We start from the raw sequence: 48,301 nt of genomic DNA, 5'->3' as shown, positions 1-48,301 counted from the left end.
CTCGGCGTTTCACTTGGTGTCGGGCTCGGCGTTTCACTTGGTGTCGGGCTCGGTGTTACACTTGGTGTGGGGCTCGGTGTTACACTTGGTGTGGGGCTCGGTGTCGGAACTAGTGGGGGATCAATGAATGGGACATGATGTCCTTCTATACTTCCTATAATTGAATCAGCAACTAACGTTCCATCAATTTGACCATATGTCGTCTGAATATGAGCTTTAGGTGCAAGTACCGAACCTTTAACTCCACCATCCAAGATCTGAACTAATGTTGCTTCATAAAAATTAAACAATACCCTTTGAGGGTCTATATTAAAATATCCTGCTGTCCCCATAACTCTATTCGTACCGCTAACATTAATAATCGTTGTCGAACCCTCAGGAACATCCAACCATAACTCTCCAATGTTTTGATCGATACTAAAGACATTAAGTACAGGATCCTCACCTTTTAATTTCAAAGGCTGAGGCTCGCTGGAATTGACTATTCCGTTTGGTAGAAGATTAGCTAGTTCCGAAGAACTTTTAATCAAATCCAACCTTGCATTTTCAAAATCCATTACATTATCGATATTTCCCTGTCTCAATTCACCATCCGGAATGCCAAGACCGGAAACAGTTAAGGAGCCTCCATATACTGCATCGCCACTATTAATTTGACCGTTACTGAAGACTAAATCTTTCTTTACGATCAAAGCCTGTTCACCTGGCACTTTCTCACTATTAATCGAATAGTTAGCAAAACTAGCATTTCCCCCAACTGCCACTCTTCCTTCTACATCAGAATTAGACATATTGAGGTCCTTAAAAATAAAGAAATTAAAATCACCCGCTACCCCTAAGTAAGTTGATCCACTTGCACGAGCCGTCCCTCTAAAACCTTGTAATGAGCCTACAATGAGCAGCAAAATCAACATACTCACCCATACAATCTGGCTCTTTCCCCTTCTTCTCAAGTGCTCACCTCCATAAACATATTGATAGATTGTAAATAAAAGTTTCTCCTACCTAAAATTTATGTCATTTAAACACAAAAAAGACTGCCATCATAAAACTCATGGCAGTCGGACGATCATTGCACCTAAGGTACATTAGACTCCGGACTTTGCGTCCTATCCTTTCGGATAGTTTGCTATTATACATGATAACAATATAAAAATGGATTCTCCATCTCGATGTTATCAACTCAAAAAATCAGTGATATTTAGCACATTCATCCAATTTATCTGTATCATATATGGTTTATTTATTCACGTCAAGATTTTTTTATCACATTTCACTTTTTCTTCCATGTTTCTCTACAAACACCCATTTCCTAGTAGCAAAGAAGTTAATGATTACAGTACCACAAGTCACGATCAGCTTAGCTAGAATGGGATGAAGACCCACCTGGTGGATGAGCAAAGACAATAAAGGAAGCGAGCAACCAAGAACCACTAAATTGATCAATGCAAACTTCGTAAACTTTGCAATATCAAATTTTTGCTGATGGTCGATCCTATCATTAAATGTTAATCGTTTATTCATAAAGTAGCTATTCAACGTACCAGCTGCATACGAAATACACTGAGCCAATAACGCGAATACCCCCAACCACAACAACAAGGTAAATATCACAAAATCGATTCCCGTGTTCACTAAACCTACCAAGTTAAACTTCAAAAATTGTTCAATTGGTTTTTTGAGAGATTTAACCGACATATGCTTCCGTCTTAGCCTCCGATATTTCTGTTGTTTGTACTTCCTTAGTCTCAGGATAACCTTTGGTCTCACTGACAATATACAAAGGTCTATCTTTAGATTCGTCATAAATACGTCCGATGTATTCCCCAATAACACCTAATAGCATGAGGACGATACCGTTGAACAATAAATTAATCCCTATAACTGAAGCCCAGCCTGCGATCGTTTTGGATGTGAATATCTTTTGAAATAATACGACGAACAAATATATGAAACTTGATATCGACAAGGTGAAGCCTAGATATGAAGCCATCTTCAATGGCTTATAGGAGAAGGATGTAATTCCATCCAACGCAAATGAAATCATTTTACGCAGTGGATATTTCGTTTCACCTGCAAAACGTTCTTCGCGCACATACTCCACATACGTTTGGCGAAACCCGACCCAGCTCACAAGACCTCTAACAAAACGATTCTTCTCCTTCAACCCCTTAAGCACATCACAAACTTTACGATCTATTAGACGAAAATCTCCAGTATCGAGTGGAATTTCAACACTGGTCATTTTTCTTAGCAGTCGGTAGAATAATTTGGCCGTGATTTTCTTGAACAAAGTCTCGCCTTTACGAACCAACCTTTTCGCGTATACGACCTCATACCCTTCCTTCCATTTGGAGATCATATCGAGAATGACTTCCGGTGGATCTTGAAGGTCTGCGTCAATAACCACAATAGCATGTCCTTTCGCGTGATCCATACCTGCAGTAATTGCAATTTGATGACCAAAGTTTCTCGAGAAATCGATCACACGCACATTAGAATCCCTATTGGAAATATCACCGGCAATGGCTGCTGTACGATCCCTGCTTCCGTCATTTACTAGAATCATTTCGTAGTTCTCTCCGGTGCAATCCATTACCTGTTTCAACCTGAGATAAGTATGCTCAATAACTTCCTCCTCATTGAACATGGGGACAATAATGCTGTACATGATTGACATGATCATTCTCCTTTCAAATTTTACCGTAATCTAAATTCTAAAAAACCCACGTTTGGAACCAGCGCAAAATATGATCTACATAACTTTGTTTAACGACCATTCCAGATAGCACCGGATAGAACATGATGAATAACAGAGCAGCTACGGCAATATAAGAATAGCGAATGTATTTAAAACTCTCGAACTTGGATTCAAACACTTTCATCATATAAATAATGCCTAAAATCATAAATGGCACCATTGCAAAATAGTGATACAAAAAAGTGGATCTCGGCACTAACATCCATGGTACATATTGCGACAGAAAAGCGATCCATATAACGTAAAACCTTTTATCCTTACGCTTAATTGTGAACCAAATCGTTAATAGCATAGCAAATATACCGCTCCACCAAACCAAAGGATTCCCCATTGTAACTATACTTGAGACTAATCCGGGATCAACTTGATCACCAGCGCTATAGAACCAAACAGGTCTTTTCATAAACGGCCACTCCCACCATGAAGAGGCAAAGGGATGGGTCGATTGAAGCTGACTGTGATAATGATACATATTCGTTTGTTCCTGTATTAAGCCTTTGATAGTAAATCCAGCTTGAGAAGCCGTTAACGATGGAATAAAAGCTAAACTATATATAATTAACGGTATTATTATAAAGAAGCCGATACATGAAGCCAACGTAATAATACAGTTACGTCCAAATGACCTCGCCGCATGTTCGTAAGCTAATCGTGTTGCATTATTCAGCCCTCCTTTTGCTAATGCTTTGCTAGCTGCAACAGACTGACGGTAACGTTCATAGAGTGAAATTCCTAGCATGATCGCTAATCCAGCTCCGCCATAAAGCACGATCCATTTTGATGCTACACCAATCCCAAAGAATAAACCTGATAAGAACAGTGGATTAAGTGTCTTCCTTAACGGGATTAAGTAAAAATTCTGCGACACATAGCGATACATAAAATAAAACATCAGCATGATGAAAAAGACACCATATACATCGATCGTAGCAATTCTGGTTAATGTAAAATGCATGAAATCTAGTGCAAATAGCAATGCTGCGGTGACCGCATACTCTCTTTTACCAAATAAACGTAGGGCAAAGACATAAATAATAGGTAACATTCCTGCACCAAATAACGTGCCAACAATCCTCCATCCAAAAGGGGTTACTCCAAACAACTTTATCCCGATAGCTATCAGTAGTTTACCAAGCGGCGGATGGGTATTCTCGTAAGGTACTATCCCGTGTAAATGTTCGTAAGCAGTACGAGCATGATAGATTTCATCAAAATAAGTACTATTTAAATAACTTTGTTTATAAGCAACGGACGATGACTCATCAAATAGATTAGCTGGCGTCCCTTGGATTGAGCCAGTGGCATTATCCGCATAAATCTCCTTAATATCTGTAGGTGTCGATTTCCCCTGTTCAAAGAAAGCAATCTCATGCAGCATAAATCCAGGTGTCTCAACTGTTAGCTTCGCATAACGTGCACTTACATCTATAGGAATGATATTCCATTCGAATACCTTGCCTGTTGGGTCTACCTCCTGTGCTTGAGACCACTCATCTGGAGAATTACCAAATTCAATCTTATATTTACCTGAACCTACACCACCAAAAATATTCATCTGCGCCAGTTGTTTTGTATCGCCTAAATCTACATAAAAGTTCTCTCCTGCCGCACGTGGTTCCCACACCGTTTGAGGATCCTTCATTGATCCCAAATTATTAAGAGCTAATGCCGTATACAGAAGAGTGATCGCTACAATCCATATCCAATCTTTTCGTCTTAAAAATCTGGAATCTCCTCTCTTCGGTTTAGTGTCCGATTTGACGATCTCAGATAATATCTTGTTCTCTTTCTCCACCCTTTCTTGCTCAGTGATCGGCTGTAGTAGCCTCCGCTTCCCAAGATAATAAATGTCATATCCCAAATACAGCATGTAGGCCAGCAATCCCAAATTACCTATAGAGCATAACATTACGATACCGTCCGTAGGTGGACCCTGCCCAATAGACGTATAGGAATGTAGGACATAAGCGACATTCACAAATTGAGTCACACTGAACCCGAAATATAAAGAAAGGAAACGTCTATCTTTGCTCTGAATAAAGCAGAATAAGCAAAGGATTAATGCTGGAAACATATAACGCTCATGCATTTTAGGACCAAGAATGAAAACGACTGAAATCAGTACAAGTCCTATAAAATAAGAGGCTGCCGCTTTTTTCCCCGCTTTACCCATAAAAAAGTACACTGCTAATGCAGTTGCCACAAGTATCGAAATGTTTCCCCAAGTCTGATAGGAAAGAAGTAACCATTTCTGATCAATAGGTACCCAGTTCCCACCGGTTAGGGCAAATAGATTAAATGCATTAACTGATGCATAAGGGTAAGAGGATAACGTCGACTTGTAGAGATTAACTAGTGCTACAAACCCTCCATTCCCCCAGAAGAAAGGGAGTGATAGCAAGACGAATGCTGCCAGACCATAACCTGCACTATACAAAACCCGTTTCCAATCACGTCGATATAGAAATGCTAGAAGAAGTACTGGAGTAAAGATTAGCGCTTGGGGTTTAATTAATACTGCAATAGCAAACCAAACTGCCGACCGCTCCATCCGTCCTTCCGTGTTACTGATAATAGCCAGAATTAGGAATATAACGAAGAACCCGTCCATTTGCCCCCAAGCCGCAGAGTTTACTAAAGTACCTGGGTTAAACAGATATAGCAACATCAAGCCAAGAGCTAGACCCTTTCCAAATCTCTTCTGCCCCGATCGATAGATGATAATTCCTGCAGTTAAGTCACCTAATATAGCTGGGAGTTTAAAGAGAAGTCTTGCAGCTACAGAAGTCGATTCAAGCCCGAATACCGATTTGATAGACCCTAGTAAATAAAGGACATACATATAACCAGGTGGATAATCAGCAAATACCCCATCTTGATAGAAGTGACCCATCCCTTGTGTTACCACGCGATCCGCCCAACCCATAAAAGTATACAAATCTCCGGTATACCCAGGTATCGCTACTGCAATCCAAATACGAATGATTAACGCTGTCACAATTGAAAGTGATAGCCACATCTTGTAATCCGGTCTTAATATCTCCTGCCACTGTTTCCGCAGCATTTTTGTGTATACGAACGCAAACAACAAACTGAATAACACGGTGATCGCTAGCACGGGTAAAACCGAGACAGGCTTTTTAGTTACTTCTTCTTGCTTGTTCTCATCTTGTCCCTGATTTTCTGGAGCAAACATCGAAATGACTGAAATCCCTTGTCCAGGTTTGTCTACTTTTTCTACGGAAATATCATCGAATAACGCCTTTCCCGCTACGAGCGTTCCATATGCGCCGATTCCCGCACCAATAGATACATCTTGTTGATCAGGACCCGTTTGCCCATAAAAAGAAATCTCTTCCCAAGTGCCACTAGGGGTGATTAATTGGGGATAATCTCCCATAACGCCCAATATAAATAGGTTGGCCCCTGCTGTGGCAGCCTCCTCCATCTGCACAACTTTGACCCAACCTGATATTTTATAATATGAATTTGCCTCAACGGACACCTTCTGAACCCATTTGGCATGATCTGGATTAAAATTGTTAACAACCGCAGCCGAGTTACCTGAATGAACTTCACCACTCTCCACAGAAAGTTGACTAGCACTTTCCTCTGTCACCCATACATCTTGGCTCCAAAATTCAGGCACTGCCGATTGGGCGTTCTCAAAGCCTCCATTTTGTATTAAGTTCTCCGCTGCAAAAATGCGGGCAGGATTCAAACTTACCAGGAGCAGCAATACTCCAATAGCCACAACATATTTTGTTATCCTCGACATTTCCCCTCTTCACCTCAGACGATAATTTTGCATCGGTCAGATATTATACTGACGGTTATTTTGATTAAATTGTGATTGGGCCTAGAAGCAAAGAGGTTGAATCTAGGTAATATATTATTGGTACAAAATAACTATACTAGTAACATTATCTTTAATCTAATGTAATAACCGGTATCGGTCAATCCTATACGCATAAAAAAAGCCTGCAAGTCCGTATGACGGACCTGCAGGTATTCGAAGTAGATTAATAGTTAGATGAGATGTTAACCTGCGCTACCAAGGAAGATATAACGAAGAATTATCAGTACGGCCAATACCCACATGAGCCAATGAATATCGTATTTTTTCTTCCCAATAACATTAGCTACGAATGCAAGAACAACATAGAATACGATACCAAACGAAATTCCGTTTGCGATGTTATAAGTGAAAGGCATCATAGCGATCGTCATGAACGCTGGAATAGCTACAACCATGTCTTGGAAATCAATCTCACGAACGGACTGCATCATCAACACACCGACGATAATCAGTGCAGCAGCGGTTGCAGAACCTGGAATCAGAGCAGCCACTGGAGCTAAGAACAATGCTAACAAGAAACATGCGCCTGTCGTTACTGCGGTAAGACCTGTACGTCCACCTTCAGCTACCCCAGCTGCACTCTCAACAAAAGCCGTAGTAGTTGAAGTACCTAACATTGCACCACCCGTAACAGCTACAGCGTCAACAAACATAGCTTTACCAACGCGTTTCTTACCTTCTACAGGGTCTTTCATAATTCCGGCACGAGTTGCCGTACCAACTAATGTACCAAAAGTATCGAACAATTCAACGAATGTAAATGTAACGATTGCAGATACGATACCGGTATGAAGAATACCATCCCAGTCAAACTTCATAAAGTTAACTTGTGTAAAATCAGGAATCCATGGAGTTTGTGGATCTGACAAAGTGTTTAGATCTACAACACCCATTAACAATGCAACAACTGTTGTGCCTAAAATCCCGAACAGAATCGCACCACGAACATTAAGTACCATCAAGATACCGATCAGAAGCAAACCAATAATAGCAAGTTGAACATCACTGTTTGTCAAGCTACCCATGTGGATAACTGTTTCAAAAGAAAGTACATCTGTAAATGTATGTGCAGCAATATCATTACCAGCCTCAACACCAATGGTCATCAAACCACTGTTCTTAAGACCAAGGATCGCAATGAACAACCCGATCCCTACCGTGATAGCATGTTTAAGTGAGTCTGGAATTGCATCCAGCAACATTTGGCGTACCCGAGTAATTGTAAGTAGGATAAAAATCAAACCAGAGATAAAAACGGCTGTTAGACCCATTTCCCAAGTAAAAGGATGATCCGTTGTAGACGAAGACAGAATAACGGAGGCAAAGTAAGCATTCAGGCCCATACCTGGTGCAAGTGCTACTGGGAAGTTAATGAAAAGACCCATGGCGATCGTGAAAATACCAGCTGCAAGAGCAGTCGCCAAGAAAACAGAGTACCAGCCCATATCAATCTGACCAAATGCAGTAAGCGTGTTCGGATTGACCGTTAGGATGTAAGCCATGGCCATAAACGTGGTCAGACCCGCCATAATTTCCGTACGTACTGTTGTACCATTCTGTTTAAGCTTAAAGAACCGATCCATGATTTAAAAACTCCTCCTTATAATGAGTCGGAAACGACAAAAAGCCCGGGTTACATTAACACTCACCCCGGCTATGTGAACAAAAGAGGCATGAAAAAATGCTGTACACTTAAATCGACTTGGTTGCCGTCACTTAAGTCCAACACTTCATACATATCACGCTTCTTCATTTCGTAGCCAGATCATTTACGGTGATCTCGTAGAAACTCCCAGGCCAATCCCCGGAATTATACGAAAAGCATTTAGTTGTAGTTTGTCGAATATCCCCGACAGTCTTACTTTGAAGACTTATCACATGATTTATTCTAGGCGTGAAGAACTATATTGTCAACATAAAAACGAATATTATTTTATGAAAAATCAATAAACGTTCGTGATTGGTTATATTATTAGTGTTTTTCTCCGTAAAATTTACTTCTCATGTCATTATCCTACAAAAAAAGTCTGGAGTCGTATAGTAACGAATTCCAGACTTCGTAATTTATTGGTTATTCATCCCCACTCGACCGTTACTATTTCACGCAATCTGATTCGCTTGCCCTCTAAATCAATCAATATTAATAGCACAAAAAAAACTTACAAAAACTTAATATATAATCTAAAAAAACTTACATAATTGCAAACCGCTTCATTTTGTGATACCTTTGGTGTGAGGTGATCAACATGGATCAAACGCAACGATTAGCGAGGATTCTAGAAATATTGGAAGATCGAAAGCAATTGACACAAGAAGAATTGGCCATGATCTTCTCCATCTCCAAAGATACGGCACGAAGAGACATACTCGCATTAACGGAGCAAGGCTTAGTCGACCGCATTCGAGGCGGCATTTCCTTGCCGGTCATGAGAGCCCAAATTGCAAGTTATACGGATCGTCTAGTAAATCATGCAATCGATAAACAAGCCATTGCGGCCAAAGCCGTTGAATGGATCCCAAACGGAGCAACGATCATGCTCGATGTCTCCACGACGGTGCATTTCATTTCCAAACAGCTGACACAGACGGGATTGCTCGTCGTCACCCATTCGATCGACAATGCGATTTCCGTCTCGTCCCGACATCAAGACAACAAAGTATATTTGCTGGGCGGTTATTTCAACCCCGATTCCCACCTTTTATACGGTTCTTCGATCGGCGAGCAACTGAAGCAATTTTATTTTGACTATGCGTTTATCGGCGCTTCAGGCATAACCGAAGATGGGCTGTTCTATTCTGAGCTGGAAGATGTCCAAGTGAAAAAATCGATTCTACAGCATTCCAAAAAAGTCTGTCTCGTGGTGGATGCATCTAAAATGAATCAGACGTCGTCTTTTAAAATCAGCTTTGAAGGAATCGATCTTCTTATTACCAATCAGCATCTGCCTGCAGCGATCCAAGAAAAACTAGACTTGTACGGCATTGAAGTCATAGTAACCTCAGAGGAGGAGCACCTGTGAAGACGATACTTTCCAACATTACGATGATTCAGAACGGAGCGCTTATGCCTGCTAGCGTCTGGATCGAAGATCACAAAATCAAATCCATACTTCCTCCGAATCCGGCAGCGGAAGATGTTCAAGATGCAGACCGTATCTTGGACGGACAGCATAACCTGTTGATTCCAGGTATGATTGACGTCCATATCCACGGCGCAAAAAATCATGACATGATGGATGGAACGACGACTAGCATTCAAGCGGTATCCAAAGCATGCGCAGAAACAGGATGCACTGGATTTCTGGCTACGTCCGTAAGCTCTTCACTGGATGACCTTCTCGCCATGATTCGCAGCGTCAAACAAGTCGTCGGTCATGAAGAGGGTGCCAAAATTGTCGGAATCCACCTGGAAGGCCCTTACTTGAACGTTGCGCGCAAAGGCATGCAAAACCCGAAATATTTGAGACATCCTGATCTTCATGAAATGGAGCTAATCTTCCGCGAAGCCGGAGATCTGATCAAGATGGTCACGATCGCTCCCGAGCTGCCTGGCGGCATCGAACTTATTCATGATTTAACACGCAGAAATGTCGTGGTCGCCATCGCCCATTCCGACGCTACTTACGAGGAAGCACAATTGGCCTTCCATGAAGGAGCCACCCATATCACCCATTGCTTCAATGCCATGCCGAGCATCCATCATCGTTCTCCCGGACTTGTGACTGCCGCATTAGAGAACGATCAGGTCAGCGTTCAAGCGATTGTCGACGGTGTGCATTTGCATCCCGGCATTATCCGCCTCATGCATAAAATCAAGGGACCGGAACGCATGGTTTTAACGACCGATGCGCTGCAAGCCATGGGGGTCGGCGATGGCGAATATCTGTTCGGCGGTCATCACGTGACGGTCAGGGACGGCATTGCGAGACTGCAAGATGGCACGTTGGCATCCAGCACGATAACGATGAACCGTTCCCTCAAACTGAGCACAACGTTCGGCATCTCGCTGGAAGACAGCATTCGGATGGCTTCTGCCACGCCGGCGTCGATCCTTCAGTTGAATCAAATCGGGCGAATTGAAGCAGGTTACGATGCAGATCTCGCCCTGCTCGACGAGAACTTCGAAGTCGTCGAAACGTTCATTAAAGGCGTACCATATCAAGCATCTCTATAAAACAAAAGCACAAAAAGCCGAAATCCCTTGAAAACCAAGAGATTCCGGCTTTTATTCTATTTCCTATTCCCACTCAATCGTTGCAGGTGGTTTCGAAGTAACGTCATAAACGATACGGTTGACGTTCTCCACTTCGTTAACGATACGAACCGAGATTTTCTCAAGTACGTCCCAAGGGATACGTGCCCAGTCGGCTGTCATACCGTCGATGGAGGTAACGGCACGAATGCCGACGGTGTAAGAATAGGTTCTAGCATCACCCATAACACCTACGCTCTTCATGTTTGGCAATGCGGTGAAATACTGCCAGATCTCGCGATCTAATCCGGCTTTGGCGATTTCTTCACGCAGAATGAAGTCAGAATCACGAACAATCTTAAGCTTCTCTTCCGTTACTTCGCCAAGCACACGAATGGCAAGTCCAGGACCTGGGAACGGCTGTCTCCAGACGATGGCCTGCGGCATACCAAGCTCTTCGCCGACTTTACGTACTTCGTCTTTAAAGAGTGTGTTCAACGGCTCGATCAGGCTAAACTTCATGTCTTCAGGTAGTCCACCAACATTATGATGTGATTTGATCGTTTGCGCTGTCGCTGTTCCACTCTCTACGATATCCGTATACAGTGTACCTTGCGCTAGGAAATCAAAATCACCCATCTTAGCAGACTCTTCATCGAAGCAGTAAATAAACTCATTACCGATAATCTTACGCTTTTGTTCAGGATCATCCACACCAGCTAGCTTACTAAGGAAGCGTTCACGTGCGTCAATCTTCACGACATGGATGTCGAATTTGCCGACAAATGTCTCCATAACGCTTTCTGCTTCTCCCTTACGTAAGAGACCATGGTCAATGAACATACATGTCAATTGATCACCTATTGCGCGGTGAATAAGCATAGCCACTACTGAAGAATCAACGCCACCACTCAGCGCGCACAATACTTTTTTGTCTCCAACTTTGTTACGAATATCTTGAACCGCGTCCTCGATAAACGTCTCCATGCTCCAGTCACCTTTGCAACCACACACTTCATACAGGAAATTTTTAATCATTTCATTCCCATGTACAGAATGTCGTACTTCTGGGTGGAATTGTACGCCAAACATCTGACGCTCTTCATGAGCAAAACCAGCGATTGGCGCATGTTCTGTCGAAGCGTCGATACGGAACCCGGTTGGAAGCTCCACAACATGGTCTCCGTGGCTCATCCAAACGGTTTGTTTGGCATCCAGTCCTTTTGTCAATACAGAATGATCGGCAAAATCTACATCGGCTTTTCCGTATTCACGCTTAGCCGCACGTTCTACCTTACCACCCAAATCTTGGGCCATTAATTGCATACCATAACAAATCCCGAAAATTGGAACACCGATATCATAGATAGCTTGATCAATTTTCGGTGCACCTTCTTCATAAACGCTGGACGGTCCACCAGAGAACACAATCCCTTTTGGAGCTAGCTCACGCAAACGCTCCGCTGAAGTGTTGTATGGCAATAATTCACTATAAACACCTAAATCACGAATTCTTCTTGCTATTAGCTGATTGTATTGTCCTCCAAAATCCAGAACAACAACGATTTCACTTGGCTTTTTCATTACCGAGCCTCCCTTAATATGAGACTTATTATACGAAACGACAAAAGAGGTAGTCAAGGAAGATCACATATGTGATATTATTCCTGCTGAACAGCCATATTCCAGCATTGTTTTAGAAAATCCCTACTCGCTTTTCGGTCTATCCTAATTCTTCCATAATATAAGGATTCCCATACAGTGATGAAGTGTTCTAATCGCACCCCTTTTTCCTGATTACCCCAAGTGATGAGCTGGGCATATTCCCTAACCGTCATCGTTTGTGGCTTATTACCATAACGTAAGTAAATCTCACGCCATACCCTTTCTGCAGCGCTCAGCATCAGGGTCCGATCTGGAAAACGGCGATAAGGTTTGACCATCTGTAGCCATAAGAGAATGATATTCCTGCGAAACATAATCTCCCGGTATACCATGGTCAGGAATCCAGTACCGAGAACTACAGCAATTGTTTCAACCAAATATCGATGCATCCACAATTGCAGTTTTAGAGCTGCTTCACTTATCCCCTGCTTCAAGCTTCCCCAAGTATTGTTAATCATCGGAATGATGCTAGATAACTTACCGCTATCCTCGTCATGAAGAGATGATACAGAAGCTCCGGCATCATAATCGAACCCCGGAGTAGGATCAAACGGAACCCAACCTTCACCAGGAAAATATACCTCAACCCATGCGTGAGCATCTGCATAACTTACGTTATAGAGTCGACTGTCCTGTTTATTAGGCTCTCCCGGAGCAAACCCCTTTACCCAACGCGTAGGAATGCCAGCGCTTCTGAGCAGGACCGCCATGGAAGTGGAGAAATGATCGCAATATCCACTTCGTGCTTCAAATAAGAAGTGATCGACAAAGTCATCCCCTGCTGAGGGAATGTTGGAAGTCAGACTATAGGTATAATTTGACTCCAAATAATTCATGACAGCGAGGACTGCATCATAACGGTTGGATGTATCCCGAACCAAAGTAATTCCCAGATCTCTCACACGCTGGGGTAATTTCACCGGAAGTTGCAAATAACGTTGCACATTATCCTCAGGATCAGAACCTTGAGTAAGTCTTAGTTTCTCACTTGGAACTTGTTGTAATGCTACTGTCAGCTCATAACCTTGAAGAGGTTGTGCCGTACTTACAGAATCGATAATTAATGCATCGGATTCCGCATCAAATCGAGGAGCTGATAGCGATGATCCTGCTTGGTCTTTACCTGAATTAATACTAGTTAGGCTCACCGGAATACCACCGCCGATAAGCACTACTTTCCCACTTATAGGTTTATTAAATGTAATAACTTGCTCAATCCATTCACTTTTGAAGGTAGAAGCCCCCTCAAGAGTAGACTCCATATTCTTCAATCCTGCGTTACTCTCGATAGAAGGATCTTGCGTCCATCCACGCCCACTATAGAAGCTCTTACTTTCTCCTCGCCAATAAGTAGGGCGCGGGGAGCGTGCAGTGAAGAAGAGTTCGTGTCGCAGGGTCAAGGATGAACCAAGCTCTGTATCGTCACGGCTGTATCCCGATATTGCGTAATCTGCGCTTTGCCGACTTGGCGATGTTGCGCCACTCCAGTCCCCAAAGGCTTGGATTGCCTTATGCCAAGGAATGTTCATTGTGGGCCGATTTGGAATTACCAAACTTAGCAAACCAGCCCCTAGAACACAGGTCAGCACAGTAGCACTACCGACGATTATCCATGTTTTACGACTCTTCGCCGCGGGATTCATAAAGATGAATGCCTGAAGAAGTAATCCCCACGCAGCAGCTCGAACAAGTCCAGCATACACGGATAGGTCAAATGCTAGGTCAAGTGCCAGCAAATAAAATATGGTGACAGAAAAGAACAGCATGATGCTCCCCTTACTTATCGCTAACATTTGCACTGAAACAACTAATAAAGTCCAGCCGATTAGCAACAGAAGTATACGTGATTCCATGCTGATTCCATAGATTCTGCCTGAATGAAATATCTCAGACACATCACCCGCCCCAACCTTCAAATAGCTAGCAAACCAGCCTATTCCCTTCTCCCTGCCATAGACATAAAACATGGTCCCTATAATGAGCAACGGAGGAAATGACGTATACAAAAATACAGGTAAGCGCAGACAACCAAGAAACAACAAGATCCCGGTTAGTATAAAAAAAATCGTGACACTAAATGTTTCGCCCTCGTTTATAAGCGAATACAGTGGATAGAGCCATTCACTGAACAAAGCAAATAGAAGCATTGATACTATGATTCGCTGGACCCAATCCTTTAATGCATCATTCTGCTGTATCGATAACTTATGAGTAGGTGAGGCACCCACATGTGAATGAGAAGAAGAGCTTTGTTTCTCAGGCACTAACATGGGCTGTACCTCCTTCTGTCGCGGAGAATGTGGCGATATGTGATGTGAGATACCGAATGGTAATTCCATACTCCTGAAGGCGTGTACTCCACTTCTCACCCTCCGTGCCGGGTGCCGATCTATTGACACACCATACTTCGGGCTGATCTCCGCTATTCGATAGACGAAGAATAGACTCTGCCATCTCTGGGGTCATGATTCCAGTGATAATTGTCATGATTTGAGGCTTCCCGGATCGGCATTGATTAGCACGAACAAATAGCTTCGATACAGACTCAGAATCACCGTTTTCTTGCAGAACACCAGCCAATAAATTTAAGCCATCATATAGACCACGATTTCCTGAAAGATGTTTTGCGCTCTCCATGTCCCCATAGCAGAAGTAGACATCTCCACTCCCTTTAGTAAATTCCCTCTTTAGCCAGGTTGCAGCTGCAGATATGGCCATTTCGAACATCTGATTAGTCTCGCCTAAGCCCACCATTCTCTCTGCAGACTTCCCCCCTAGGATATGAGCGTAAGCTCCTCTTCTGGTATCGAGCAGTAAATAACGAGGCTCCTGACCAGCCTCATCCGGAATACGAGTTAATAATGATCCTCGCTTGGCAGAACCTTTCCAGTGTATGCGGCGTAACGGATCTCCTGCCTCGTACTCTCTTATATGCCCTCCCAATTGGGTGGAAACTCTTGACATAGATACTATCTCTTCGGAGTCATTTCCTTCTATTCTCCCATCTAGCTGAGAGGAATCCATTCTTAGTAGGGAAGGGTGAACAATAAGAACGTCAATCCCCTCTATGTATAGACTTCGTCTAAACCAACCAAAGGCATCTCCCCAAGTTAGTGTGATAGGACAGTCCATATATATCCCACGTGGCAATTCATTTAGAATATATTTCCCGGAATATTCTCTTCTAAATCCAGCAAACCATAATACGCCTCCTTGCCTCTGCGCCACTCCCTTACTAATACGAGAAGCTGGACCTGCGAAGCCATCTCGAACTTCTAACCACATGGGTGGAAATCCACCGAATATAGTAATGGAAAGCGTGACCTCCACTTCATCACCTACCGAAGGAGTGATTGGACTCCATGACCTCTTTACGACAGCTCTCTTAGGTCCAATGAGTTGGACTACTGCTCCCTGAATCATAATAAAGAAAAATAACAGCATTAAGAATAGCGAGGAGCTTCCACCTCGCCATCCGTACAAAGCTGCCATTAATCCTAAGCAAACACCAGCTACCAACCAGATAAGGACACTGTTCCTCATGAGGACAATCCTTTGGCCCTACTGAATATCGGAACCTGGGTCTGATTCAACAGCTCAGTAATGACATCGCCTCCGTAAATTCCCGATATTCTTGACTCTGTTTTCGGTACAATCCGATGGGAAAGAACAGCTTCTGCTACGGCCTTTACATCATCGGGAATGACATACATCCGCCCCTTGATATAAGCCATAGCCTGAGATGCCCCCATCCAAGCCAATGTTCCACGAGGGCTGATTCCAAGGATCGTCTTGGGATGTCGGCGTGATACCTGAGCTACCTCGACCATATACTTCTTGATAACTTCATCGACAAACACTGTTCTCACTTGGCGCTGCATGAGGCTCATCTCTTCTAGCAACATCACTGGCTTTAGTTCCTCAATCGGCCGAGACTCCTGGAAGCGACCCAGCATCTCAACTTCATGATCAGGCTGCGGATAACCAAGTGTAATCCGCATCAGAAAACGATCGAGCTGTGCTTCCGGCAGGCGATAGGTTCCCTCATATTCCAATGGATTCTGCGTTGCCAAAATTAGAAATGGCTTGGGTAGGGGATGGGTAACTCCATCCACTGTTACTTTGCGCTCTTCCATTGCCTCTAACAACGCCGATTGCGTTCGTGGTGCAGCACGATTGATCTCATCTGCTAGCACGATATTAGCCAAAATGGGGCCGGGCCGAAATTGAAATTGACCATTATGATTATGATACACCGTTACTCCGGTCACATCAGAAGGCATCAAATCGGATGTAAATTGAATCCGCCCAAATGTTCCTCCTAGGCAAGCAGCCAATGTGCGAACTAACATTGTTTTCCCAACACCGGGTACATCCTCTAATAAAATATGGCCACCATAAAGCATGGCCACAACCGCGAGCTCAATTTCTTTCTTCTTTCCAACGATCACTGTATCTACTCGACTGACCAATCTCTCTAGTAGATCACATGCCTGATCGTGCCTCATTGCGTTCCCCTCCATCTTTCGATTGTAAATCTATCAATAGCTTCTCCAGAAGCTATCGAAAATAGACCTACAAGAGAGAGGAGTTTTTTTTGAAAACTTTGCTTATGATGCTTTGACTCGGATCTCTTCCGCATTAGAAGTCACGGCTGCCACCTCATGTCCTGTCGCCTGCAACAATTTCCTTAGAGGGATCCACAACGAACCATCCCTCATTTCGACTGTAACCCTATCTTGCGACAGCGGTTGTCCCGGAACACTCACTGCCATGATACTGTTCGCTGTATCTAGTGTTACCGAGGCTTGCCCCCAACTTATTACTGCACGACGATCCTTGTGATTCCAACGTACATTTGCACCTAGTCGTTCCATCGTCGCTCGCAAAGGGACTATATACTGTCCATTCTGTAGTTCATATTCACCTGATGAAAGTTTCGTTTCAATACCTCCAACCTCAACGAACAACGATTTTGCTGAACCAAATAGCTCTGCATTAGGAGCAACGTGGCTCTGTACCCAAGCGGCTGAAGGATTCACGCGGTTCTTGGACTTCATTTTTGGATCAATATGAAATTGAACAGGTGTCATATCTTCGGTCAACGAGCGAAACTCATACCCACGCTCTTGATAGAAAGCTATAATTTTCGGAAGGGCCTTCACGGTCTCACCATGTCCTGCTCCGTCATGCATAAGCACGATCATCTTGTCTTTCTGTTTGGCTGATGTTATATTGTGAGCAATTTCAGATGCCGGAACCCCTTTACGCTTAGAATCCCCACTATCCAGATCCCAATCAAACACCTTGTAGCCTCCCTGCTCCAATAATTTGAAGTAGGTATCATCAAAATGGCCATACGTTCCACCAGGTGCACGTACTAATTGTGGGCGGGTCCCCGTAATCTCTCTTATCTCTTCCTCAGTCCGCTTGATTTGTGTCCAGAATTCGCTAAAATTGTTATATAATTCAGTGTAGTTATGATTAAATGAATGATTACCAATGACATGTCCTGCTTCTACAATTCTATTAATTATTTCAGGAGACCGCTTGACCTGTTCTCCTAACACGAAGAAAGTCGCCTTAGCTTTTGCTTCTTTTAGAATATCTAATACCTGATCGGTCAATTTGCTAGGTCCATCATCAAAGGTAAGATATACTACTTTTTTACCTACCTCCGGTTTAACCGATTCATTAGATACCAATGCTATTGTAGAAGTAGTTTCCACGGATCCGCTGACACTTGTTCCTACTGCCGTGTTCTTCACGCTCACAGGGATAATTTGAGACCGTATCCCGGAATGGGCAGCAGCCTCCGGCAAGATCACCTTTTCACTGCCAAACTGGGTAACCATAATCATTACCGCGATCAGAACCGCAGTGATTCGGAATATCATCAAACCGGAAATCTTTTTTTTGCTCATATCAAATTCTACCTCCACCGTTTATACGATTCATTTGGCTTTCTGGTAGATTGTATGAAGCTAGACAATAAAATAGACTAGTGTTATGAAGATGATTTGGAGTGTGGATAAATTTAATGGACGTGCTCAAAAGTATAGAAACGTTATTTAATGATTATGGATATTGGGTTGTATTTGTCGGGTTATTACTTGAATTTATCGCGCTCCCTTTTCCAGGTGAAACGTCGATGGCTTATGCGGGGTTTCTATCATATAAGGGGATATTAGATTTTCAACTTCTGATTCCGCTGTCCTTTTTTGGTACCACAATCGGGATCACCATTACCTACTGGATTGGACGCAAGGTTGGTTTACCTTTCATCACCAAGTATGGTAAATGGGTGTTCCTCTCACCTCAGAAGCTAAACAAGACCAAATATTGGTTTGAAAAATATGGATCCATGCTCATTGCTATCGGATATTTCATTCCGGGTATTCGTCACTTCACGGGTTATTTCTCTGGAATTATTGCCCTTCCCTTTCGAAAATTTGCAACATATGCCTACAGTGGTGCATTAATATGGACCATTCTATTTCTTAGTATCGGCAAGGTGTTTGGTCCGGCGTGGAGCCACGTGTTTGAGCTAGCAGCCAAATATTCACTTCTATTTGCGCTTATACTAATCGTGCTTCTCATTAGTTATCTCTCTTTACGTTACCGTAAAAGTATTTATAACCTTTATCAAAAACGAGCAATTAAAGCACGGGCCAAGTCTTCCAAATCTCGGTGAAATTGAACCTGAATCTTGGCCCTTGAGCTTATTCTCAAACTTCTCCTTTTACCACCTTTAGCACTTCTTCTGTATGCCCCTTAACCCTCACACCACGCCATTCTTTGAGCAATTTACCTTCCTCATCGATCAGGAAAGTAGAACGAACGATACCTTCATATTCGCGGCCGTACATCTTCTTGACCTGCCATACGCCAAACATCCGACTTATTTCATGATTTGCATCCGATAAAAGTGGGAAAGTTAGTCCTTGTTTCTGAATAAACTTATCGTGAGAGGTTACTGGATCCCCACTAATACCTAATATTACGGCTCCATGTTCAGCGAAAAGATGATTCAGGTCACGGAAATCGCATGCTTCCTGAGTACAGGCCGGTGTCATATTTTTGGGATAAAAATAAATAACGACCTTTTGACCTCGAAATTGACTAAGCGTTATCTCTTCACCACCACTAGCGGGAAGTTTAAAATCTGCAACAGGTTGTCCAACTTGGACGCCAAATTCTGACATGTTTAGCTCCTCCTTAAGGTATTTGTAAAAACGGAAATTGATTGTGTTTACAAAAGAAATTATAATGTAATGATATGAAGTGCATTCATTCAGAATACTAAATTTATCGTTTTTTGTGAAAGGAACGAACATAATGACGAAACGCACAAAGCGAGCGATCATCTGGTCCGTTGTTGGAGTCCTGATCGCTATAGCCGGTATCCTGGCTTATTACTTTATCGCCATTTATAACCAGGTGGACAATTTCCAGAAAAAAGGCGAAGAATCTCCTTTCTACAATGTCCAACCTAACGAGACAAAAATTGCTGAACCACCTAAATGGGAAGGAACCGAACGGGTAAACATCCTGCTGATGGGCGTAGATGCCCGTGGTTTGAAGAAAGGTGAAGTCCCACGTTCTGATACCATGCTGGTTGCTTCTATTGATCCAGTTTCTAAGAAGGGCTATCTCTTCTCCATTATGCGTGATACGTATACTAAAATACCAGAGTACGGTAAAGATCGCATTAACACAGCGATTACACATGGGCCAAATACGGCGATGCAAGCTGTATCCGATTTACTCGGAATTCCAATCCAGTATTACGTGTATACTGATTTCCAAGGCTTCATCGCGTTGGTTGACGCTGTAGGTGGCGTTGATTTCTACGTTGAGAAAGATATGAAGTACAGTAGTAAAGCAGACAATCATGAATATGATATTGATCTAAAAGAGGGACAGCAGCATTTGGACGGAACTACTGCCCTTCAATACGTAAGGTTCCGCCATGATGCCATGTCCGACTATACACGAACAGAGCGGCAACGGAATTTCCTTAAAGCCGTAGCTAATAAAATGAAGTCTACTACAGCTATCATGAATTTGCCTTCCATCCTGGAAAAGGTGAATCCTTACATTGACACTAATCTTTCCATCAATGATATGTGGAAGCTCGCTACGGTAGGCTATGATAGCCAAATTATTGCCAGTGAGCAAATCCCACCTATGTCGCTGCTCGTTGAACAGAACATCGGAGGATCAGATGTACTTGGTGTCCGCAGTGACGAGGAATTGAAGGCTTACGTACAGGAAGTCCTTAATAAGACAACGGAAAATCCAGAAGATAGCAGTACAGATGCAACCAATACGGGCACCGGGAACAGTTCAGTGAAGACAGACGCGAGCACCCCTTCCTCCTCAGAGCCTTGAGCACTGAGGAGTTTGCTTTCAACGTCGCTCTGCATTCATAACTGAACTTATCATTGAAAGGAAGTTTTTAATCATGAACCGTTCTCAATCAGAACAATTGTATCAAGAAGCGCTCAAACATATTGTTGGTGGTGTCAATAGCCCCTCCCGTTCATTTAAGGCGGTTGGTGGCGGGGCACCCGTTTTTATGAGTAAAGGTCAAGGGGCCCATTTCTGGGACGTCGATGGCAATAAATATGTCGATTACTTAGCTGCATATGGGCCGATCATCACTGGACATGCCCATCCCCATATTACACAAGCTATTACTGAAGCAGCGGCAAACGGCACATTATACGGTACACCTACGGTGCTTGAAATCAAGCTTGCCAAGATGCTGAAGGAAGCTATTCCTTCCATGGACAAGGTACGATTCGTCAATTCGGGGACAGAAGCCGTTATGACAACAATACGAGTAGCTCGCGCTTATACCAAACGTAACAAAATCATCAAATTCGCTGGTTGTTATCATGGACATTCCGACCTCGTACTGGTCGCAGCGGGTTCAGGTCCTTCCACTCTTGGTATTCCAGATAGCGCCGGGATCCCGTCTAGTCTTGCACAGGAAGTCATCACCGTGCCATTTAATAATGCGGAAGCACTCCATGCAGCACTCGAGAAATGGGGCGACGATGTAGCTGCGGTCATGGTTGAACCCATCGTTGGCAACTTTGGTATGGTTATGCCCAAGGCAGGATTCCTCGAGGATCTCTGCCGCCTAGCTCGCCAATATGGAGCACTCGTCATTTATGATGAAGTCATTACCGCTTTCCGTTTCCATTATGGATCAGCACAGACATATGCAGGGCTCGCTAACCATGAGGCAATCAAGCCTGACCTTACTGCCCTTGGCAAAATCATTGGCGGCGGTCTACCTATTGGTGCTTACGGTGGTAGCAAAGAAGTTATGGAACAGGTTGCACCGCTTGGACCAACTTATCAAGCCGGCACGATGGCTGGTAATCCCGCTTCTATCTCTGCAGGTATCGCCTGCTTAGAAGTACTACAGGGAGAAGGTATCTATGAGGAAATGGAACGCCTGACGGTGAGATTAACCGATGGTATCGCTGATTCAGCCAATCGCCATGGTATCCCACTCACGATCAACCGGATTCGCGGTTCCTTCTCCACTCATTTCTGTGATCATCCTGTCACCGATTATGACGAGGCTCAAGACACGAACAGTGAAATGTTCGCTGCATTCTTCCGCAATATGTTGGAACGAGGCGTTAACCTAGCACCATCGAAATATGAAGCCTGGTTCTTAACGACAGCTCATACGGATGTAGATATTGACTTCACTTTAGAAGCTGTCGAAGCATCGTTTAAGGAAATGGCGTCCAAGTAAGTTAGTTCATGATGCTAATCACTATTCAACAAGCAAGCCTTTCAAGCGGTCTCCCGTCTGAAAGGCTTGTTTATTATGTATCCAATATTCATGCTCTCCTACTCTTAATTAACTTACGCAGTAACAAAAAACTGCCGATCCCTTGATAGGATCGACAGTCTTTCGTCAAACAGCTTACGATAATCTTATTTTAAATAGTTCATGATCATTTGAGCAACTTCGGCTCTCGTTGCCGTGCCACTCGGAGCAAACTGATCTCCATTACGGCCCTTTACCAACCCCAGAGCTACCGCGCTTTTCACGCTATCCTTTGCCCATGGAGCTATTTGCGACTCATCGCTGAACTTGGCGGAACTCTTAGGAAGTTCAGTGCCATGTTCCAGCGCATATGCCCGCATCACAATCGTCACGATCTCTTGGCGAGTAATGCTAGCACTTGGCTCGTAATCACCCGTAACGATATCACTAGCTTTCCCTTGGCCTTTCAAACTCAGAACATTGTCCATCAGCTCCATGAACTCCGCTCTAGTAATTGTACTGCTGGGTTGGAATTGACCCTCAGAATCACCTTGGATTAATTGTTTTGCAGCTAATGTCCGAATGGCATTCACTGCCCAATGATTCTTCGGTACATCTACAAAATTCGTTGTATATTCAAGTAGAGCGTAATTACCTGATTGATTAGCTTCTATTTCCATTGAATCTACAACACGACTTCCACCAAGATAATTTAAAGAACCATTGTCTGCAATTTGATACATGCCTAATAAATTGGCTCTCAATGTATCATCAATTGGCAAACTCAACTTTACAGGCTTCACAAAGCTTGAAATACGGTGAACTGTCCCATCTCCAGCTATAATATTGAGATCAAATTCAACAGTCGTGCCTTGTAACGTAGTTATCGCTTCGGTCTGTATACCTGATTCTTCTAAGGATTTAGGAGTTACATTGACCTGAATCTTGCTTCCAGCAAGCTGTTCTTGCGTCAATAGATCTTTCAATTGCTGTAGCAATTCAGGAGTAATCCCTACTACTACCTTATCAGATTGAAGCGTCAATTGATTCTCACCCAGTAGTTGTCCAGCATCAGTTGGGAGCTCAATTTCGGTTACTTCAGGACCAGCTGAGATCGTTGTTACTCCGTTATCCGATGATTGGCTCAGCTCTTTAGCCGATACCACTACTTTACTAATAGTCTGGCTCTTCACAAGTTCTAAGCTTTCCGAAAGATTCCCCGCATAATCTTCCATAACCACATGTACTTTACTTGCTGTTGTTGTGAAGCTCAAACTCGATTTCACTGTACGTCCACGGATAATTTTTTCGAAATCTCCTGCACTGTACGTCGTTGAGAATGATTTAGGTTGGTCATCTTCATAAACGTACAGGTATCGCCAGTCTCTTGTGTTAGGCATAGGCAATTTAATGGTGTCTCCAACCCAAGAATAGGCTTCAGCATAAGGTTCAGAGATCTTGTCGATAAAGTTACCGCTCAAACTTACCGCATTCTTGTCGCCTGTTGAGATCGTAACGATATAGTCATCACCATTTACAGGCATGCCTGTGAATGAAGCCGTTGTTGAACCGGCAGGAACCACCATTTCCTTCGATATCGGCGCCGGAGTTGTGATTTTGTTCAATGAGCGAACTTTTACTTTGATATCTCCGGAAGTTACTTGTTCATTACTCCAAGACACCGTGAAATCTCCGTTTTCTGTAGCATCTACCTTAATGTCCGATACTGCAGCAGTCAGATCAAAATCTAGTGTTGCCGCATCACCCTCAAGACCGTCAGCACCCACAGGCACTACTTTCAATGTTCCTTTTTGAGTGGGTAAGTTTTTGATATAAAATACTTCGTCATATTTTCCGCCAACGTAGATGTCATTTACATAGACATTGTATTGTTTTACTTGGGAATAATCCGTATCCATGTTCCATTTCATGTTCATCTCGTTTGTATCGGTATAGGCTTCTGTAATAGCAAGACCTGTTGGAGCAGATGGTTTGACAGCAGAGCCGTCAAATACTCTAATCTGACCAATATTCATTTGATAGTTTGCTATTTTAGCTTGACCCGGATTAAATACTAAGCCCAGAGCAGCAATGGATTTGCCGTCATATTGTCCTAGTTCTACTTCCTTTGTTAACCATCCTGTCGTTTTGTTTCCGCTATGTGCGATAGGAAGCTTAACAACCTCAGTCGAATTATCCTTGAAGATTAAGCCAAGCTGCATACTAGATTGATCATCAGCAGATGGTTTGTTATAGGTGATCGACAGTTTAGAATTTTTGTTAACATCGAGATCGGTCTTGTACAAACGTAGGAAGTTTTCTGCATCCAATTCCCCATTTACAACGAGTGAACTGCCGCCGTTGAATCCTCCGATTTGCTCATAGTTATAGCGATCTGTGTCCGCGATACTATATTTTGGACCATAGTCAACATCAACCGTAAGTTGTTGTCCAGCTGTATCCTGCCACCACTGCCATGTCACAGGTACATCCTGTAAGCTCATATTTGACCATTCGCTACTACTAGATTCATTCCCGTTCACATAGTAAGACAAACCATGACCTGTATTAAAGTTCGTGTAGAAGTTAGTATCACCAATTACCGAACGTTCGGTAATTACCGATGCAATTCCCGGCCAATATCTGTTATCAGCGTATACGTCGCTAACCGTGTTGGTTTCACTCAAAGATACATTTGTAGGGTTTACATTAGGTCCAGACCACCACAGTTGATCACGTAAGTTAGTCATCCATTGATAAGCATTGTCTGATCTCTTACTAACAGGCCAGGATTGTCCCATGTCCTCATCAAGTCCAGCATGCACAAAATCCGCCCCCAATGTAGCAACACTTAAACGTGGCACTCCATTACTAAGTAGATTATTAAGTGCGGTTCCATTTACATCTTTGAATCTATCGCGTCCGGCTTCAAGACCTGCGAAACCGATATCATAAAGGCTATAGTTCGTTCCATAAGTACTGTTCAATTTATTAATGTAGTTTACCGAACTATTTATTTGAGCATCCTTCACCCCGTAATCAAAGAAGAAGGATTGCGAAACTTTCTCACCGGTATTCTTGTCATACAAGAATGAAATATTGTTATCGTTAAATGTTCTAGTAAATGTATTGGAGCCATCGTTAGTTTGTAATGAGTCATACCATTGTACATATAGCCCTGCTTGTTGTAACACTTTCATAAAGGCGATGTAATCTGGAATATCCTTCACCGCTACGTTAGGTTTTTGTTCCTCCTGATTGATGAAATATCCATCGTAGCCAAAGTAGTTGGCCATCTCAACCATTTTTTCCGCTACAGGAAAGTTACCGTCTTCATCCTTAACAATCATTTGTTTATACGTTTGCTGGCCACGGTCATTGTTAGAGAAGAATATCCCTGCCAAAGACAACACACCGTTTTTATGCGCTGCATCCGTATAGGTCGGGTTCGGGATATTTAACATACCGAATTCGAACCATTTTTGCTGCCAATCCTTTTGGGCCAAGTCGTCATAATATTCAGCTGGTGTATAGGCCGTAGCTGTACCATGCCAAGGAGAATAATAATCAATATATTGCCAGAAATTGAAATGATACTGTACAAATTTGTTTGTATATGCTGCATTTTCAATAAAAGCGTTTCCATAATCGCCTGAAACATTAGTCATTTGTACATCGGGAGATAGGTTAGGATTCGCTTGTGTCGCTGCAAAAGAATCAATACGCTTCTGTAAAGGAACATGAGAACGTAGCTTTTCAGCATCTGGATCGCTCTCGGGAGTCCAATCCATAATTTGTCCGCTGGTATAACCGTGTACATTAGGTTGGTTCTGACCATGAGCACTTTCTTCCTTAAACGGCCATGTATCACCAGCATGTACAGTAAGCGGCAACCCAGAAGCTACCATGACAACTACCAACACTATCGCTGTTAGTTTTGGGAACGATTTTCTCATAGTGTTAATGTTCAATTTCAATTCTCCTTTTTGAATATAGATTGAATTTATGTACACCTTCCTTGCAAGTATCCTAAACTAACCTCCTCTCTATTATTTTTCTATTGTTACTTAATCTATCCTATGTAAACACTTACAAATAGTGTTGAAAATAAAGATTTACTGGACTAACTAAAGATTTCCTTTTTCAATATTTATAAAATAAAACAAAAAAAGCACCCCTTGGGATTTAACATTATTGAGAAGTTAATCCTCAAAATGTATCCTAAGGGGCGCTTTTCTAAGCTATTTTATTTCTGTGCAATTTTATCAAAGTAAGTCTCTTGTACATATTTCGCTGCGATATCCAATTGAGCTTTAGAATCTGTTCCTTTTTTGGAGAACGATTCTTGAACTACGTTGGACATCGTTGCATAGTAATCTTGAGTGTTATATTGTGCTTCAAGTTTACCTTCTAGTAGTGGGTAGAGTTGTGGATCATATTTATAAACATTGTCATATTTGTTTTGGATTGCTTCAACTTTCTTACCGTAGTCGGAATCCCAGCTGAAATATTCCATTATGTTAGGGATATAGTATTTGTTATCTGCTTTACGTGCTTGAATTGTGTCTTCAACCGTCTTCAATGCATCGTCACTGAAGTAGTCAAATGTGATGTAACGGAATGCCATTTCTTGCTCATCTTTTGTCGCGTTAGGGTTGATAACCAGGTAGTTACCACCAAGGATACCATAGTGTTTACCACCTTTTTCTGCAGCAGGCATCGGATATGCTACTACATCCTCAGGCTTCATTCCGCCTTCATTCAAAGCCGCGTTAACTACATCAAATGATCCTGCAATAACCATTGCTGTACGTCCTTGTTTGAATGAACCAACCGCGTCGGACCATCCCAATGCCCAGTCTTTCGGTATTGCTTCTGCTTCCCATCTCAATTTCTTATAGAAGTCTAGGGCCTTCACACCAGCATCAGAGTTAAATGTAGCTGTAACTTTTCCGCCTTCGTTAGATTGGATTTCACCACCAGCTTCGAACAAGAAGTTCGTCCAGTTCCATCCAGATTCATTACCTTTACCCATTGGAGCGATCCCTGAAATACCTTTTTTCGGATCTGCAGCTTTTTGGGCTACATTCAACATATCATCCCAAGTCCAATCAAGCGAAGGTGCCTCTACGTTCTTGGCAGCCAACAACTTCTTGTTCACAACAGTTGAAGTAATATAACCGTTTTGAGTTACCCCGTAAACTTTACCGTCTCTAATAAATTGTTGTTGAATTACAGGATTGATTTGATCCTTGTATTCCCAGTTGTTCCACAGATCCGTAATGTCTGCTACCCAGCCACGTTCAATCAGAAGGCTGGCCTCAGTAGCCCAAGTGTTATAGAAAGTAGGAGCTTCGTTGGAAGCCATTTTCACTCCAATTTCATCGACGGAATATTTCCAGTCGTCTTTAATAATGGTTACATTCGGATATTTCTTTTGGAAACGAGCAATTTTATCATCTTCTGTTGCCTTAAGCGTTTCTTCATCTGGGAGTGGGTAGTGAATTTTGATAGTAATTTTTTTGTCGGCGATATCTTCTTTTGGGGCTTCGGTTGGATTGGAAGTATTCCCACTTGCATTATTTGTTGCTTTGGTTCCTTCATTCTTTGAGTTATCTGCTGCTTTGTTATCCTTGCCGCCGCACGCTGCGAGCAACGATCCGAACAGTAAGATACACATTAGTACTGCTGAGAACTTACGCATTGAAACTCCCCTTTTCCTTAAATGTTGTTTTTGCTTACATTTCCATCTTAAAAGACGAACTGTTAAGAGACGAGGTGCATTCTTATGGCGATCATGTGCAAGGCTACGATAAATGAAAACGCTATCCTTTGACTGCTGATAAGTTGACACTACGCATAATAAATTTCTGGAAGCCTAGGAACACGAAAATCGGCGGAATCATAACCATAAACAAAAGGCTGAATTTTACGTTACTGTCCAGATATCGAGCTTGTATTACATATTTATAAAGAGCTGTTGCTAAAGTGAATTTGTCCTCCGTGTGCATAACCAATGATGGCCAAAACCAGTCGTTCCAGGCTGTTGAGAAAATAAAGATCGACAGGGTTGCAAAGATCGGAACAGACAAAGGAATCGCAATACGGATATAACTTGTTAATTCTGAGGCACCATCAATCCGACCAGCTTCAAATATTTCCGGATGGATCCCATCAAAGAAGTTCTTCATCAACAGAAAGTAGTATGCATTGGCCCCTGCCGGAAGCCAGAATGCCCAATATGAATTTAGAAGACCCAGTTCCTTGAGATTCACGAAGTTTGGAATCATATAACTAGAAGCCGGAATGAACAATGTCATCAGGATGAAGAAGTACACAGCTCTGCTATAAGGAACTCGAATACGCGATATACTGAATGCAGCAAGACCAAGCACAAGAATCGTTACAACAAGGTTACCGCCAAAGATAAACAATGTATTTTTGAGAAACATAGGTAGATTAATGTAATTCCAACCTTTTACAAAGTTCTCCCAATGAAATTCAGTAGGAAAAAAGGTCGGCGGAAACGAGTTTACTTCCTCGTTGCTTTTTAATCCGTTAAACATCGTCATTAGAATCGGATACAACATGGTAACGCACATAACTAGAACACATAACACCATAAAACCATACACAACTTTATTTAACGGTTTCTGTAGATCAGAATCCGACAAAATACCTCTTTCTTTCATGTTAGTATTCCTCCCTATTAAGCTTAAATTGAAGTAATCCGAGAATACTAAGCACGATGAACATCAGAACACCCATCGCTGTACCGGCCCCATAGTTTAATTGCGTAAACGCATATTTAACCGTAAGGAGTGCGTAAGTCAATGTTGCTTTGTTAGGACCGCCATCAAGCATAGCCAGTTGGGCCTGATAACCTTGAGAAGTCCCGATAATTTGGAGTATAAACATCAACAGGATCAAGCTTTTTAATGATGGGATGGTGATATAACGGATCCGATCCCAAACACCGGCACCATCGATTTCAGCAGCCTCATACCAATCCCTAGGAATACTTAACACACCTGCCAAATAGATTAGCATCGCTGAACCAAACTGCTGCCAGGTCTCCATGACAACCAAAGAAATCATGGAGAACCTACTGTCTGAAACAAAGGAAACCGATTCAGCTCCAAAAACTCCGAATAAGGCATTGATTGGACCAACCGGATCATACATCCATCTCCACAGCCCGTACAATACTACGCCGGGAACGACATAAGGTAGATAAGCAGCAATCCGGGCAAAGCCCTGAAAAAAGCGCATTTCAGAAATAGCAATAGAAGCAGCAATGGGTACCCAAAAACCAATGATCAAGCACAAAAGCATGTAATATAATGTATTTTTAAGCGAAAGCAATAAATCCGGATTGTTCAAAATTGTCTTGTAGTTTTCAAATCCAACAAATACATTGCCCTTTACAAAGTCGATATTATAAAAGCTGTAAACAATACCTTTTATAATAGGGACCCATAAAAAAACAATGAAAACAACAATTACTGGAACCAAAAACAAGTAACCCCACATATACTTTTTCCAGTTCGATGTTCTCTTAAGACTCTTACCTGCCTTCTGTTCGGGTTCTTTGTGTATCTTTCCCACTGAAACCATCGTATCTTCCATCAGTTTCCCTCATTCCTCTTAGTGTCTACATTACATTGTAAGAAAGTAAAGGATCTGCGAACATGTCTAAAACTATGTGAAGTATAACCGTTCTTACTTCTTCAGTTCACTAGGGCTAACACCGAAATATTTCTTAAAAATTTTACTAAAATGCTCTGGCGATTCGTATCCTACTCGTTCAGCTATTTCATATCTACGCATATCCGTATTCAGAATCAGAGATTTACTCTCCTCCATTCGGAGCTTAATTACATATTCCCATAAATTGTAGCCCGTATTTTTCTTAAACAAATAGCTTAGATAATTTGGGCTTACATGATTTTTCTTGGCTACATCGTGAATTGTGAGTCCTTTCTGATTATAATTTGCATCGATATACTGTCTCGTGTTCTCCACAATCTGATTGCTTTGTTTCGTTAGCTCTTCTGAGGATGGATCTCCAGAATAATTATGCCAATTGAAATCTCCGTAATAGAATACATGATAATCTCCTTGCTCCTCGCCCCACTGTATCGCTTTATCCGCTTGCTTGCTTAACACGTTGAGAAACTCTACCCCTCTTAGAATCTGAGTGAATCCGATGATAGCAGAGATACCTAAATATTTGGATACATGATAATGCAGACTACGTCCAATCATTTCTAATTGGTTAATCTTGTTCATGTCAAGCTCCGCATACTCCTCCTCATTCCATTGGATTAGAATGTTAATCTCGCCTTTCGTAGAATAAAAGGCCAGAGCATTCCATTCTTCTTGTAACAGTTCTTTAGCCACGTTCAGCGCAGCATATCGAAGCAAACGTACATCTCGTTCTGTATAGGTTGAGTTCCCACCTTCTAAATGGGTTCCAAGCTTCATACGCATCAAGGAGAAGTAACACCCTGTGACTCCCAATTCTTCAAGCAAATCTAAGAGAGCGTCTTCCCCCACATTGGGGATAAAGGGTTCATCCAACAGACGGTTTAACCGTTCATTCCTCTCAGGACGCGGCTCTTCCATATGAAAATGTTCCGGACTACGCGTCAAAAATTCATCCATTTGTGCTACAGGCTTATCCATTTTTAGTAATGCATTGCGTACCGAATCAAGAAACTGCTCGCTGTTCAGCGGCTTAATCAAATAATCCTTAGCCCCTAGCCTGATGGCCATCTGGGCATATTGAAACGTCTCATGCGCCGAAATAATAATCGTCTGCACCCATGGCTTAATCATTTTTGCTTGATGCATCAATTCCATTCCGTTCATCTCACCCATCTGGATATCCGTAACGAGAAGGTCAATATCCTCCATCCGAACATAATCCAAGGCTTCGTGCCCACTATAAGCTGTAAAAATCTGATCGATTCCTAGCCCGGATGATGTCAAGAGACCTGCCAAACCTTTACAGATCAACGGCTCATCATCAACAACCAAAATATTGTACATTAAAAATTCCCCCTGACTTTTTATTCGTATGTTTGAACGGATTTAGGAAGATTAATGGTTACCCTGGTCCCGCCTTCTGCTCGCCTAGCATAAACAAGACCATATTCTGGGCCAAAATGAAGCCGGATCCGTTGATGAATATTTCTAATTCCATATCCAAACTCCGGATTGTGCTTCTCATCGTTCAGTAGTTTATCGATGGCTTCATAATCCACCGACTTGTATCCGTTGTCTTCAATCTGAATATAGATCTGTTCTTCATCATGAGTTGCACTAATGACAATTTCACCGTCCTCTCCCATATGTTTCACCCCGTGAATTATGGCATTTTCAATTAATGGCTGTAGTGTAATCTTAGGAATAATAAAAGAAAGTAGTTCATCAGGTATGTTCTTGGTAATGTGGAATAAGTAATCGTACCTGTGTTGCTGTAATTTGATATATGCCCCGGCATGTTCCAATTCTTCCTCTAACGTGATTAACTCTCTTCCACGACTAAGACTAATTTTCATCAATTTAGACAATTCCTTGATCATTTCGGCAGAGGTGGTGTTCCCCTCCATCGTGCTCTTCCAATAAATACTTTCCAGCGTATTGTATAGTAAATGTGGATTAATTTGCTGATACAAAATCTGTAGTTGGGACTCTTTCTGTTTCAGATCCATCGTGTATTTATAATGAATCAATCCATTCAAACGCCTTGCCATATCGTATATCGTGAAGATCAGGACACTGACTTCGTCTTTTCTCCCCCGATAAGGAGTCTCAGGTACTACATTGCCGGGTTCATACCTTCTGACGAAATACACTAACTTTTGTAACGGGGTCATCAAAGACCTCCAAAAATACAGCATAATCAGAAGTCCTACCACAATATAAGCAATCGTTATCAGCTGTATGATTCGTTTAATTTCATTCTGCTGCGCAAGGAGGGCTTGAACCGGCACTCTATAGATCAATTTCTGCTGAAGAACATGATTATAATTAATGACATAAATAAAGTCATTCGTGATGATATCCTTTACTCCGATCATCGAGTTTCCGAGATCAGCCTCTGGCGGCAGATCTAGAAAAGGGCCATGTTCTGGTGCTATAGCTGTAAGAATTCGGTTATTCCAATCTGTAAAATATAGTTCGCCTTCCGGAACAGATACGGTTTGCATCGATTCACCAATGCGAGCATCCATATTCGAAACGACAAGAACCCCTATCGTTCCATTTTTATATATGCTATTGATCGCTCTGACGTAGGCCAGCGTCTTCTGGTTGTCCTGACCTTTGGATTCCGGGGACAGATGTTCGATCAGTTTTAAGTAACCGTTTCCTTTTTTAGATACCGCTTCGTCAAACCATTCCGGCTTCTCATCACTTGAGAAAAAATACACTCCCGCTTTCTTAGGGTTTGGATAGAATGGAGCAAAGAAATAAGTATTCTCCGGATCGTACACATAGAGAGAAAAATAAAGCGGTTGGCGCTGATCCGTTTCCTGAGAATATGTACCCAGCAGAATCTCTAGCTTTTCATAGCTTTTGACCCGCGCAAAGACTGTCTCTTCCGAAGAAGCGGGATTTAACCCCTGTACTAACGAATTCTGGAACACCGTCGATGTCACCTTATTAATTGCTTCAATATCCCGATTAATCAATCTGAAATTTTGATTGTTCAATTCAATATAGGCATTGGTTACATGTCGCTTCAAAATCTGTCCAGCTTTGTAATTGCCATAAGAGTTTAATATGAACATAGGAATGACTAGTACGAGAAATAAAAGAATCATCTGTTGCTTTACGTTTAATCTATTCAGTGGATTCTTGAAACCTAACTTCAATTGTCATACACCCCCGGCACTTTAAATATATCAGTAAAAAAAAACAACAAGCATGTGCATTTCTACTAACATCATGAGCAATTCTACAATCGCTATGTATCTGTACTCTTCATTCGTGAATTAAAACGAGTTACATTTTTATTTTCATTATATAGGGTAATGTAAATACCCAACATAGGAACTCAAAAAAGGCTCCAATCCTGCAAATTAGCCAGGATCGAAGCCTTTATAATTATTTTTCTATTGTGCTAGAAGTTCATATAAGCCGGCAACTACGATATCCGCTTCCTTCAAAATATCAGGGCTACCAATTCCTACAACTTGGCATCCTGCGGCTTTGCCTGCTTGCACACCCGCTTCTGCATCTTCAAATACAACACATTGTGATGGGTCCAATTGCAATGCTGTACTTGCCTGTAGAAATACCTCAGGATCTGGCTTGGCTTTGGATACTTTAGTTCCATCGATGACAGCATCGAACAGATCCGTAATGTTCAGCTTAGACAATATGAATTCAGCATTTTTGCTTGCTGATCCCAAAGCAATTTTTACTCCCTGGCTTCTGAGAATCTCTAGGTATTCTTTAGCACCGGGAAGAATCTCGGAAGGGTCTAACTGTGATATATAGTTCACATATTCCTTATTCTTATTGTCAGCCATCATCAGGCGTTCCTCTTCAGTAGCCTCGATTCCGCCAACTTCCAGTAGAATCCGTAGTGATTCTACCCGGCTAACCCCTTTTAGTCGTTCATTATGCGCCTCCGTGAACTCAAAGCCAAGCTTCTCAGCTAAGGATCTCCAGGCTAAAAAGTGATATTTTGCCGTATCTACAATTACCCCGTCCAAATCAAAAATGGCACCCTTCATTCCGTTAAGCATATCTAATCTCCTTTTCCACAAAAGAATACTCTCTATTATCATTTTATTCATTATTGTAATATATCTAACACTTGTAAGATACAGTTATTGCCTGTCCTTGTGCTACGTTTATCGTTTGGCCTAAGATCGTGAACGACATATCTTTCGTATTGCTGTCAGCCGCTGTAATCTGGACTTCCTCTTTACCTACACGTATTCTGTAACTTTGTCCTTGGACGCTTATAGGAGACTCGATCGCTGTCCATTTCTCCGGTAACGCTGGGGAAATGATAACTCCATTCCCCTGGAATTGAAGACCAGCAAAACCTAATACAGCCGCCATCCATGCCCCACCATTAGCCGCTGGATGCGTACCTCCGATGTAGAGATCACCAACGTATTGCTTCGATTCACCGGTCAGATCGATCGTAGCCGTTCGCATAAAGTATGGATAAGCCCAATCTGGTGAACCAATGTCCGATGCAACCAACGCGTAAATGCATGAGCTTAGACTAGATCCATGTTCTGTGCGAGGCTCATAGAATTGCCAATTGGCCTGCTTCGTCTCCTGATCAAATCGATCTTTAAATAAGTGTAACATCAGGACGACATCTGCCTGTTTCAATATTTGGGTGGTCGTCGCGAGTCCACTACCCCCACCTAAGTATTCATTTTTATTAATAATTCTCGATTTTAGTTCGGCAAGCGAAACGTCTTCCAGTTTAAAATATCCATCAAACTGCGGAATGATTTTATTCTCCAAATCTGGCTGCGGTACATATAGGTTATCGTACATGTGAGAGATTTGCTCTAATGTAGGTCCATTATGTCCTATGGATAGGATCTTTTCATATAAACCTGGATGGTTGTCCTGTAGATGCTTCATCACTTCCATCATAATGAATAAGGTTTGTTTCACCAGCATATTTGTAAATGCATTATTGTTCACCCGTTCATGGTACTCATCAGGGCCAGTCACATCCAGTATTTCATATCGATCTTTACGTGAATTATAGTAGGCATACGAATAAAAGAATTTTGCACATTCCCAGATCACTTCTGCTCCGCCATCCAGCAAAATACTTTCATCGCCAGTGAAGGTATAATACTGCCAAATGCCGTGTGCTACGTCCGCACTAATGTGAACTTGCTTATCACGAAAATAGGTGCGCATCGGCCGTCCTGTAAACACATCATTAACATTAAACAATGTGCAGGCATCATCACCTGTCTCCTGACTCTCCCATGCGTAGAATGCACCCTCAAAGCCATATTCTGCAGCCTTTCTACGTGCTCCACCCAGTGTATGAACCCGATACATCATAAGATTCCTAGCCACCTCTGGTTGAGTATACAGGAAGAACGGCAACATGAACATTTCTGTATCCCAGAATACGGCACCCTTGTATACCTGGCCTGATAAACCCCGAGCCGGAATCGATACCTTCTCCGACTGATCTGGAGCGATAATATGAAGTTGATACATACTATAGCGCAATGCATGCCCAGCTTCTTCATCACCTTCAATGATGACATCTGAAAGCTTCCACTTCCGACTCCATTTTACGGCTTGTTCTAGAAAGATTTGAGCATATCCGAGTTTCAAGGCTTCCTTGCTAGAGTTTATAGCCGCTAACTCTGTATTCTCTACCTCGTCCATTCCTGTAAACACCGAGACATATTTGACTAAGGTATACTGCTCACCAGCTCTATATTGAATTATGATTTGTCTATAGATAGATTTCTCTTCCGTAATCATGGTTTGTTCACCAAATTCACAGTCAATCGCTTCTACGACGGAGACAGGCTGGTTCAATTCATGCGTCCATGCGTTCATTACCAAGCATTTGCCTTCCACTCGACCAACCATCCGCTCCAAGTGAGGGCCGTTAATATCCCATACATCCCCATCAATCCCCGTAGTAATCCGTAGCTCACAATCTTTATCACATTCAATCGTAATTTTGTTTACGATTAAATGCAGACGCTCGGCACTGCAGAATCGCTCAGATAACAACGTAACACGATTATCTCCCGGGGCATTAAAGACTGTTTTACGACGATGGAGCCCCATATGCATATCTAATTCCTGCTCATGCTCCAGCGGCTCTTCCTCTAATACACTTAGCAAGCTACCATCACAATATATTCTAGTGGACAAGCCATTGGGAGCATTTACTGGTTCTCTCCACTTATCGCCTACTCTATCGTATAAACCCGCTAACGTCGTTGCCGTCAGCTCCGACTTTGCAAATTCCTCCATCGTACCGCGGTATCCCATGTATCCATTACCGATCATGAATTTGTTGCTATTCGTCGTAATCCGTTCCTTATGGAACCCTGTCTCCCGTACGATCCAGTTCATTTTAGCGTCCCACCTCTTCCAAGGCTATTTCAACACCGGAATGATCCACATGATAAGCGCGATGATATACTGTGATTTCTACGGATTCTCCTGATACCGCCCGAATGTAAGCACGTTGTTTATTTACCTCAACTAACAATTTCGTCCCGTTAAAGGAAATAGGGAAACTATACCCATCCCAACGTTCAGGAATACATGGATTAAATACTAGGCGGTCACCATCTGAACGCATCCCGCCAAAACCGTAGACGATGTTCATCCAAGCAGCGGCAATCGATGTCGTATGAAGTCCTTCGCGCGTATTGCGATTATAGTTATCCAGATCCAACCGAGTAGCAAATTCAAAGAACTTATAAGCTTCTTCTGGTTTACCCGTCTCCGCAGCGATAATGGAGTGGATTGAAGGGGAAAGCGATGATTCATGAATACATCTCGGCTCATAATAATCGTAGTTAGCACGCTTCTCCTCAACGGAGAACTGTCCACTATATAAGAACATGAACATGAGTACATCTGGCTGTTTTATCATGTCATACCGATATAACCGATCGTAAGACCAATGAGAATACAACGGGAATTCTGTAACAGGAATAGAATGAATATCGAGGTGCGGCATGTCGAAGAACCCGTCATGTTCTTCATAAATACCGTTTTCCTCATCCTTTGGAATCCGCATATGCTCAGCACATTTCCTCCAATTGGACTGCTCTTCCTCCGTCAAATTCAGACGTGTAGCCAATGCGTTGAATGATGTACCTTCCTCTTCACGCATAGTAGCAATCACATCTAACGTATATTCGAACATTTTTTTCGCCATGAGATTAATGTAGCAGTTATTGTTGACCATCAGCTGGAACTCATCAGGCCCCATAACTCCGTAGTACCCAAATTGCCCAGTCTTCTGACCCCATTGACCCCGAGTAGCGTAGAATCGGCTAATTTGAATCAGCATTTCCAATCCTTTTTCATATAGAAAAGACTTGTCTCCAGTTATATTAACGTAATGACGAATGCCATAAGCCACAGCCGTACCCACATGTAGTTGTAGATTAGAATGCTGCCATAGATCACAGCTCTCTGTCCCATCAATTGTTGCGATTGGATAGAACGCACCTTCACAATCTAGTTCTTTCGCACGTTGTAGCGCATAAGGCAAGGATTTATATCTAAACTCTAGCAGGCTCTTCGCTGCCTTTGGATTATTAAAAATATAAAATGGCAAACAATACGATTCAGTATCCCAAAATGCCAGTCCTCGATATGCTTCACCCGTTAATCCCTTGGCACCGATATTGAAGCCTGGGTTGTCACCATGATAGGTCTGGTACATTTGGAAAACACAAAAACGTATCCCTTGTTGGTTCTCCGGGTCGCCCTCAATTTTAATGTCAGAATCAGCCCATACGCCCGTCCAATAATCCACTTGCTGACTAGCTAAAGATTCGTAGTTCGCATTCAAATGCAGCTTCGCGAGATCTAGTCCTTTATTCCATAGTGTCTCTTGATCGGTTGCGATGTCTTTCTCTGCATAGTTAATAACGAATTTATCAAAAGAGGCCGGCTTACCCTGCTCCAATGGTATCGTTACGTCCAGTCCTATGAAGCGATTGCCTTCTACAGCAGTGGTCTCCAGAGCAGCTGGTGCATCAATCTTAAATCCGGAGAATAAGCGATTCTTCGTATTCACAGTTTGACCAAGAATTCCCGTAACCCCATTCACTTGCCCTTGCTGTAGAACCTCCCAATAGCTGCGCCCTTGATCCTCATGGATCACAGAGAAATCAAGTCCAGTCCTTACCTCAACGGTACCGGAGAAATTCAGTGGCTCAAACACGATACGCTGACATCCTAGATTGGATACATCCATGCTAACGAAGCGTTCAAAAGAAATTTTCAGTTTCTTGCCATTCTGTAAATGCCAAATCAAGCTTCGGTTATAGCTACCACTTTTGAAATCTAGCACTCTTTGAAAGTCCGAGAATTGGCAGTTCGCCATATCAAACATCTGACCATCTACCGTAATCCGTGTATACAACCAATCCACAGCATTTACCATGAATCGAAGGGATTTAATAATTCCTTTATAGTGTGCATTTACCTTACTCTCTTCAAATAATCCGTTAAAATAACTACCTAACAACGTATCTCCGCCATATCCCTCTTCGGGATATCCTCTAACGCCCATATATTCATTGCCCAGCGAGAAAATAGATTCGGAAACCCGGTTACGTTCGGGATCAAATCCCTCTTCAACAATTCTCCAAGGATCTACTTTTAAGTATTTATCTGCGATTTTCGCCATACTCCGCTCTCTCCTTATGTGTATATATTATGGTGATCACTCTATACCCAAAACTGTTCCTTTCCAGATTAGCCAAAACCTGAACACTCTTAAATGTCCAACTCTAATCACCTTATGTGCGTTTGTACGGACTTCAGTTGGAGAGCTCACCTAAAGTGATCATAGGAATATCCTATAAACGTTATTCGTTCTATATATTTAATCAATTGAGGTTGTTGTGACACAATAGATGCAGATGAAGTAAAGAAGGAGTGAATGGATGATGGGATCAAGTCATATTTGGAAGCCAACATTGTATGACGAGAAGTTAGGCTTTGTTTCGGAGTACGGCAAGGGTGTAGTGGAGCTGCTTGAACCTCAGCAAGGGGAACGAATTCTCGATTTAGGATGTGGAACCGGAGATTTAAGTCATGACATTGCTAAGTCGGGGGCCTATGTTCTGGGGATGGATTATTCGCCGCACATGATTGAACAAGCCAGCAGCAAATATCCTGAACTTGATTTCAGGATAGGTAACGCTGAGCAGTTTACACTGGATCAACCTGTGAATGCTGTCTTCTCGAACGCAGCTTTGCATTGGGTAAAGAATGCTCCAAATGTGGTAACCTCCGTATGGAATGTACTAGTGCCTGGTGGCCGTTTTGTGGCGGAGTTTGGGGGTAAAGGGAACTGTGATACCATCGTCAAATCCATTTACAAGGTGTTAGAAGAGTATGGAATCGATGCGGAAGAACGTAACCCGTGGTATTTTCCAAGCATTGGGGAGTACAGCAGCTTATTGGAACAACAGGGCTTTCGTGTGACCTATGCAGCTCACTTTGATCGCCCTACATTGCTACAAGACGGGGAGAATGGTCTTACCCACTGGCTCTCCGGACTAGCAGCAGATGAATTCTTTAAAGACATCACTGAAGCTGACAAAGAAACTATGTTTGCAAAAATAGCTCACCACGCTCAAGCGTCGCTATTCACAGACGGAAATTGGTACGCAGATTACAAGCGATTAAGGATCGTAGCAATAAAATAACTAATATGTGCAGATATGATTAACTGGAATTCCTCCATCTAATGTGACTCTCATACTCACCAGAGGGTAAATTAGCTGGAAATTCTCCATCTATTATGGTGCTTCAACCACTTGCGCTCGAAAAAAGGTTAATTAACAGGAGGATTTCCAGTTAAATGTGGGATGATAAGCCCTCCCAACAATTTAACTGGAGTTTTTCCCGTTAAATAAACTTCAAAAGCTACGAATGAAGAACACACCAGCGTTTTTTCTTCCGCTTACTGGTTTACAAATACCGTCTTCATCCCTTTGCTGTACTTCACATCAAGTCCTAGTCCCTGAACAAGCAGCGCTAGCGGCACATAAGTTTTGGACTCCTTGCCAACTTTGTTCAAGAATGCCGAAGGAGCCTTGGTAGCAGAATTACTGTTCACTTTAGTTCCTTCCGGCAATACCGGGATAGATACGGTTTGTTTACCATAAGTAATAGTAACTGTACTTGTCTTGCTATCCCACTTTGATTCTGCACCAATAGCATCTGTAATATCTTTAAGAGCAACGAAAGTTTGATTGTTCTTTAGGACCGGTTGGTATGGGGTTAGTAGTTCTTTTCCGCTGACTACTACGGAAATAGGAACTTCACCTCGTTTGCCGGCTGTATCTAAATAACTTCCCCAGACGTTACTTGCCATCACCTTGGCAATTTGTGCATAGCCAGATTGGTTCGGATGAACATCGGTCTCCGGATAAAAATGAGTATATGCGATTTCTTTTCCTGCAAATGCCTCAGCGATATGAGCAGCACTTATTTGCTTTCCTTGTGACTTATATTCTTCTACTACTTTATCTACCGTCGCTGTACACGTTTTGATAGCTTGTTGAAGAACAGGATAGATCGTGGTACCGACTGCTATACTTGGTAAAGGCAAATATTGATCACCCAACACAATTTGTGCCTGAGGATTAAGCTCCGTGATCCCTGCAATGATTGCATTCATATTAGAAGCATACACAGCTAAAATATCCGTAACTTTTACACTTAATTCTTCTTGGGTCAAGAGAGCTACCTCTGGTAGTAAACTTAGTAGATCATTTCCGCCAATCGTAATCGTGATCAGATCAGCATTTTCAATAGCAGACTTGGCCAAATTAATTTCCGATGCAAAGGTATTGATTCGTGGGTCAGGAGTGCCCGCTTGAATCTGATCAGCCGTGATAGATTTACCAGCCTGAATTGCCGAAATGTAATTCTTCATTCCAGTACTTGTTAATCCTAGAATTCCAAGATTAGTAGCTTCCGTACGTCCATGGAACAATCCCTGCTCTGCAAGACGTTCGACGTATCCATATGGTACGCTTGTTTCGGTCATTCCTGGCTCATAACCGGCAGTAATAGAGTCTCCAAGTGCAACGATAGAGTATGTATTCGTATTCGTGCCATTCGCTACAACTGAAGAATCTTTTTCTCCCGTTTCATTAAGTGGCGCTGCAAAGAGAGATTCACTTCCCGTTAACATTAGTATTACCACTAGCAAACTTAATATGATAGACTGATTCCTATTTACTCTACTTCCATACTTCAAATAATTACCTCCTTGTCTTTTTATAAAAGTAAAGCGTCCCGACGTTTCGGGACGCCTTAACCATCATATGACAAAAATCACGGGTTTCCAAATTTTTCTGAATCATCCTTATCCTTATGTTCTGTTTTCTTCAGGTATTCATCATATCGATCATCTATTTCTTCAGCCATACTACGATATTTACGAGTTTCTTCTACAATCGGATCGAGCTGAGTCTGAATCCGTATCTCATATTTAGGAGATAAGCGTCTTCGTTCCTCTTCCCGCCGTTCTTCCTCACTACTATAGTCTCCATCCGCCAGCATCTCGCTGAGCTGTCTTTCCAAGTCTTTCTCTTCGCTCATCTTATTGACACTCCTTCCGGTCCTAAATGTTCAGTTAATCATCCCATCCATCTCAACACTAACAACTATAATCCTGTTGCATCCGCCACTTTTAGTGATTCCAATAGTTCATCGTGTATCTTTCCATTGGTTGCGACAAGATTACGGACTCCCAGATGATAGGAGTTCCCTACGGTATCACTTACCTTACCACCGGATTCTGTTACAAGTAGAACACCTGCGGCAACATCCCAAACGTTCAGTCCTACTTCATAATACCCACTAAGTCGACCCGTTGCCACATAAGCTAGATGGAGAGCAGCTGACCCCGCTGCACGAAGACTACGAACCTCTCCTGACAGAGCCGTGATTCCTTTCATATTTACCGGAAGGGCATAATCTCGATCAGGATTAAACCCAACCGCAAGGATACTATCCTCCAGGCTGCTTTCTTCGGATACTACGGACTTTTTGCCATGAATATAGGCACCCTTGCCCTTCTCAGCAACGAATAGTTCGTCCCGAATCGGGTCGTAAATCACTCCAATAATAACCTCACCTTTATACGCCAGAGCGATCGATACACAGAAATAAGGAAATCCATGAACGAAATTCGTCGTTCCGTCAATCGGGTCGACAATCCATAGATAGTCAGAACGGCTCGCCTGTGTCAACGCCTCAACTGAAGCCGCTGCCCCTGGTGCCACCCCTTCTTCTCCCAAAATTTCGTGATCTGGGAAATGAGTAAGGATCAACTTACGAATCATCGCTTCCGCGCCCTTGTCCACATCCGTAACCAAGTCTTGTGCGGAAACTTTCGTGTTCAATTCTTTAACCAATCCAAGTCTACTCTTAATCCATTCACCCGCTTTGGACGCACTGTTAATCGCTACGGCCGTCGGACTTTTACTTCCCACCACATAAGGAATTTTTGATTGGGATTCCAATGGTTTCACTCCACTTTCTATTCTATACTTTAACTTCGAATGTTATCCTACTTAAAAACTATACGTCATAGTAGAGCCAAAGTTGCGTCACTTTCTCCCCGTTAAAACATAAACAGGCTGCCTATATTCCACGTCCTTGTAAACAAAAAGTTCGTTGCCGGAGTGACAACCTAGTCCCTACGAAACGAACTTCCGTATCTGTAATAGATACCCCTTCATTCAATAACTTCATTTTGTACAACTTACCTTACTTTCCAAAGTTTATCAATAGAAAAGAGGGATTACGGAGTAATTCGTACACTTGCTTCGCCAATAATTTCTACTCCATCTCCGCCGTATTTCGCGAGGTCCGACATCAGTGCGAACAAGGCTCCATCCTTCAGCTTGGCTTCTAACATAACATCCACCCGTTCAGTTACAGGAGCAATCTGTCGCAGAAAATGAAGCAATGGTCCAGCGATAACGTAATCCGCATGTCCACGTGGATCACTTGCACTTTTGGGACTAGATGCATGGATTTTCGGTGGTAAGGGATCATCCTCTGGTGAATCAGCCTGCGCCGCCCGCGTTCTCCAAGTCTTAAGGATCCTCGGCCACAGTTCAACCGGATCCTCACCTACGTTGTTTACCCATTGATGATGAATGTCGAGTACCATAGGTATTCCTAAGGTTTCACATATTGCTAATGTCTCTGGAGCATTAAATGTTTTATCATCATTCTCAAAGGTAAGCTGTTGCTTCATGCTCTCTGAAAGGCTCCGCACAACTTCAATGAACCGTTGTCCGGCAGCAGGCTTGTCTCCATATGCCCCACCAACATGGATGTTGTTCTTGGCCCGTCCATGAAGACCCATCGCCTGAAACATAGCCATATGATGCTCCAAATCTCGAATTGAGCTCTTCAGCACCTCAGGACGCGGAGTACTGAGTACCGTGAAATGATCTGGATGAAAAGAGACACGCATCCCATGCTTCTTAACGAAATCACCCACAGCAGCAAAAGGCTCTCTAAGAGCCTCAAATGGGTTCCAATCCGCAAGGGATTGATGTGTTGCTAACGGTATAAGCTTGGATGAGAATCGATAAACCTGAATCCCATAGGCCAGATTGTGCCTCAGTAGTCGCAACGTATTCTGCAAATTCTCCGTGGATATAGTCTCAAGACGACGAAGTCCAGCTTCCCGGTCAGCCAGTCCGCTGAACGTCTTATACGTCATTGTTCTAGAAGGTGAAGCATTCCCCACGACGGTTGACATCGCGACATATCCGAAGCGAACAATCATTATCCTTCCTGTGCCTCTCCAAAGAACATTTCAAAGGCAAGTGCCGTCTGAATAGCGGACTCTTCCTCCGTTAACTGACGCACCAAATCGAGTTCTACCGATGTAACTTCTTCCCCATTAAAATTAATTTCAGATACACATGCGGTAATTTTTACGATGGCCACAGCTTTATTATCAGGGGTATAGGCTATCACTTTTTGCCCCGTTGGAAACACGCGGAAACCTTGCTTCCGCATTTTCCCTTTTCCATACTCCAGCAATTCATAAAGCTCCTGCTCACTTTTAAACTTACATACTGAGTTGAATTCCGTTTGAAAGCCCATGATCTCTTCTCCCTTTGCGCTTAAGATTTACGAGCTAATTGACACCATTCTCGAAATCAAGATTTTGACGATCTTCATAACGCTCTAACGCTAACTCAATAAGTCGATCAAGCAACGCTTCGTAAGACAGTCCAGTTTCACGCCAAAGTAATGGATACATGCTAAACGGAGTGAATCCTGGCATCGTGTTCACTTCATTAATCCATATCTTCTGATCAGACTTAGTTACAAAGAAGTCAGCGCGGCATAATCCACTGCCTACAACCGCCTTGAATGCTGTAACTGCCAGGTCACGTACACGTTCTGCGAGTTCTATATCTAGTGGAGCTGGAATCAACATTTGTGATTTGCCATCGAGATATTTAGCTTGATAATCGTAGTATTCCCCAGAAGATACAATTTCTCCAGGAACAGATGCCTGCGGCTCTTCGTTGCCTAGAACACCAACCTCAACCTCACGAGCATCAACGAATTCTTCTACCAGAACCTTAATATCATAACGGAAAGCAAGTGCTACCGAATTTAGCAGTTCTTCTCTATTTCTCGCTTTGGAAATACCTACACTTGAGCCAAGGTTGGCTGGCTTCACGAAGCAAGGATAACCTAACTTATCTTCTACGTCTTGGATCAGAGCATGACTTCCTTGTTTCCATTCGGAAGCGGTGAAATAACAATATTTACATTGTTCAAGTCCTGCGTCTGCAAATAGCTTCTTCATTACCACTTTGTCCATGCCCGCAGCAGATGACAATACTCCAGCGCCTACATACGGTAAATTTGCCATTTCAAATAATCCCTGGATCGTTCCATCTTCCCCATTAGTCCCATGAAGAAGCGGGAAAGCAACATCAATCATAGCCTTACCTGAGGCTAGCTTACCGAATAACATTTGAATAGAAGCCGTCGTATCCCCGGCTCCTTCCTCCAGTTTCAACTCTTCCAATGCAGTGAAGGGCTGAGATAATTTAGCTCCAACTCTCCATTGTCCTTGCTTAGTAATATAGAATGGAATGAGTTCATATTTATCATAATCAAACGCTTTTGAAACCGCAAAAGCTGTTTGTAGTGACACCTCGTGCTCTCCCGATTTGCCTCCATAAATTAGCCCTATGTTCAATTTGTTCTGTGCCATGGGTAACAACTCTCTTCTATTAAATAGTTAGAACCAGTCCGCGATATGAAAAAAACGGTACACCGTGTTCTCGGTCCAAGCATAGGAATCCTTGTAATCCCAGTAACGGTGTCTGCTAGGGGTAGTATGCGCGTTAACAAGGGGCATGCCGCCAGCGTCAAATGCAGTCACAATTGTACTGTGCTGGTAAGCGCCGTCTCCATCCCAATCGTATATAATTACGTCTCCAAGCTGAAGCTGCTCCGGTCGTTCTACGACTTCGGCACGTAATCCAGTAGAACTGTGTGTCAAAAAGCGTTCCAGTCCTCCAGCAACGGCCCAACTGTAACTCCAAGATTCCCGACCATTAACATAACCCTTGTACCACCAGCCCGATTCTCTTTTTCCAGTATAGTTTATTGGGGCACCGCCTGCAAAGAGGCATTGCGAGATAAAATGGGTGCAATCTACGTCGAAACTAGAAAACTCTGGATTGAAATCATTCCACCATTGATCTGCATATTGAACCGCATCCTTTCGGCGATAAGCCGTACTTCTCGCCACTCCACCAAGCAATTTTTTATTTAAAAAAGGAGCACTTAAACCGTTCTTCCCATCTTCCACCTCAGGCTCAGGTCGTGGTAATCTAAAAGCAGCATGTTTCTCCGCCACTGGTAGTTCGACCTTAGAAATAATCCAACCATCACCATCCCGCTCAAGTGTCAATCTTTGACCTTCGATGCGCTCTTCTTGATGGCGAGCTCCACCCTTGTCATAATATGTTGTCCGGAAAAGTTGTAACTCCACTTCCATCTCACTATCACGGCTCTGTATCTCACGTATCAGTTTGGCCCTTGTTTCATTTCGTAGGGGAGTAGCTCCCCTCTCCTTGTACCATTGATCCAATCTCTGTCTCCGTTCACCAAGACGTATCAAATATTCCAAATCGGTTACCACCGTGCTTTCGCTCCGGGGGCGATAATCCACTTCATCCTGATTATGTTGATTCACATAAGTAGACAATGTAATTCTCCATCCGTCCCTCACTATTCTCCGCCTCCTTTACTTTCTTTCAAATTATATGAAAGCGAAGTGCTCGGTATGTGCCTCTATAAAATGGGAAAGACGAACTCTAGTTTTCCTAAATGTAAGCCCCTTCATCTTTGAGAATATGATCATTAGATAGGCCGTAAAAGGGCAAAAAGTTCTTTACTCACCGACAGGGGAACGGTATACTGATTACAGTGAGTTTTATTTTGAAATTGTGTTTCACCTGATGAAACGAGGAGGTCCATTTATGTCAATCAAAGATTTTTCTGCGATTTCCCGCAAGTTAGAAGTGGGCGGGAAAGACTATCGTTACTACAATCTACAGGCTTTGGAAGAACAAGGACTCGGTAAAATTTCAAAACTACCTTTTTCTATTAAGGTATTACTTGAAGCCGCTGTCCGCCAATTTGATGGAAGAGCCATCACTCTTGAACATGTAAAGCAAATTGCAGGTTGGGGCGAAGGCCGTGACGAGAACAAAGAAATCCCGTTCATCCCTGCACGCATCGTGCTTCAAGACTTTACAGGAGTTCCCGTCGTAGTTGATTTAGCTGCTATGCGTGACACCGTGAAGAAATCGGGCGGAGATCCAAAACAAATCAATCCATTGGTTCCCGTTGACCTCGTCATCGACCACTCTGTAATGGTTGACGCGTTTGGTACATCGGATGCCTTGGAATATAACATGAACATTGAATTTGAGCGTAACGAAGAGCGCTATCGTTTCCTTCGTTGGGCGCAAACTGCATTTAATAACTTCCGCGCTGTACCTCCGGCAACAGGTATCGTTCACCAAGTGAATCTAGAATACCTTGCGTCTGTTGCTGCAACGAAAACAGTAGACGGGGAAACCGTCGTATTCCCTGATTCACTCGTCGGAACAGACTCTCACACAACCATGATCAACGGCCTAGGTGTTGTTGGCTGGGGTGTTGGTGGGATAGAAGCCGAAGCTGGTATGCTAGGACAACCACTTTATTTTGTAGCACCAGAAGTCATTGGCTTCAAATTAGTAGGTAGTCTTACTGAGGGCGCTACAGCTACCGACCTTGCGCTTACCGTTACACAAATGCTGCGTAAAAAAGGTGTTGTTGGCAAATTCGTAGAATTCTACGGACCTGGTCTTGCTAATATCAGCCTTGCGGATCGTGCAACTGTCGCCAACATGGCACCCGAATACGGCGCTACGATTGGTTATTTCCCTGTAGACCACGAAACACTAGCCTACTTGCATAGTACTGGCCGCTCCGAAGAGCAAATTGCTCTAGTGGAAGCTTATTATCGTGCTCAAGGTATGTTCCGTACAAATGAGACGGAAGATCCAGAATTCAGTGACCTGATTGAGTTGGATCTTGCCTCTGTTGTACCAAGTCTTGCAGGACCTAAGCGTCCACAGGACCGCATTGAGCTTAGTGAAATGAAAGAAAGCTTTAACGGAATTATCCGCACTCCGGTCGAAAAAGGTGGATACGGCCTCAGTGATGAGAAAATAGAACAAAAAGTTACCGTAAAACATCCAAATGGAAATACGAGTGAATTTGGTACGGGTGCAGTTGTTATCGCAGCTATTACAAGCTGTACAAACACTTCAAACCCTAGCGTTATGGTTGGTGCCGGATTGCTTGCTAAGAAAGCAGTCGAACGTGGACTGAAGAAACCTGATTATGTGAAGAGTAGCTTAACACCAGGTTCCCTTGTCGTAACGGAATACCTGAACAAAGCTGGACTGATCGAGCCACTTGAAGCACTTGGATTCCATGTAGCAGGTTATGGATGTGCTACTTGCATCGGTAACTCTGGCCCACTTCCTGATGAGGTGAATGCAGCTATCGCTGATAACGATCTTACTGTAGCCGCTGTACTCTCAGGTAACCGGAATTTTGAAGGTCGTGTTCATGCCCAAGTGAAAGCCAATTACCTGGCTTCTCCTCCACTCGTTGTTGCTTACGCATTAGCTGGAACAGTCAATATCGATTTGCAGAATGATCCGA

Annotated in this window: 34 protein-coding genes and 2 riboswitches (1 of these 36 cut by a window edge); of the genes, 7 read left to right on the top strand and 27 right to left on the bottom strand. The window is 42.8% G+C overall.

Features of this window, described 5'->3' with window-relative positions:
* The 5 genes from IEW05_RS23660 to IEW05_RS23640 all read right to left on the bottom strand — a co-directional run.
* Nucleotides 1-953 (bottom strand): choice-of-anchor A family protein (locus tag IEW05_RS23660; protein ID WP_188542328.1); only part of this gene is annotated, 953 nt, incomplete at its 3' end.
* A gap of 100 nt (nt 954-1,053) precedes the next feature.
* A riboswitch (cyclic di-GMP riboswitch) is annotated at nt 1,054-1,141 on the bottom strand.
* A gap of 125 nt (nt 1,142-1,266) precedes the next feature.
* A complete protein-coding gene (locus tag IEW05_RS23655) occupies nt 1,267-1,698 on the bottom strand; it encodes a GtrA family protein (protein WP_188542327.1) in 432 nt (143 codons plus the stop codon).
* Complete coding sequence (locus IEW05_RS23650) at nt 1,688-2,686, bottom strand: glycosyltransferase family 2 protein (RefSeq protein ID WP_188542326.1); 999 nt, start codon at nt 2,684-2,686, stop codon at nt 1,688-1,690. The genes IEW05_RS23655 and IEW05_RS23650 overlap by 11 nt, the downstream gene beginning before the upstream one ends.
* A gap of 31 nt (nt 2,687-2,717) precedes the next feature.
* Nucleotides 2,718-6,539, bottom strand: a complete 3,822-nt coding sequence (locus IEW05_RS23645) for a glycosyltransferase family 39 protein (protein ID WP_188542325.1) — start codon at nt 6,537-6,539, stop codon at nt 2,718-2,720.
* A 263-nt stretch (nt 6,540-6,802) separates the two neighbouring features.
* Nucleotides 6,803-8,203, bottom strand: a complete 1,401-nt coding sequence (locus IEW05_RS23640; RefSeq protein WP_188542324.1) for an NCS2 family permease — start codon at nt 8,201-8,203, stop codon at nt 6,803-6,805.
* A 154-nt stretch (nt 8,204-8,357) separates the two neighbouring features.
* Nucleotides 8,358-8,458, bottom strand: a riboswitch (purine riboswitch).
* Nucleotides 8,459-8,866: 408 nt separating this feature from the next.
* Here IEW05_RS23640 and IEW05_RS23635 point away from each other — a divergent pair.
* Nucleotides 8,867-9,640 carry a DeoR/GlpR family DNA-binding transcription regulator gene (locus tag IEW05_RS23635; RefSeq protein WP_188542323.1) on the top strand — a complete coding sequence of 258 codons (774 nt, stop codon included), beginning with the start codon at nt 8,867-8,869 and terminating at the stop codon, nt 9,638-9,640.
* A gap of 23 nt (nt 9,641-9,663) precedes the next feature.
* Complete coding sequence (nagA, locus tag IEW05_RS23630) at nt 9,664-10,794, top strand: N-acetylglucosamine-6-phosphate deacetylase (protein WP_188542346.1); 1,131 nt, start codon at nt 9,664-9,666, stop codon at nt 10,792-10,794.
* Between the two features lie 63 nt (nt 10,795-10,857).
* On the opposite strand, the gene guaA is transcribed toward nagA, so the two are convergent.
* From guaA to IEW05_RS23605, 5 genes are all read right to left on the bottom strand, one after another.
* The gene (gene guaA, locus IEW05_RS23625; protein WP_188542322.1) at nt 10,858-12,396 is read right to left on the bottom strand and encodes a glutamine-hydrolyzing GMP synthase; all 1,539 of its coding nucleotides are present in this window, start codon (nt 12,394-12,396) and stop codon (nt 10,858-10,860) included.
* Nucleotides 12,397-12,473: 77 nt separating this feature from the next.
* The gene (locus IEW05_RS23620) at nt 12,474-14,747 is read right to left on the bottom strand and encodes a transglutaminase-like domain-containing protein (protein WP_188542321.1); all 2,274 of its coding nucleotides are present in this window, start codon (nt 14,745-14,747) and stop codon (nt 12,474-12,476) included.
* On the bottom strand, nt 14,734-16,020 hold the full coding sequence (locus tag IEW05_RS23615; protein ID WP_188542320.1) for a DUF58 domain-containing protein: 1,287 nt from the start codon (nt 16,018-16,020) through the stop codon (nt 14,734-14,736). Before IEW05_RS23615 ends, IEW05_RS23620 begins: the two co-directional genes overlap by 14 nt.
* Entirely contained in the window at nt 16,017-16,985 is a 969-nt protein-coding gene (locus tag IEW05_RS23610; protein ID WP_188542319.1) for an AAA family ATPase, read from the bottom strand. Before IEW05_RS23610 ends, IEW05_RS23615 begins: the two co-directional genes overlap by 4 nt.
* 102 nt (nt 16,986-17,087) lie before the next feature.
* The gene (locus IEW05_RS23605; protein ID WP_188542318.1) at nt 17,088-18,401 is read right to left on the bottom strand and encodes a polysaccharide deacetylase family protein; all 1,314 of its coding nucleotides are present in this window, start codon (nt 18,399-18,401) and stop codon (nt 17,088-17,090) included.
* A 116-nt stretch (nt 18,402-18,517) separates the two neighbouring features.
* Between IEW05_RS23605 and IEW05_RS23600 the strand changes: the two genes are divergently transcribed.
* Complete coding sequence (locus IEW05_RS23600) at nt 18,518-19,171, top strand: DedA family protein (protein ID WP_188542317.1); 654 nt, start codon at nt 18,518-18,520, stop codon at nt 19,169-19,171.
* A gap of 34 nt (nt 19,172-19,205) precedes the next feature.
* On the opposite strand, the gene bcp is transcribed toward IEW05_RS23600, so the two are convergent.
* Nucleotides 19,206-19,682: a thioredoxin-dependent thiol peroxidase gene (gene bcp / locus IEW05_RS23595; RefSeq protein WP_188542316.1), complete on the bottom strand. Its 477-nt coding sequence runs from the start codon at nt 19,680-19,682 to the stop codon at nt 19,206-19,208.
* A gap of 133 nt (nt 19,683-19,815) precedes the next feature.
* On the opposite strand from bcp, the gene IEW05_RS23590 reads away from it, so the two are divergent.
* Both IEW05_RS23590 and IEW05_RS23585 read left to right on the top strand, forming a co-directional pair.
* Entirely contained in the window at nt 19,816-20,871 is a 1,056-nt protein-coding gene (locus tag IEW05_RS23590; protein WP_188542315.1) for an LCP family protein, read from the top strand.
* A gap of 73 nt (nt 20,872-20,944) precedes the next feature.
* The gene (locus IEW05_RS23585; protein WP_188542314.1) at nt 20,945-22,258 is read left to right on the top strand and encodes a glutamate-1-semialdehyde 2,1-aminomutase; all 1,314 of its coding nucleotides are present in this window, start codon (nt 20,945-20,947) and stop codon (nt 22,256-22,258) included.
* Nucleotides 22,259-22,443: 185 nt separating this feature from the next.
* Here IEW05_RS23585 and IEW05_RS23580 read toward each other — a convergent pair whose 3' ends face one another.
* From IEW05_RS23580 to IEW05_RS23540, 9 genes are all read right to left on the bottom strand, one after another.
* On the bottom strand, nt 22,444-26,232 hold the full coding sequence (locus IEW05_RS23580) for an endo-beta-N-acetylglucosaminidase (protein ID WP_194434162.1): 3,789 nt from the start codon (nt 26,230-26,232) through the stop codon (nt 22,444-22,446).
* Nucleotides 26,233-26,522: 290 nt separating this feature from the next.
* On the bottom strand, nt 26,523-27,980 hold the full coding sequence (locus IEW05_RS23575; protein WP_188542312.1) for an ABC transporter substrate-binding protein: 1,458 nt from the start codon (nt 27,978-27,980) through the stop codon (nt 26,523-26,525).
* 121 nt (nt 27,981-28,101) lie between these two features.
* Nucleotides 28,102-28,968: a carbohydrate ABC transporter permease gene (locus IEW05_RS23570; protein ID WP_188542311.1), complete on the bottom strand. Its 867-nt coding sequence runs from the start codon at nt 28,966-28,968 to the stop codon at nt 28,102-28,104.
* 1 nt (nt 28,969) lies between these two features.
* Nucleotides 28,970-29,905, bottom strand: a complete 936-nt coding sequence (locus IEW05_RS23565) for a carbohydrate ABC transporter permease (protein ID WP_188542310.1) — start codon at nt 29,903-29,905, stop codon at nt 28,970-28,972.
* 93 nt (nt 29,906-29,998) lie between these two features.
* Nucleotides 29,999-31,330 (bottom strand): response regulator transcription factor, encoded by a 1,332-nt coding sequence (locus tag IEW05_RS23560; RefSeq protein WP_188542309.1) that lies wholly within the window; start codon nt 31,328-31,330, stop codon nt 29,999-30,001.
* 20 nt (nt 31,331-31,350) lie between these two features.
* Nucleotides 31,351-33,159 carry a sensor histidine kinase gene (locus IEW05_RS23555; protein WP_188542308.1) on the bottom strand — a complete coding sequence of 603 codons (1,809 nt, stop codon included), beginning with the start codon at nt 33,157-33,159 and terminating at the stop codon, nt 31,351-31,353.
* A gap of 240 nt (nt 33,160-33,399) precedes the next feature.
* Nucleotides 33,400-34,038 carry a beta-phosphoglucomutase gene (gene pgmB, locus IEW05_RS23550; protein WP_188542307.1) on the bottom strand — a complete coding sequence of 213 codons (639 nt, stop codon included), beginning with the start codon at nt 34,036-34,038 and terminating at the stop codon, nt 33,400-33,402.
* A gap of 64 nt (nt 34,039-34,102) precedes the next feature.
* A complete protein-coding gene (locus tag IEW05_RS23545; protein ID WP_188542306.1) occupies nt 34,103-36,382 on the bottom strand; it encodes a glycosyl hydrolase family 65 domain-containing protein in 2,280 nt (759 codons plus the stop codon).
* Nucleotide 36,383: 1 nt separating this feature from the next.
* Nucleotides 36,384-38,684 (bottom strand): glycoside hydrolase family 65 protein, encoded by a 2,301-nt coding sequence (locus IEW05_RS23540; RefSeq protein ID WP_188542305.1) that lies wholly within the window; start codon nt 38,682-38,684, stop codon nt 36,384-36,386.
* A 262-nt stretch (nt 38,685-38,946) separates the two neighbouring features.
* On the opposite strand from IEW05_RS23540, the gene IEW05_RS23535 reads away from it, so the two are divergent.
* The gene (locus IEW05_RS23535; RefSeq protein WP_188542345.1) at nt 38,947-39,711 is read left to right on the top strand and encodes a class I SAM-dependent methyltransferase; all 765 of its coding nucleotides are present in this window, start codon (nt 38,947-38,949) and stop codon (nt 39,709-39,711) included.
* Nucleotides 39,712-39,968: 257 nt separating this feature from the next.
* Here the strand turns inward: IEW05_RS23535 and IEW05_RS23530 are convergent, their stop codons facing one another.
* The 7 genes from IEW05_RS23530 to IEW05_RS23500 all read right to left on the bottom strand — a co-directional run bounded on the left by IEW05_RS23530 (nt 39,969) and on the right by IEW05_RS23500 (nt 46,307).
* Entirely contained in the window at nt 39,969-41,273 is a 1,305-nt protein-coding gene (locus tag IEW05_RS23530) for a GDSL-type esterase/lipase family protein (RefSeq protein ID WP_229753709.1), read from the bottom strand.
* Nucleotides 41,274-41,350: 77 nt separating this feature from the next.
* Nucleotides 41,351-41,617, bottom strand: coding sequence for a hypothetical protein (locus IEW05_RS23525; RefSeq protein WP_188542304.1), 267 nt, complete (start codon nt 41,615-41,617; stop codon nt 41,351-41,353).
* Nucleotides 41,618-41,682: 65 nt separating this feature from the next.
* Entirely contained in the window at nt 41,683-42,552 is an 870-nt protein-coding gene (locus tag IEW05_RS23520) for an inositol monophosphatase family protein (protein WP_188542303.1), read from the bottom strand.
* 272 nt (nt 42,553-42,824) lie between these two features.
* Entirely contained in the window at nt 42,825-43,826 is a 1,002-nt protein-coding gene (gene uvsE, locus IEW05_RS23515; RefSeq protein ID WP_188542302.1) for a UV DNA damage repair endonuclease UvsE, read from the bottom strand.
* The gene (locus IEW05_RS23510; protein WP_188542301.1) at nt 43,826-44,149 is read right to left on the bottom strand and encodes a hypothetical protein; all 324 of its coding nucleotides are present in this window, start codon (nt 44,147-44,149) and stop codon (nt 43,826-43,828) included. The genes uvsE and IEW05_RS23510 overlap by 1 nt, the downstream gene beginning before the upstream one ends.
* A gap of 34 nt (nt 44,150-44,183) precedes the next feature.
* The gene (locus IEW05_RS23505; RefSeq protein ID WP_188542300.1) at nt 44,184-45,281 is read right to left on the bottom strand and encodes a D-alanine--D-alanine ligase; all 1,098 of its coding nucleotides are present in this window, start codon (nt 45,279-45,281) and stop codon (nt 44,184-44,186) included.
* A 27-nt stretch (nt 45,282-45,308) separates the two neighbouring features.
* Nucleotides 45,309-46,307: an amidase domain-containing protein gene (locus IEW05_RS23500; protein WP_188542299.1), complete on the bottom strand. Its 999-nt coding sequence runs from the start codon at nt 46,305-46,307 to the stop codon at nt 45,309-45,311.
* A gap of 250 nt (nt 46,308-46,557) precedes the next feature.
* On the opposite strand from IEW05_RS23500, the gene acnA reads away from it, so the two are divergent.
* Nucleotides 46,558-48,301: the 5' portion of an aconitate hydratase AcnA gene (acnA, locus tag IEW05_RS23495; RefSeq protein WP_188542298.1), read on the top strand. It continues 977 nt past the right edge of the window; the window shows 1,744 of its 2,721 coding nt (coding positions 1-1,744); its start codon is at nt 46,558-46,560; its stop codon lies off the right edge, out of view.

Source organism: Paenibacillus segetis (assembly GCF_014639155.1).
GTDB lineage: Bacteria > Bacillota > Bacilli > Paenibacillales > Paenibacillaceae > Fontibacillus > Fontibacillus segetis.
Note: the sequence above shows the minus strand (reverse complement) of the source record. Positions and strands in the feature narration are given on the sequence as shown.

What these genes read in the sequence shown, in the direction of transcription:
- uvsE (WP_188542302.1), bottom strand. Translation starts at nt 43,826, where the DNA reads ATGATTGTTCGCTTCGGATATGTCGCGATGTCAACCGTCGTGGGGAAT.
- IEW05_RS23655 (WP_188542327.1), bottom strand. Translation starts at nt 1,698, where the DNA reads ATGTCGGTTAAATCTCTCAAAAAACCAATTGAACAATTTTTGAAGTTT.
- IEW05_RS23560 (WP_188542309.1), bottom strand. Translation starts at nt 31,330, where the DNA reads ATGTACAATATTTTGGTTGTTGATGATGAGCCGTTGATCTGTAAAGGT.
- pgmB (WP_188542307.1), bottom strand. Translation starts at nt 34,038, where the DNA reads ATGCTTAACGGAATGAAGGGTGCCATTTTTGATTTGGACGGGGTAATT.
- IEW05_RS23645 (WP_188542325.1), bottom strand. Translation starts at nt 6,539, where the DNA reads ATGTCGAGGATAACAAAATATGTTGTGGCTATTGGAGTATTGCTGCTC.
- nagA (WP_188542346.1), top strand. Translation starts at nt 9,664, where the DNA reads ATGATTCAGAACGGAGCGCTTATGCCTGCTAGCGTCTGGATCGAAGAT.
- IEW05_RS23615 (WP_188542320.1), bottom strand. Translation starts at nt 16,020, where the DNA reads ATGAGGAACAGTGTCCTTATCTGGTTGGTAGCTGGTGTTTGCTTAGGA.
- IEW05_RS23535 (WP_188542345.1), top strand. Translation starts at nt 38,947, where the DNA reads ATGGGATCAAGTCATATTTGGAAGCCAACATTGTATGACGAGAAGTTA.
- IEW05_RS23540 (WP_188542305.1), bottom strand. Translation starts at nt 38,684, where the DNA reads ATGGCGAAAATCGCAGATAAATACTTAAAAGTAGATCCTTGGAGAATT.
- IEW05_RS23580 (WP_194434162.1), bottom strand. Translation starts at nt 26,232, where the DNA reads ATGAGAAAATCGTTCCCAAAACTAACAGCGATAGTGTTGGTAGTTGTC.
- IEW05_RS23605 (WP_188542318.1), bottom strand. Translation starts at nt 18,401, where the DNA reads ATGAGCAAAAAAAAGATTTCCGGTTTGATGATATTCCGAATCACTGCG.
- IEW05_RS23570 (WP_188542311.1), bottom strand. Translation starts at nt 28,968, where the DNA reads ATGAAAGAAAGAGGTATTTTGTCGGATTCTGATCTACAGAAACCGTTA.
- IEW05_RS23635 (WP_188542323.1), top strand. Translation starts at nt 8,867, where the DNA reads ATGGATCAAACGCAACGATTAGCGAGGATTCTAGAAATATTGGAAGAT.
- IEW05_RS23640 (WP_188542324.1), bottom strand. Translation starts at nt 8,203, where the DNA reads ATGGATCGGTTCTTTAAGCTTAAACAGAATGGTACAACAGTACGTACG.
- IEW05_RS23585 (WP_188542314.1), top strand. Translation starts at nt 20,945, where the DNA reads ATGAACCGTTCTCAATCAGAACAATTGTATCAAGAAGCGCTCAAACAT.
- IEW05_RS23525 (WP_188542304.1), bottom strand. Translation starts at nt 41,617, where the DNA reads ATGAGCGAAGAGAAAGACTTGGAAAGACAGCTCAGCGAGATGCTGGCG.
- bcp (WP_188542316.1), bottom strand. Translation starts at nt 19,682, where the DNA reads ATGTCAGAATTTGGCGTCCAAGTTGGACAACCTGTTGCAGATTTTAAA.
- IEW05_RS23510 (WP_188542301.1), bottom strand. Translation starts at nt 44,149, where the DNA reads ATGGGCTTTCAAACGGAATTCAACTCAGTATGTAAGTTTAAAAGTGAG.
- guaA (WP_188542322.1), bottom strand. Translation starts at nt 12,396, where the DNA reads ATGAAAAAGCCAAGTGAAATCGTTGTTGTTCTGGATTTTGGAGGACAA.
- IEW05_RS23505 (WP_188542300.1), bottom strand. Translation starts at nt 45,281, where the DNA reads ATGGCACAGAACAAATTGAACATAGGGCTAATTTATGGAGGCAAATCG.
- IEW05_RS23610 (WP_188542319.1), bottom strand. Translation starts at nt 16,985, where the DNA reads ATGAGGCACGATCAGGCATGTGATCTACTAGAGAGATTGGTCAGTCGA.
- IEW05_RS23650 (WP_188542326.1), bottom strand. Translation starts at nt 2,686, where the DNA reads ATGATCATGTCAATCATGTACAGCATTATTGTCCCCATGTTCAATGAG.
- IEW05_RS23575 (WP_188542312.1), bottom strand. Translation starts at nt 27,980, where the DNA reads ATGCGTAAGTTCTCAGCAGTACTAATGTGTATCTTACTGTTCGGATCG.
- IEW05_RS23565 (WP_188542310.1), bottom strand. Translation starts at nt 29,905, where the DNA reads ATGGAAGATACGATGGTTTCAGTGGGAAAGATACACAAAGAACCCGAA.
- IEW05_RS23600 (WP_188542317.1), top strand. Translation starts at nt 18,518, where the DNA reads ATGGACGTGCTCAAAAGTATAGAAACGTTATTTAATGATTATGGATAT.
- IEW05_RS23620 (WP_188542321.1), bottom strand. Translation starts at nt 14,747, where the DNA reads ATGTTAGTGCCTGAGAAACAAAGCTCTTCTTCTCATTCACATGTGGGT.
- IEW05_RS23545 (WP_188542306.1), bottom strand. Translation starts at nt 36,382, where the DNA reads ATGAACTGGATCGTACGGGAGACAGGGTTCCATAAGGAACGGATTACG.
- IEW05_RS23590 (WP_188542315.1), top strand. Translation starts at nt 19,816, where the DNA reads ATGACGAAACGCACAAAGCGAGCGATCATCTGGTCCGTTGTTGGAGTC.